Annotated in this window: 63 protein-coding genes, 1 tRNA gene, 1 pseudogene and 1 other annotated feature (2 of these 66 cut by a window edge); of the genes and pseudogenes, 52 read left to right on the top strand and 13 right to left on the bottom strand. The window is 43.6% G+C overall.

Going from position 1 to position 57,671, the window contains the following annotated elements:
- From nspC to NYE72_RS09730, 13 genes are all read left to right on the top strand, one after another.
- Positions 1-554 carry the 3' end of a carboxynorspermidine decarboxylase gene (nspC, locus tag NYE72_RS09670; protein WP_076143347.1) on the top strand. 583 nt of this gene lie to the left of the window's left edge, so only the last 554 of its 1,137 coding nucleotides appear in the window; the start codon falls outside the window, past its left edge; it ends in the stop codon at positions 552-554.
- Positions 555-1,049: 495 nt separating this feature from the next.
- Positions 1,050-1,673, top strand: coding sequence for a deoxynucleoside kinase (locus tag NYE72_RS09675; protein WP_036679318.1), 624 nt, complete (start codon positions 1,050-1,052; stop codon positions 1,671-1,673).
- Positions 1,670-2,323, top strand: a complete 654-nt coding sequence (locus NYE72_RS09680; protein WP_036679320.1) for a deoxynucleoside kinase — start codon at positions 1,670-1,672, stop codon at positions 2,321-2,323. Before NYE72_RS09675 ends, NYE72_RS09680 begins: the two co-directional genes overlap by 4 nt.
- A gap of 283 nt (positions 2,324-2,606) precedes the next feature.
- Positions 2,607-3,764, top strand: a complete 1,158-nt coding sequence (locus NYE72_RS09685; RefSeq protein ID WP_339212062.1) for a collagen-like protein — start codon at positions 2,607-2,609, stop codon at positions 3,762-3,764.
- A 221-nt stretch (positions 3,765-3,985) separates the two neighbouring features.
- Positions 3,986-5,167 carry a MalY/PatB family protein gene (locus tag NYE72_RS09690; protein WP_339211743.1) on the top strand — a complete coding sequence of 394 codons (1,182 nt, stop codon included), beginning with the start codon at positions 3,986-3,988 and terminating at the stop codon, positions 5,165-5,167.
- Between the two features lie 118 nt (positions 5,168-5,285).
- Entirely contained in the window at positions 5,286-5,576 is a 291-nt protein-coding gene (locus NYE72_RS09695) for a hypothetical protein (RefSeq protein WP_036679330.1), read from the top strand.
- 63 nt (positions 5,577-5,639) lie between these two features.
- On the top strand, positions 5,640-6,590 hold the full coding sequence (locus NYE72_RS09700) for a nucleoside hydrolase (RefSeq protein WP_076107484.1): 951 nt from the start codon (positions 5,640-5,642) through the stop codon (positions 6,588-6,590).
- A gap of 156 nt (positions 6,591-6,746) precedes the next feature.
- Complete coding sequence (locus NYE72_RS09705) at positions 6,747-8,000, top strand: stalk domain-containing protein (protein WP_036679335.1); 1,254 nt, start codon at positions 6,747-6,749, stop codon at positions 7,998-8,000.
- Between the two features lie 62 nt (positions 8,001-8,062).
- Positions 8,063-8,294: a binding site (T-box leader), on the top strand.
- A 62-nt stretch (positions 8,295-8,356) separates the two neighbouring features.
- Positions 8,357-9,163, top strand: coding sequence for a class I SAM-dependent methyltransferase (locus NYE72_RS09710; protein ID WP_076098475.1), 807 nt, complete (start codon positions 8,357-8,359; stop codon positions 9,161-9,163).
- A gap of 44 nt (positions 9,164-9,207) precedes the next feature.
- Complete coding sequence (locus tag NYE72_RS09715) at positions 9,208-10,128, top strand: AraC family transcriptional regulator (protein ID WP_076140904.1); 921 nt, start codon at positions 9,208-9,210, stop codon at positions 10,126-10,128.
- A 548-nt stretch (positions 10,129-10,676) separates the two neighbouring features.
- Positions 10,677-11,630, top strand: a complete 954-nt coding sequence (locus NYE72_RS09720; protein ID WP_076140905.1) for a radical SAM protein — start codon at positions 10,677-10,679, stop codon at positions 11,628-11,630.
- Between the two features lie 121 nt (positions 11,631-11,751).
- Entirely contained in the window at positions 11,752-12,798 is a 1,047-nt protein-coding gene (locus NYE72_RS09725; protein ID WP_235219427.1) for a bile acid:sodium symporter family protein, read from the top strand.
- Positions 12,799-12,994: 196 nt separating this feature from the next.
- The gene (locus tag NYE72_RS09730; protein WP_038569767.1) at positions 12,995-15,028 is read left to right on the top strand and encodes a methyl-accepting chemotaxis protein; all 2,034 of its coding nucleotides are present in this window, start codon (positions 12,995-12,997) and stop codon (positions 15,026-15,028) included.
- A 166-nt stretch (positions 15,029-15,194) separates the two neighbouring features.
- On the opposite strand, the gene NYE72_RS09735 is transcribed toward NYE72_RS09730, so the two are convergent.
- A complete protein-coding gene (locus NYE72_RS09735; RefSeq protein ID WP_306083011.1) occupies positions 15,195-16,475 on the bottom strand; it encodes a histidine--tRNA ligase in 1,281 nt (426 codons plus the stop codon).
- Between the two features lie 352 nt (positions 16,476-16,827).
- Between NYE72_RS09735 and NYE72_RS09740 the strand changes: the two genes are divergently transcribed.
- The 3 genes from NYE72_RS09740 to NYE72_RS09750 all read left to right on the top strand — a co-directional run bounded on the left by NYE72_RS09740 (position 16,828) and on the right by NYE72_RS09750 (position 19,654).
- Complete coding sequence (locus NYE72_RS09740; protein WP_036679342.1) at positions 16,828-17,481, top strand: HD domain-containing protein; 654 nt, start codon at positions 16,828-16,830, stop codon at positions 17,479-17,481.
- A gap of 86 nt (positions 17,482-17,567) precedes the next feature.
- Positions 17,568-19,013 carry a DEAD/DEAH box helicase gene (locus NYE72_RS09745; RefSeq protein WP_036679344.1) on the top strand — a complete coding sequence of 482 codons (1,446 nt, stop codon included), beginning with the start codon at positions 17,568-17,570 and terminating at the stop codon, positions 19,011-19,013.
- Positions 19,014-19,195: 182 nt separating this feature from the next.
- Entirely contained in the window at positions 19,196-19,654 is a 459-nt protein-coding gene (locus tag NYE72_RS09750; protein ID WP_326047364.1) for a hypothetical protein, read from the top strand.
- On the opposite strand, the gene NYE72_RS09755 is transcribed toward NYE72_RS09750, so the two are convergent.
- Positions 19,640-20,281, bottom strand: coding sequence for a hypothetical protein (locus tag NYE72_RS09755; protein ID WP_339211744.1), 642 nt, complete (start codon positions 20,279-20,281; stop codon positions 19,640-19,642). The genes NYE72_RS09750 and NYE72_RS09755 overlap by 15 nt on opposite strands.
- On the opposite strand from NYE72_RS09755, the gene NYE72_RS09760 reads away from it, so the two are divergent.
- The 4 genes and pseudogenes from NYE72_RS09760 to NYE72_RS09775 all read left to right on the top strand — a co-directional run bounded on the left by NYE72_RS09760 (position 20,282) and on the right by NYE72_RS09775 (position 24,327).
- A complete protein-coding gene (locus tag NYE72_RS09760) occupies positions 20,282-20,599 on the top strand; it encodes a transposase (protein WP_036683594.1) in 318 nt (105 codons plus the stop codon).
- A gap of 11 nt (positions 20,600-20,610) precedes the next feature.
- Entirely contained in the window at positions 20,611-21,474 is an 864-nt protein-coding gene (locus NYE72_RS09765; protein ID WP_339212063.1) for an IS3 family transposase, read from the top strand.
- 538 nt (positions 21,475-22,012) lie between these two features.
- Positions 22,013-24,066 (top strand): annotated as a pseudogene (locus tag NYE72_RS09770) (endo-1,4-beta-xylanase); the annotation flags it as partial.
- Between the two features lie 51 nt (positions 24,067-24,117).
- Positions 24,118-24,327 (top strand): hypothetical protein, encoded by a 210-nt coding sequence (locus tag NYE72_RS09775; protein ID WP_339212131.1) that lies wholly within the window; start codon positions 24,118-24,120, stop codon positions 24,325-24,327.
- Positions 24,328-24,667: 340 nt separating this feature from the next.
- Here NYE72_RS09775 and NYE72_RS09780 read toward each other — a convergent pair whose 3' ends face one another.
- On the bottom strand, positions 24,668-26,383 hold the full coding sequence (locus NYE72_RS09780; RefSeq protein WP_036679350.1) for an ABC transporter ATP-binding protein: 1,716 nt from the start codon (positions 26,381-26,383) through the stop codon (positions 24,668-24,670).
- Between the two features lie 285 nt (positions 26,384-26,668).
- Here NYE72_RS09780 and NYE72_RS09785 point away from each other — a divergent pair, with 285 nt between their 5' ends.
- Complete coding sequence (locus NYE72_RS09785; protein WP_244886503.1) at positions 26,669-27,847, top strand: MFS transporter; 1,179 nt, start codon at positions 26,669-26,671, stop codon at positions 27,845-27,847.
- Between the two features lie 91 nt (positions 27,848-27,938).
- Here the strand turns inward: NYE72_RS09785 and NYE72_RS09790 are convergent, their stop codons facing one another.
- On the bottom strand, positions 27,939-28,700 hold the full coding sequence (locus tag NYE72_RS09790; RefSeq protein WP_038569774.1) for a methyltransferase domain-containing protein: 762 nt from the start codon (positions 28,698-28,700) through the stop codon (positions 27,939-27,941).
- Between the two features lie 238 nt (positions 28,701-28,938).
- Between NYE72_RS09790 and NYE72_RS09795 the strand changes: the two genes are divergently transcribed.
- The 5 genes from NYE72_RS09795 to NYE72_RS09815 all read left to right on the top strand — a co-directional run bounded on the left by NYE72_RS09795 (position 28,939) and on the right by NYE72_RS09815 (position 34,485).
- Positions 28,939-29,022, top strand: a tRNA-Leu gene (locus NYE72_RS09795).
- A gap of 787 nt (positions 29,023-29,809) precedes the next feature.
- Positions 29,810-30,139 carry a PadR family transcriptional regulator gene (locus tag NYE72_RS09800; RefSeq protein WP_036679357.1) on the top strand — a complete coding sequence of 110 codons (330 nt, stop codon included), beginning with the start codon at positions 29,810-29,812 and terminating at the stop codon, positions 30,137-30,139.
- Entirely contained in the window at positions 30,136-30,693 is a 558-nt protein-coding gene (locus NYE72_RS09805; RefSeq protein WP_036679361.1) for a DUF2812 domain-containing protein, read from the top strand. Before NYE72_RS09800 ends, NYE72_RS09805 begins: the two co-directional genes overlap by 4 nt.
- Before the next feature lie 205 nt (positions 30,694-30,898).
- The gene (locus tag NYE72_RS09810) at positions 30,899-34,003 is read left to right on the top strand and encodes a PAS domain S-box protein (RefSeq protein ID WP_339211745.1); all 3,105 of its coding nucleotides are present in this window, start codon (positions 30,899-30,901) and stop codon (positions 34,001-34,003) included.
- Positions 34,004-34,089: 86 nt separating this feature from the next.
- Complete coding sequence (locus tag NYE72_RS09815; protein WP_036679457.1) at positions 34,090-34,485, top strand: NusG domain II-containing protein; 396 nt, start codon at positions 34,090-34,092, stop codon at positions 34,483-34,485.
- Here the strand turns inward: NYE72_RS09815 and NYE72_RS09820 are convergent.
- The 3 genes from NYE72_RS09820 to NYE72_RS09830 are packed head-to-tail and all read right to left on the bottom strand — an operon-like array spanning position 34,478 to position 37,418.
- On the bottom strand, positions 34,478-35,353 hold the full coding sequence (locus tag NYE72_RS09820) for a TIGR03943 family protein (RefSeq protein ID WP_339211747.1): 876 nt from the start codon (positions 35,351-35,353) through the stop codon (positions 34,478-34,480). The genes NYE72_RS09815 and NYE72_RS09820 overlap by 8 nt on opposite strands.
- A 50-nt stretch (positions 35,354-35,403) precedes the next feature.
- Complete coding sequence (locus tag NYE72_RS09825; protein ID WP_339212064.1) at positions 35,404-36,393, bottom strand: permease; 990 nt, start codon at positions 36,391-36,393, stop codon at positions 35,404-35,406.
- On the bottom strand, positions 36,390-37,418 hold the full coding sequence (locus NYE72_RS09830; protein WP_036679372.1) for a GTP-binding protein: 1,029 nt from the start codon (positions 37,416-37,418) through the stop codon (positions 36,390-36,392). The genes NYE72_RS09825 and NYE72_RS09830 overlap by 4 nt, the downstream gene beginning before the upstream one ends.
- A 203-nt stretch (positions 37,419-37,621) precedes the next feature.
- Between NYE72_RS09830 and rpmG the strand changes: the two genes are divergently transcribed.
- The 10 genes from rpmG to NYE72_RS09880 all read left to right on the top strand — a co-directional run bounded on the left by rpmG (position 37,622) and on the right by NYE72_RS09880 (position 44,508).
- On the top strand, positions 37,622-37,771 hold the full coding sequence (rpmG, locus tag NYE72_RS09835) for a 50S ribosomal protein L33 (RefSeq protein WP_076098468.1): 150 nt from the start codon (positions 37,622-37,624) through the stop codon (positions 37,769-37,771).
- 48 nt (positions 37,772-37,819) lie between these two features.
- Positions 37,820-39,028: a GTP-binding protein gene (locus NYE72_RS09840; protein WP_076272892.1), complete on the top strand. Its 1,209-nt coding sequence runs from the start codon at positions 37,820-37,822 to the stop codon at positions 39,026-39,028.
- Positions 39,029-39,246: 218 nt separating this feature from the next.
- On the top strand, positions 39,247-39,954 hold the full coding sequence (locus tag NYE72_RS09845; protein WP_036679376.1) for a metal ABC transporter ATP-binding protein: 708 nt from the start codon (positions 39,247-39,249) through the stop codon (positions 39,952-39,954).
- Positions 39,900-40,766: a metal ABC transporter permease gene (locus NYE72_RS09850; RefSeq protein ID WP_076098466.1), complete on the top strand. Its 867-nt coding sequence runs from the start codon at positions 39,900-39,902 to the stop codon at positions 40,764-40,766. Before NYE72_RS09845 ends, NYE72_RS09850 begins: the two co-directional genes overlap by 55 nt.
- The gene (locus tag NYE72_RS09855; protein ID WP_076275016.1) at positions 40,756-41,859 is read left to right on the top strand and encodes a metal ABC transporter substrate-binding protein; all 1,104 of its coding nucleotides are present in this window, start codon (positions 40,756-40,758) and stop codon (positions 41,857-41,859) included. The genes NYE72_RS09850 and NYE72_RS09855 overlap by 11 nt, the downstream gene beginning before the upstream one ends.
- Positions 41,860-41,885: 26 nt before the next feature.
- A complete protein-coding gene (gene rpsN, locus NYE72_RS09860) occupies positions 41,886-42,155 on the top strand; it encodes a 30S ribosomal protein S14 (protein WP_038569786.1) in 270 nt (89 codons plus the stop codon).
- 149 nt (positions 42,156-42,304) lie between these two features.
- Entirely contained in the window at positions 42,305-42,739 is a 435-nt protein-coding gene (locus NYE72_RS09865; RefSeq protein WP_081389336.1) for a DUF6157 family protein, read from the top strand.
- Complete coding sequence (locus tag NYE72_RS09870) at positions 42,717-43,487, top strand: GNAT family N-acetyltransferase (protein WP_081382350.1); 771 nt, start codon at positions 42,717-42,719, stop codon at positions 43,485-43,487. Before NYE72_RS09865 ends, NYE72_RS09870 begins: the two co-directional genes overlap by 23 nt.
- Before the next feature lie 16 nt (positions 43,488-43,503).
- Positions 43,504-43,869, top strand: coding sequence for a hypothetical protein (locus NYE72_RS09875; protein ID WP_038569788.1), 366 nt, complete (start codon positions 43,504-43,506; stop codon positions 43,867-43,869).
- Positions 43,870-43,872: 3 nt separating this feature from the next.
- A complete protein-coding gene (locus NYE72_RS09880; protein ID WP_339211748.1) occupies positions 43,873-44,508 on the top strand; it encodes a class I SAM-dependent methyltransferase in 636 nt (211 codons plus the stop codon).
- 112 nt (positions 44,509-44,620) lie between these two features.
- On the opposite strand, the gene NYE72_RS09885 is transcribed toward NYE72_RS09880, so the two are convergent.
- The 5 genes from NYE72_RS09885 to NYE72_RS09905 all read right to left on the bottom strand — a co-directional run bounded on the left by NYE72_RS09885 (position 44,621) and on the right by NYE72_RS09905 (position 48,807).
- Positions 44,621-45,424 carry an MBL fold metallo-hydrolase gene (locus tag NYE72_RS09885; protein ID WP_076098463.1) on the bottom strand — a complete coding sequence of 268 codons (804 nt, stop codon included), beginning with the start codon at positions 45,422-45,424 and terminating at the stop codon, positions 44,621-44,623.
- A gap of 151 nt (positions 45,425-45,575) precedes the next feature.
- A complete protein-coding gene (locus NYE72_RS09890) occupies positions 45,576-46,160 on the bottom strand; it encodes a helix-turn-helix transcriptional regulator (RefSeq protein ID WP_076098462.1) in 585 nt (194 codons plus the stop codon).
- 98 nt (positions 46,161-46,258) lie between these two features.
- Positions 46,259-47,476 carry a tyrosine-type recombinase/integrase gene (locus NYE72_RS09895; RefSeq protein WP_076098461.1) on the bottom strand — a complete coding sequence of 406 codons (1,218 nt, stop codon included), beginning with the start codon at positions 47,474-47,476 and terminating at the stop codon, positions 46,259-46,261.
- Positions 47,477-47,493: 17 nt separating this feature from the next.
- A complete protein-coding gene (locus NYE72_RS09900) occupies positions 47,494-48,438 on the bottom strand; it encodes an ImmA/IrrE family metallo-endopeptidase (protein ID WP_076098460.1) in 945 nt (314 codons plus the stop codon).
- Positions 48,439-48,459: 21 nt separating this feature from the next.
- Positions 48,460-48,807, bottom strand: a complete 348-nt coding sequence (locus NYE72_RS09905; RefSeq protein ID WP_076098459.1) for a helix-turn-helix transcriptional regulator — start codon at positions 48,805-48,807, stop codon at positions 48,460-48,462.
- A 149-nt stretch (positions 48,808-48,956) separates the two neighbouring features.
- On the opposite strand from NYE72_RS09905, the gene NYE72_RS09910 reads away from it, so the two are divergent.
- From NYE72_RS09910 to NYE72_RS09960, 11 genes are all read left to right on the top strand, one after another.
- A complete protein-coding gene (locus NYE72_RS09910) occupies positions 48,957-49,202 on the top strand; it encodes a helix-turn-helix transcriptional regulator (protein WP_076098458.1) in 246 nt (81 codons plus the stop codon).
- Positions 49,203-49,511: a hypothetical protein gene (locus tag NYE72_RS09915; RefSeq protein WP_076098457.1), complete on the top strand. Its 309-nt coding sequence runs from the start codon at positions 49,203-49,205 to the stop codon at positions 49,509-49,511. It begins immediately after the preceding gene.
- A 136-nt stretch (positions 49,512-49,647) separates the two neighbouring features.
- Positions 49,648-50,163 (top strand): transcriptional regulator, encoded by a 516-nt coding sequence (locus NYE72_RS09920; RefSeq protein WP_076098456.1) that lies wholly within the window; start codon positions 49,648-49,650, stop codon positions 50,161-50,163.
- Between the two features lie 10 nt (positions 50,164-50,173).
- The gene (locus tag NYE72_RS09925) at positions 50,174-50,464 is read left to right on the top strand and encodes a hypothetical protein (protein WP_076098455.1); all 291 of its coding nucleotides are present in this window, start codon (positions 50,174-50,176) and stop codon (positions 50,462-50,464) included.
- Entirely contained in the window at positions 50,461-50,733 is a 273-nt protein-coding gene (locus NYE72_RS09930; RefSeq protein ID WP_076098454.1) for a hypothetical protein, read from the top strand. Before NYE72_RS09925 ends, NYE72_RS09930 begins: the two co-directional genes overlap by 4 nt.
- 114 nt (positions 50,734-50,847) lie before the next feature.
- Positions 50,848-51,150: a hypothetical protein gene (locus NYE72_RS09935; protein ID WP_076098453.1), complete on the top strand. Its 303-nt coding sequence runs from the start codon at positions 50,848-50,850 to the stop codon at positions 51,148-51,150.
- 15 nt (positions 51,151-51,165) lie between these two features.
- Positions 51,166-51,348, top strand: a complete 183-nt coding sequence (locus tag NYE72_RS09940) for a hypothetical protein (protein ID WP_076098452.1) — start codon at positions 51,166-51,168, stop codon at positions 51,346-51,348.
- A 22-nt stretch (positions 51,349-51,370) separates the two neighbouring features.
- A complete protein-coding gene (locus NYE72_RS09945; RefSeq protein ID WP_076098451.1) occupies positions 51,371-52,393 on the top strand; it encodes a hypothetical protein in 1,023 nt (340 codons plus the stop codon).
- Positions 52,371-52,721: a hypothetical protein gene (locus NYE72_RS09950; RefSeq protein ID WP_178420196.1), complete on the top strand. Its 351-nt coding sequence runs from the start codon at positions 52,371-52,373 to the stop codon at positions 52,719-52,721. Before NYE72_RS09945 ends, NYE72_RS09950 begins: the two co-directional genes overlap by 23 nt.
- Entirely contained in the window at positions 52,687-54,057 is a 1,371-nt protein-coding gene (dnaB, locus tag NYE72_RS09955; protein WP_256717787.1) for a replicative DNA helicase, read from the top strand. The genes NYE72_RS09950 and dnaB overlap by 35 nt, the downstream gene beginning before the upstream one ends.
- 69 nt (positions 54,058-54,126) lie before the next feature.
- Positions 54,127-54,504: a hypothetical protein gene (locus NYE72_RS09960; protein ID WP_076098450.1), complete on the top strand. Its 378-nt coding sequence runs from the start codon at positions 54,127-54,129 to the stop codon at positions 54,502-54,504.
- 104 nt (positions 54,505-54,608) lie between these two features.
- Here NYE72_RS09960 and NYE72_RS09965 read toward each other — a convergent pair whose 3' ends face one another.
- Positions 54,609-55,106, bottom strand: coding sequence for a hypothetical protein (locus tag NYE72_RS09965; RefSeq protein ID WP_076098449.1), 498 nt, complete (start codon positions 55,104-55,106; stop codon positions 54,609-54,611).
- Between the two features lie 82 nt (positions 55,107-55,188).
- Between NYE72_RS09965 and NYE72_RS09970 the strand changes: the two genes are divergently transcribed.
- The 5 genes from NYE72_RS09970 to NYE72_RS09990 all read left to right on the top strand — a co-directional run.
- The gene (locus NYE72_RS09970; protein ID WP_076098448.1) at positions 55,189-55,596 is read left to right on the top strand and encodes an ASCH domain-containing protein; all 408 of its coding nucleotides are present in this window, start codon (positions 55,189-55,191) and stop codon (positions 55,594-55,596) included.
- A gap of 246 nt (positions 55,597-55,842) precedes the next feature.
- Positions 55,843-56,052, top strand: a complete 210-nt coding sequence (locus NYE72_RS09975) for a hypothetical protein (protein ID WP_076098446.1) — start codon at positions 55,843-55,845, stop codon at positions 56,050-56,052.
- A gap of 96 nt (positions 56,053-56,148) precedes the next feature.
- Positions 56,149-56,568, top strand: coding sequence for a hypothetical protein (locus NYE72_RS09980; RefSeq protein ID WP_036681173.1), 420 nt, complete (start codon positions 56,149-56,151; stop codon positions 56,566-56,568).
- Positions 56,569-57,013: 445 nt separating this feature from the next.
- Positions 57,014-57,160, top strand: coding sequence for a hypothetical protein (locus NYE72_RS09985; protein WP_178420192.1), 147 nt, complete (start codon positions 57,014-57,016; stop codon positions 57,158-57,160).
- Between the two features lie 189 nt (positions 57,161-57,349).
- Positions 57,350-57,671, top strand: partial view of a site-specific integrase gene (locus tag NYE72_RS09990; protein WP_076098445.1) — the 5' portion only. It continues 227 nt past the right edge of the window; 322 of the gene's 549 nt are visible here — the first part of the coding sequence; its start codon is at positions 57,350-57,352; the stop codon falls past the right edge of the window.

Consider the following 57,671-nt stretch of genomic DNA (forward strand, 5'->3'; position numbering starts at 1 on the left):
CTTATCTCAAAGGGATGAAATGGCTTAATTTTGGTGGCGGTCATCATATTACACGTCCCGATTATGATCTGGAGACCCTTGTCCGCTGCATTCTGCATATGAAAGAGACTTACGGTGTGGAAATCTATCTGGAGCCAGGTGAGGCCGTTGCGCTTAATACTGGATATTTGGTAGCTACCGTTCTGGATGTTATGCATAACGGTATGGACATTGCGATTCTTGATACTTCGGCTGAATGCCACATGCCAGATGTACTGGCTATGCCATACCGTCCGAACATTATCGATGCTGGACAACCTGGGGAATATCCTTATACGTACAGATTAGGTGGAATGACTTGCCTAGCCGGAGATGTTATTGGAGATTATTCCTTCAAGGAGCCTTTGAAATACGGCGATAGACTCGTATTCCTAGATATGGCGCATTATTCTATGGTGAAGAACCATATGTTTAACGGCGTGAATCTGCCAGCTATCGTCAGCTACAATGACGAAGAGGGAATTAAAGTAATCAAACAGTTCGCTTTCGAAGATTTCAGCGGACGTTTATCTTAATAGAATGATCTAAAAAGGTGTCCCTTCAGGGACACCTTTTTTGCTATGGTTCCAGTCCTTTGAATGCGCGATGACATCTAGGAAAAGAGGAGTGATCCTAAAGGACCGTATGGCAACTATTGTTGTTTATTAGCTCATTTAGCTAAGGTTATGGACTGTATAGCTCTTATTGGTCGGATAGTGACTATTATTAGGCCGCATTTGGTAGAATAGCTGCAACTGAGTCCGATTGTATGCTGAAACAGCCGATTTTTCGGAAATAGAGTCTCCTCGGTCCGATTCATCCTCGTGGGGAGAAGATAGATGTCGAACCGATTTTTCAGAGGAATAACTCTCTTATATATGCGTTTATCTTACAGTTGGACACTTGTATTACTGGAAAAGTTTCTTCATAATTAGCCGCTCACAAGTAAGGTCTCATGTGATACAATAATTTAGTCTGTTTTTTAAAATTAGTTATTGAAGGGTCCGTATCTGAGGAGGAAGTCAGCATCAATGGAACATGCACCGTTTATTGCAGTGGAAGGCCCGATCGGGGCTGGAAAAACAACATTAGCTTCGATGCTTGCAGAGGAATTAAACTTACCGATTATTAAGGAGATTGTGGATGAGAATCCGTTTCTGGCTAAATTTTATCAGAACATGGATGACTGGAGCTTTCAACTGGAGATGTTTTTTCTCTGTAATCGGTACAAGCAGCTTGAAGATACAGTAACTCAGTACATAGATAAAGGTAAACCGGTGATCTCGGATTATCATATTTATAAGAACCTTATCTTTGGGGAACGAACGCTGAAGGGAACGAAACGAGAAAAGTATCGACAAATCTATCATGTGCTGACGGATGACCTGCCGAAGCCAAATATTATTCTCTATATAAAAGCAGATCTCGATACCTTGTTAAAAAGAATCGCCAAACGCGGACGCCCTTTTGAAGGGGATATGGATACTGCGTATTTGCAGCAATTGATAGAAGATTATGATGATGCGATGGGCTCTCTAGCGATTCAAGAGCCGTCTACCGTTATTATTACCATAGATGGAAATGCAGTCGATTTCGTGGAGAACCCAGAACACTTCGTCGAAATTGCCTCTCACATAAAGGAGCTAATGAAATGAATCCATATAACATCCCAGCTAACGCCATAATTACCGTGGCAGGAACCGTGGGGGTGGGGAAATCCACTTTAACAGGTGCTTTGGCTAAAAGGTTAGATTTTCAAACCTCGCTGGAGCAAGTTGATCATAATCCTTATCTTGAAAAGTTCTATCATGATTTTGAGAGATGGAGTTTTCATCTACAGATTTATTTCCTAGCCGAACGTTTTAAAGAACAGAAGAAAATGTTCGAAATGGGCGGTGGTTTTGTTCAAGATCGCTCGATTTATGAGGACACTGGTATTTTTGCTAAAATGCATGCGGATCAAGGCACGATGTCCAAGACAGACTATGAAACCTATACAAGCTTGTATGAAGCCATGGTCATGACACCCTATTTCCCGCACCCTGATGTGCTGATTTATATTGAAGGCAGTCTTCCTTCTATTTTAGCGCGAATTAATGAACGCGGCCGCGAGATGGAAATTCAAACGGACGTATCCTACTGGGAGCATATGCATGGCAGATATTCGAAATGGATCAATGAGTTTACAGCTTGCCCAGTGCTTCGTCTGAACATTGATGATTATGACGTAAATGACTCGGCATCAATGGCGGATATTCTCACGAAGGTAGGCAACACCATTCGTAAGCCTGTTGATAAAATATAATAGTTGATGATTAGCAGCTCCCGTGGTTTGGGGGTTGTTTTTTTATGTGCTCATAAAAAAGACCCAAATCTATGATTTGGGCCTAATAGGGAAGTGTCAGTTGTCCTAATCATAAAATACGAAAAGTAAATAAAAATGGTGTGGACATTGTAATGTACTTAAGGGCCACCTCCTACTTTATTAGCCCTTTTTTATGAAAATAGGTTCCAGTCTAATAGAAACTAGTTATTGGTCCATGTCTAAAATTAGTAAGATGCGTACACTGAACTATATTTATATGGAGGTGTACGCATTGAGTTGTCCAGACGATAAAAAGTGTCATAAGAAAAAAGTCGCCACTGTATTTCCTTCGAAAAGAAAAAGAAAAGATCATCGTCGAAAAGTTATTAAGAAGATTGTAAAAGTCACCTGTCCTCCACCAGAAGTGAATGTAACTACTCCGACAGTCGTTGGTGCTACAGGACCACAAGGGCCGCAAGGAGCACAAGGACTCCAAGGAATACAAGGGACGCAAGGCGTTCCCGGAGCTCAAGGAGCACGAGGACTCCAAGGAGCTGAAGGACCTCCAGGACCCGCCGGCGGACCTCCGGGACCCCAAGGACCTCAAGGTGAACCTGGGCCAGCGGGAGCGATTGGTCCACAGGGTGTAGCGGGACCCGTTGGTCCTCAGGGTGCACAAGGTGTGCCGGGTGCCCAAGGAGTTGTAGGTCCTCAGGGATCGCAAGGTTTACCGGGTCCTGCAGGAGCTATAGGACCCCAAGGTTTTGTAGGAGCAACCGGAGCGCCGGGAGCGCCGGGAGCGCCGGGAGCACCAGGAGCACCGGGAGCAACCGGAGCAACAGGAGCACCGGGAGCACCAGGAGCACCGGGAGCAGCAGGAGCGCCGGGGGTAGCAGGAGCCGCGGGAGCAACCGGAGCACCGGGAGCAGCAGGAGCGCCGGGGGCAGCAGGAGCCGCGGGCGCAACCGGAGCACCGGGAGCAGCAGGAGCAACGGGGGCGACCGGAGCAACAGGAGGCGTATTAGGTTTTGCTGATTTTTTTGCCCTAATGCCTCCTGATAATGCAGCAACTGTAGCACCGGGCACAGACGTAAGTTTTCCTCAAAACGGACCTACCAGCGGGACGACAATTGCACGAACAGGTCCTAGTTCTTTTAATTTAGCGGCAATAGGGACTTATCAGGTGTTGTTTCAGGTTAGTGTAACCGAAGCGGGACAACTAATCTTGACTCTTAATGGTGCGGATCTCGCCTATACCGTAGTTGGACGCGCAACAGGTACATCACAAATCGTAGAAATGGCTATAGTGCAAACAACGGTCATTAACACCATCCTGACCGTTCGGAATCCTGCCGGTAACTCTACTGCACTTACTATTACTCCTCTCGCTGGAGGAACAAGATCTGTTTCAGCGCATCTCGTTATTACACAATTAGCGTAACTAGGTGTATTTCGTATAAAATATTGTAAAGAGGAGGACGAACGAAGGTCCTCCTCTTTATTCAGAGTATTTACTATTAATATTCTATTGTTTTTCTATCGTCTAACGACTTGGAATTAATCATCTATTTATGTGAATTCTTTTGATTCTATCTTAAGATGCCATATCGGTTTCCTCATGATACAATAAAAGATAAGTTTATAAGGATGAGGTGACTTTAGTTGAAGTATGATTTCGATCGCGTAATTGACCGCCGTAATACTAGCTCTTACAAATGGGACCAATCCGAGAAGTTGTTTGGTGAGAAGGATATTATGCCGCTTTGGGTGGCAGACATGGATTTTGAAAGTCCTCCCGCAGTGAAGGAAGCCATTCTGCGCCGCGCAGAACAAGGAGTTTACGGTTACAGTGTACCTAGTGATACTTATAAAGAAGCCATCACGTCATGGTTTAAAAGACGGCATGATTGGCAGATCAAACCGGAGTGGATTTCAGATTCTCCCGGAATTGTAACTTCCTTAAGCCTCTCTGTTGAACTGTTTACTGAGCCTGGGGACGAGGTAATTTTACAATCGCCAGTTTATTATCCCTTTTATGATGTCATACAGATGAATGACCGGAAGGTTGCCAAGAATCCGCTTATCGTCCGTAATGGGCGCTTTGAGATGGATTATGAGCAGTTGGAAGGGCTGATGTTGGGTGGAGCGAAGCTGCTGCTGTTATGCAGTCCGCATAATCCAGGCGGTAGAGTATGGGAGAGAGAAGAGCTGTTGAAGCTCGGTGAACTGTGCTTGCGTCACGGAGTTACAGTTATCTCTGATGAGATCCATTGCGATTTGGCGCTTCCAGGGTATGAGCATATTCCTTTTGCATCCTTGTCTGAGGAAATTGCCAATATTACGTTAACCACACTTGCTGCGACCAAAACCTTCAATCTTCCGGGGCTTCAATCCTCTTTTATCGTGTCCTCGAATCCGGAATTGAAACGCAAATTTGATCAAAAAATGAAAGCCTTGAGCTTACATATGGCTAGTTTCTTCGCGCAAGGAGCGGTACAAGCCGCTTACAACGACGGAGAAGAATGGCTGGATGAGCTGTTACAATATGTATCAGATAATGTGGACTATACGGTCAGCTATTTGGCGGAGCATTTACCACAGGTTCATGTGATGCAGCCGCAAGGAACCTACCTGTTATGGGTAGATTGCCGCGAACTGAACTTGGAAATAGACGGTCTGAAGCAGCTGATGCACAAAGAGGCTAAAGTTGCGTTTAATGAAGGTTCTGTTTTTGGAACAGAGGGCAAAGGCCATCTGCGGATCAATCTGGCTTGTCCGAGATCTACGTTAGTTGAGGCATTGGAACGCTTTTGCAAGGCAGCCGCAGCTTATACAAAGAAATAAACGGTGATTTACTGAAGCTTGATGATTCCGCTAATGGGGTCGTTAAGCTTCTTTATTTTGCAATAGGGTAAAAAGAATAATAAAATGGAGTCCATTACGACAAGCAGGAGGACTGCAAATGAAATGGGTAGCCCAGCTTCCGTATTATAAGATACAACGAGAAATTAGGGATGGAGAACAACGAAGTGTTGCTTCCAATCGGCTAATGTATTTATATCAAGATAGAATTGTAACTCGTCATCGGGAATTCCCGCTAAAAGATATTTTCGATATGTCTTATCGTTCAATGGGGGATATGGGCGGCATGTTCTATCTGCACACGAGTAAGGGTGTGTATGCTTATTTGATAGAGTGTGATCCCGAGCGGTTTATTGAAGCCTTTAAAGAACAGGAATTGAATAAGAATTGAGCGACCCTCGTTGGCCGTGATATGATAACTTTTATGAAAAAAGCATAATGGGAGAGAACATAAATGAGTAAAACACGAATTATTATTGATGCAGACACAGGTATTGACGATGCACTGGCGATTCTATATGCCTTACGCGCTCCAAACGTAATTGTAGAAGGAATTACAACCGTTTTTGGGAATATTGATGTCGAAAAGGCGGCGGACAATTCACTGCGGCTAATTGAGCTTGCTAAGCCTGGTTATGAGATTCCTGTAGCGATCGGAGCATCCAAGGCACTTGTTCGTGAGCACTCAGGCTACGCCACTCATGTGCATGGTGAGAACGGTATTGGTAATGTGGAAATTGCTCCATCCAGCCAGCGTCCCATTAGCGAAACTGCATCTGAGTTTATTGTTCGGATGGCTAATGAGAATCCCGGAGAGATTGTATTAGTCACACTGGCACATCTAACTAACCTTTCTATGGCGCTTGATATGGACCCTGGTATTAAGAATACTTTGAAAAAAGTAGTGGTGATGGGCGGTACGATCTTCAATCCCGGCAATAGAACACCGGTTGCGGAAGCGAATATTGCTGGGGATCCGGAAGCTGCTGATCATGTATTTACATCTGGGCTTCCTGTTATGATGGTGGGTCTAGACGTTACGCTTAAGACGCGGATTACCCAAGAGCATATCGATTTATTAAACCGTTTTGGACGTGAAGAAAATAAAGCGATCATTTCGTTCATGGAACAATCGCTTACTCATTATTTTAATTTCTATCGTGAAGCGAACTTTTTGATCAACAGCGCACCGCTGCATGATCCACTCGCACTTATGGTTGCGCTGCAACCAGATCTAGTAACCTACAAAGAGATGAATGTTCGTGTGGAGCACAAAGGTGAGTTTACATCGGGAATGGTCGTAGCGGACTTGCGGGCTCAGCCAAAAGTAGGTAAACCCATACAAGTTGCAGTGGATGTAGATGTTGAACGAGCAGTGGGAACCTTTTTGAACGTGTTTATGTAATTTTGCCGACCTCTTCTAATATGAAAAATAATTTCGAAGCTCATAGATGACAATCTATTAATTTTACAATTGGATAATCTTTGGTAAAATGGTAGAGGACATATAAGAGTTTACAAGATTAGACTTCATATCATAGAAGAGGGAGACTTATCATTCATGAACAAGCGAATCGGTAAATTAGTATTATGTTTGGCTATTTCGCTAGGAGGCACCACGGCTTTATTCCACAATACCACACAGGCAGCCACAGCTGGTGGAGTTAGTATTGTGCTGGATGGTTATCCACTACCCTTTCCAGTAGAACCTGTTGTGATGAGCGGAACAACGATGGTGCCATTCCGAGCTATATCTGAAGCTTTGGGAATTAATGTCGAGTGGAATCAGGCGCAGAAGAAAATTACGGCTACCAAAACAGATACTGCAGGGACCAAAGTGGTAACCCTGACCCTTGGCAGCAAAAATGCAGGTGTTAACGGCGCGGTTGTGAAGTTAGGAGTTGCTCCGCAGACGATCCGGGATACAACGATGATTCCCCTTAGCTTCTTCGGCCAGCAGTTTGGTGCGGGTGTAGCTTGGAATCAATCTACGAAGACCGTATCTATTACTTCGCCGAAGACTGAGCTGTACACTCTTGGTTTCTATGCTCTGAGTTCTTATAGTGAGATTTCCTTACTTCCTAATTTTGATGCTGTGGCCTTTGGTTGGAGTGGGATTGATAAAAGCGGGCAATTCACCACAACGGGGACTGATTTCAAATGGCCTCAGGCGGCTGGTGACGTAACACCAGAATCGATTGTCACGAATGCAGCGGCAGGTGGAACAGCTCCTTATCTGATGGTCTTCTCTGGAGATACCGCATCAGAGTTAACTAAGAACCTGGAAGATAAGCAGCTTCAAGAACAGACGATTACTGGAATCGTAGATCTTGCAACGCAAAAAGGATTCCAAGGCATTACCCTGGATCTGGAGGGCCTAGGTCTAACAGGTGATAAGGCGAAGGTGCAAGCAGATTACAATGCTTTTGTGAAAAACCTATCACAAAAAGCACATGCAGCAGGACTTAAACTTACCGTTATTCTTCATCCATTAAATAGTTCTTATAAAGGATATGATTACAAAACTTTAGGAACACTTGCAGATGATTTGGTCATTATGGCGTACGATTATTTACAAGAGAAAAAAGTTCCAGAGCCGATGAGTTTAGTTGATGAAGGCATCCGGCTTGCGCTTCAGCAAGTGAGTAAGGATAAGCTGATCCTCGGGATCTCTGTGTATAGCGAAAACGAATCTTCAGTGAATTCGAAGGTAGGACTTGCTAAACGTTATGGCCTTAAAGGAATTGCGATCTGGCGTTTAGGTCTGATCGGACAGCCTGTCTGGAACGAAATGGGGAAGTCAGTAGAGCTGTAAGTGGAATTTGTATTGACAGGGAATAATTTCTAAATATATACTAGGTCAAAATACAATACGGAATAAACGTAATGATTGGGAGTATTAAGGAATAACTACTGCCCAGAGAGCTGCCGGTTGGTGCAAGACAGCGGAGTAGGTTCCCCAACTCACCCATGAGCGGTAAGATCGAACCTCAGTAGATCTTAACGGCTAACCCTCCGTAATCGGGTTCTAAGATTCGTTGTTTATTATAAGCAATAAGCAACGATCAAAAAGAGTGGTACCGCGAAGGTTAAACCTATCGCCTCTTTGGAGGCGATAGGTTTTTTCTGTTCTCTACAGAAAAAATACAATTGAAGGTGGGTGTTTTGGTAATGGGCAATATTATTGATTATTACTCCCAATTTGATGAGTGGGGAAGATTGGATAGGGAGCCGCTGGAGTTCATCATTAATCTGCATTATATAAAACATTATTTAACTACCGCACAATCTATACTGGATAATGGTGCTGGGCCCGGTAAGTATGCCATGGAGCTGGCGAAGCTGGGCTATAACGTAACGTTATCGGATCTTACCCCTAAGTTAGTTGAAATAGCTCAGCAGAAGGTTAATGAATTAGGATTAACTGAGCAATTTAAAGGTTTTCATGTGCTGAATGCAACTAGTTTAGAGGGAATATCTGACGAAAGCTTTGATGCTTCTCTGATGTTAGGCCCTTTATATCATTTGCAAGAAGAAGAGGATCGGATTTTAGCAGTTAAGGAATTGTTTCGTGTGACAAAGAAGAATGGCATCGTATTTGTAGCCTTTCAAAGTCGGATGAGAATGACTCTTACATCCTTACAGTTCCCACAACATTGGAAGCCTAATGACAACATGGATTCAATACAAGAGTTTTATGATAGCGGGATTTTTAATCATAAAGATGAAGGTAGGTTTACGGGAGCTTATTACTTCAATATTGAGGATATAAAACCTTTCATGGAGGAGAATGGATTTCGAACCATTGATTTAATTGGTTCTTCTAGCCTCGGAGCATTACTGACAAATGAGCAGAAACAATACTGGACAGACCGGGGTGAGCATGAGGAGCTCTTTGAATTTCTCATTAACGCAGCAAAGGATCCATCCATTTTGGGGATTTCCTCTCATCTGTTGTATATAGGGCGAAGAAAATAAATAAGGAAAAATCATTTTATCATCACGGGATTGAGGTAGGTCTAGTGAACAATGATTACAGGGTGCGTATTCAGACGGTTCTTCATTTTATCGAGGACAACTTAGATCAAGAGATAAATCTAGAAACGCTAGCTGAAGTTTCTAATTTTTCTAAGTATCATTTTTCTAGAGTTTTTTCTGCAATTACAAATAAAACACCAATGACCTATCTGACGGAAAGACGTCTATATCACGCGGTTACCTATCTTGAAACAACCAATAAAACCATGCTAGATATCTCAATTCTATGCGGTTTTAGTTCCATCTCAAGTTTTAATTCATCCTTTAGGAAACTGTTTAAGGCAACCCCAAGCGAGATGAGAAGGTCAATGCAAGAACATAGCAATTATCAGTTAATTTCCAGCAATAATCAGGAAGAATTGTCTCCTTCTAAAAATTATGATGGGAGTATCAACATAAATAATTTTTTAAGGAGAGTATGGGAAATGAACATTGAGGTAAAAGAACTTCCAAGTTATCAAGTGGCATACGTAAGGCATGTTGGCAGCTATCTTGAAACGTATAAGGCATGGGGAACACTCAGCAAGTGGGTTGAGAAAAATGATTTACCGTCAACAGAATACTTCATTGGTATTTCTTTAGATGATCCCAGCGTGACTGACGAATACTCTTGTAGATATGATGCCTGCATAACCATTCCAGAAGAGTTTGTTAAAGAGGGTGATTCGAGCGTAGAGTTCAAAACTTTATCTGGTGGTCTTTATGCCTTATATCCGTTTTATGATACGATCGACAAATTGGCTATTGCCTATCAAAGTGTGTACGGTCAATGGCTACCTAATAGTGATTATGAACCGGATGATCGGTATGCGCTCGAATTTTGTATGAATGATCCATATACAGACCCTGAAGGTAAAGCAAAAGTTGATCTTTATATCCCTATAAAAAGTGTCGGTGGACATTAAAAACAAACTCTACTACTCGATTACAGTTCCATTCTCGATGGACGAAATGGTAGTAAAGCCCATAACCCCAGGTTTTATAGGTTTCACCAGTTTGAAGATAACCTGTAACATATATGCCTGAATGCGTATCGGTTTATCCATCACTCCACGAGGCTTCCGGACTCGGATGACGTTATTTGTATGTTATCAGCTATCAAAACATGATTTCGGACTCCGCTGACGCTATTCATTGCAAAAGGCACTTATTGGGCGTTTTTTCGGTCAATAGGTGCACTGGAGTCCGTTACAGGTTACTACGCGTATCTGAAAGTGATTACGCATGCGCTTCCGACTACGATTATGGTGAAAATTTGAGTGTTGTTCAATGGACTCGTTTATCAAGTGAGATCATAGAAATCTGGAAATAAGCAGCGGCAGATCAGTATTCGTTAATCAAACCGTACACTCGAATGTTATAAAACTCACATTAACCTAAGCTATAAACCTATATAATCTCTAAGGTTGAACTTTTGAACTAAATTCATTATTTTTCAGGAGGACTTTAGAGTATGAGATATAAAGCATTAGAGCTCGACAAACCGCTTACTTATGAGCTGGAAGGGTTAGAAATAGGGGTAACTTCGAACTGTAATTTCCGCTGCGATTATTGCTGTGCATATAATAGAAATGATGGACAAAGCATCAAAGCCAAAGAGGTCATCCGCATTCTGGACGAACTTCCAGGCCTTAAAAGAGTACGTTTATCAGGTGGAGAAGTGACGCTGAAGTTCGATGACTGTGTGGAGATTGTAACCTACTGCGCATCCAGAGGGATTCAGACACAACTGAATTCCAACGGCAGTCTTTTAAATGCTGAACGAATTGGCCAATTGGTTTCCGCAGGATTAACGACCATACATATTTCCTTCAATTTTACTAATGCGGAAGCTTTCTCAAAATATTATAATATTCATCCAAGCATTTATGAGAAAATAAGAGAAAATATTACCCTGTTCGCCGCAACAAGTGTAGATACTGTGCTGGAGACGCTGCTGTTCAGTGAAACCCAGGATAATATGAAGGAGATCAGCGATCATGTCTACGCAATGGGCGTGCGCACACATGAAATTCAGAACAGTATTATCATGGATCATACAGGGTGGAAGTCGATAGCTGCGCGGGAACAATTAAAGAATGCAGTGAGTGAGCTGATCGCACGGAAGAAAGAAGATACGATTCTGTATTTCACCTGCATGGACCGCTTTATGGACGCCCTTGGGTTCGAAGAGCAGCCGGGTGTGTATTTTCCTCACTGTATAGAGGGGAAGAAGCAGCTTCATTTGCATGGAAATGGCGACATTTTGATTTCAGAGCTTTGCCATCCGGTGATTATCGGCAACATTTATCAAGGAACTTCACTAAAAGATTTATACAATAATATGCCAGCGCCATTGGCACAGTTTTTGGATAAGCAACCTTGCCCAGCGCTGGATGCATTGTTTCCACAAGGCTTAGAAGTTTAACACTCTATATAGATTACTTCGAGGGACCAATTTAAGAATTGGTTCCTATTTTTTTATGGTAGACTTAATAAAAAACACAGATAAGGAATGTATGAGCTTCATACATAAGGTGTACTGCCAAGTGTTTGCTAATATAAGAAATGGACTTATCAAATCTAATGTTGTTCTAGAAAAGATTATGCCGTTATTAACACCCACAGCCATCGTGGTCGGTGTGCTTAACGAAAGCAGACTGCTGCCGTTCACAGGTCTCGTGCCCTGGATTTTCGCTGTAATGACGCTGATCGGTAGCTTGAAGTCCAACCTAAAGGACCTGCTAGGGGTACTTCTGAAACCCCAGAAGCTGATTATTCTAATGGTAATTTTACATATTGTAATGCCGCTGATCGGCTGGCTTGCAGCCATGGCTTTTTTTCCGGGAGATCCATATACAGTGACTGGTTATGTATTGCTGTTCGCGATTCCTACAGGTGTTGTAAGTGTGGTATGGGTGTCGATGTACGGAGGAAATATTGCATTGACATTAGCCCTTATTCTGATTGATACGCTCTTGTCGCCAATTGTTGTCCCGGGTACCTTATATTTGCTGATGGGAGCGAGTGTGGAAATTCAGCTAGCTGATATGATGAAAGGGCTGCTATGGATGGTAGTCATTCCTTCTGTAGTTGGGATGCTGCTGAATCAATGGACAAAAGGGAAAGTCAATACGGTATGTGGACCGCCGCTTGCTCCGTTTGTTAAAGTCGGATTGTTTATAGTTGTTTCTATTAATGGGGCCAGTATTGCCCGTTATCTGAAACATCCGGATGGCAAATTAGCGATCATAATTGGAGTGACCTTCATAACCGTTGTGCTTGGCTATGTAATCGGAGCTTTGGTGTCACGCCGTTTCCGCTTTAGTTATGAAGATTCCGTGGCGGTGCAGTTTAATTCGGGTATGCGGAATTTAAGTGCGGGAGCTGTATTAGCAGTGAAATATTTTCCTCCTGCTGTCGCGCTTCCAGTAATTTCGGGGATGTTGTTCCAACAAATACTCGCTGCGATGTCTGGTCTATTTTTACGTAGTAGAACTAAACGACTGTTAAGTGAGGGTGCATTAATGCAAGTGAATACTGCCTCTCAGATAGAACCCTCTGCTTCTTCTAGGACAGATGATAGGTCTTGTTAGCCGGTTTGTGAAGGATATATGACCTAAAAGCTGTGATATTTTATTCATTTACATGAAAATTTTCGACATTTTATGATATATTTCTTATTTTTGCGCGATTTATATTCACTATTCAACTTTGCCACCCGATAGTAATTGTATTATTTACAATTTCATTGTTCGCAAATGAACAAGGAGTCGGAAGGATGAAAAGAATATGAAGATTCGCCTAAAGTTATCACTTGTTATGATAGGTGTGACCCTTTTATGTATTTCTGTAATGGGGATATTTACGTATTTGAAATCAACTCAGGCGATTGTGAATCTTACTGAGAATTCTATGAAGCAGGTCAATACGAACAAAGCTCAGACCATATCAGCCATGATAGCAAAAGAGCAGAGAAGCACAGAGCTTATTGCGAGCCGCTCGGAAATTGTTGATCTACTGCTGCAAGCTGGGAATGGTGGAGTTAGCAAAGGTGATAAGCTTCAGAATGAGGTGAACGCCAGTCTTCAAAGCATTGTGGAGGAAGCAGGGAACCTTGAGCACATTCTTGTCAGTGATATGAAAGGTATTAGTGTGGCTGACAGTGATACTAAGCTTATAGGGACAGATTTTAGTGAAAGAGATTATACGAAAAGAGTAATGGAGACGGCTGAGCCTGTGATCAGCGAAACGCTGAAATCAAAATCTACAGGAGCTTATGTAGTGGCTTTTGTACAGCCCGTAAAGAGTAATGGAAAGATGATTGGATTTATTGCGTCAGCTGTTTCCGCAGATAGTATGATTAAGTATTTGGCCGATACCAAAGTGGTAAACACGACGAGCTCTTACGCTTATTTACTGGATGAGAACGGCAATAAATTATATTATCCGGATAAAACACAAATTGGTCAGCCTATTGAGAATACGCAGATCGCAGCTGTTATGGAGCGTGTGAAATCTGGTGAGAAGGTAGCGGATGGCCTGCTAAATAATACATATAATGGTGTGGAAAAAAAATCTACCTATACAGTTTTGCCTGAGACGCACTGGTTGCTTGTATTAACCGCAGACCTTGATGAAATCGTGAAACCTGTCACAGATATGAGAAATTTCAACTTATTTCTTGGTGTGGGAAGTTTAATTATTGCCTTGCTGATTGCTCTTTATTTTGCTAAAAAAATCTCTTCTCCGATTGTTAAACTAACGGACATGATTAATAAAACGGCAGAATTGAATTTGACGCATGACTCAGAGTATGAGTATTTGACTAAAAACAAAGATGAGACAGGGACGATCGCCAAAGCGATGTTCCGCACCCGGGCTACACTTCGTGAGATGGCTGGAAGCTTAATTACGATCTCGTCCAAAGTGCTTGAAAATGCAGAAACGCTGGAGAAGCTGTCTATAGATGTGCGGGAAAATGCCCACGATAATTCAGCGACTACGCAGCAGCTATCGGCAGGTATGGAAGAGACCGCAGCCTCCACAGAGGAAATGACAGCAGCAATTACTGAAATTGATAACAATGTATCCGGGATCACCAATAATGTGAAGGAAGGCGCTGCCGTTTCTAGACAAATTAGTGAGCGGGCGCTGACTCTCCAAGATGAGGCAACAGAATCTACGACGAATGCTAAACAAATTTATGAATCCGTGCGAATCGATATGGAAAAAGCGATTGAGCAGTCGAGCGCGATTGCAGAGATTAATGTACTGACAGATACGATTCTATCCATTGCCAGTCAGACCAATCTGCTGGCCCTGAATGCAGCTATAGAAGCGGCAAGAGCGGGTGAGGCAGGTAAAGGTTTTGCGGTTGTAGCTGGTGAGATTCGGAAGTTGGCTGAGAAATCGTCTAAGATTGCGGCTGGAATTCAAGGTGTGGTAACAGGTGTATATTCCTCTGTTGAATCCATGAAGGAGAATTCTGAGGCATTACTTTCCTTTATAGACCAGAATGTCCTAGCAGATTATGAACGATTAACTGAGGTAAGTCAGCAATACAACAGTGATGCTGCCACTGTAAATACGCTGTTAAAACAATTCGAGAGCGCAGCTGATCATTTGAGTATGGCCATATCGAGTATTAATGTTGCCGTTAATGAAGTAGCTGCTACAGTAAACGAAGGAGCTATAGGGATTCAGGATATCGCGGTGAAAACGGCGGATATCGTGGAAAAAACATTCCTGGAGGTTACTATGGCTGATGAAAATACTCAAAGTGCCAAAGAGCTTCAGGGGTTAGTAGATAAGTTTAAGATCTAAGGGTTTGAAATGAATTAAGGGAATCCTTATCTATTTTTCATAAAATATTAAGCTTGCAGGGTTATAGTACATGTATAACCTCCCTTATATATAGACTTTACCCCGCCGGTCGCCGGCGGGGTCTTTTTTTTATGCGAATCTTTCTAAAAGAATATCAGGCAGTAGTTTAGCCAGTAATAAGGTAGATGGCTTCATCTAATGGAACTATAACCTCTGTTTGTTCCTTCATATCCTTCAACCGCACCTTATCCACACTGGATTCACTCTCGCCGATCAGAATAACGTAACGGATTTTTTTGGATGAGGCTGTGGCGAGTTGCTTTTTAAGTTTTCTTTTACCGGATACCAGAGTGGTCCGGATAGAACAGGCACGGAGCTCGGCGGCTGCAATTAAAACCTGTGGGAGCGTCTCGCCAATCGGAATGACCATAACTTCTGCTGTCTTGTGCTCTTGGATAGGACGTTCTGCAAGGAGCGCCATGATAGACTCCATACCAAAAGATAAGCCAACCGTAGGATATTGAATATCCTCTCTGCCCACCAGCTGTCCGATGATAGCGTCATATCTGCCTCCACCCCCCAAGCTTGAGGTAAAGGAACCGGATGCATCAAAGATCTCGTAGACGGTTCCAGTGTAGAAAGAAAGCCCGCGGGACAAGAAGGGATCGAAACGGCAAGTCTGCTGCAGCTGAACGTCTTGGAGCAGCTTTTGCAGGACAAGAACCTCCATTGCTCCCGGTTGTCCGGTAAGACTATATTTTTCGCATAACTGCTCAAAGCTTGGATTGTCCGTTTCGATAAGCTCTAGGATAGCAGCGATGGTTGCAGGTTCGATCTCTTTGCTGATCAATTCATTTTTCACGCCGCTGAGGTTGATTTTTTCTAATTTATCCAAGGTTAGCATAACGGACAGTTGGTCCTCGGCAGGTACACCAATCGATTCCAGAATCTCACCGAGAAAACGTCTGTTGTTCCATTTTAGGATGATCGGGATATCCAGCTTGCGAAAAGCTTCTGTGGCCAGCTGCATCAATTCAGCTTCCGCCTCAGGTCCTGAAATACCAACGACATCAACATCGCATTGCAGAAATTCACGCAGGCGCCCACGTTTCACGGGACCATCACGGAATACTTTTCCGATCTCATAGCGCTTGAAGGGAAACTCTATTCCAGGATTTAAAGCGATCACTTTGGCAAAAGGGATGGTCAGATCATATCGTAAGCCCAGCTTGCGGTTGCCTTGATCGGTTAGTTGGTACATCTCCTTGAGAATTTCATCCCCACCTGCATATTTCGAGGTTAATAAATCCAGTTCATTTAATAATGTGGTGTCCATGGATTCAAAATCATAGAGTTCGAACAAATCCTGCAGCGTATTTTGAATGTTCTTTCTGAGCGCCTGCTCTTTTCCGAAGTAATCATAAGTTCCTTTAATGTTTTGCATCATTAGTAGCTCCTTTGAATTGGCATAGTTTAGAGAATAAAAAAACGCGCAGGACCTCATGGTCCTGCGCGTGATCTATGCCGCAGGGAGGCCAACGCGAGTAGCGTTAGCCTCCCTGAGAAATTCAGGGTTGCTAACGCTGTTTGTGATAATAATGAAGTTGATTCAGCATGATTGTTATGGTGTTCATCAGAATCAATTCCCTTCGACATTTTGATTACTGCCGATTATAGCGGATCATTTGGAGTCGTGCAAGTAAGAATTTGTTATAACGAAGATTTTTAGTAGGCGAATGGACAGGCAATCAGCTATAATAGGGCTTCGATATTTCATAGGCGAAGGGAGTTTGTTGACGATGAATCAACCTTTAATAATAGCCCGGGCGGAAGAATTTGTTAAAGAACAACTGGGGCAAGATACTACGGGTCATGACTGGTGGCACACCCATCGGGTCCGCAGCACGGCATGTGAAATTGCTGAGATCGAGCGTGCGGATGTTTTTATCTGTACGATGGCAGCCTTGCTGCATGATGTTGCAGATGAGAAGCTTAATCCGTCAAAAGAAGCAGGTCTGCTTAAAGTCCACACTTGGCTCACGGCAAACCTTACAGAGGAGGAGCAAATTCGTCATATCATGCTGATCGTTGAAACGATGTCCTTTAGTGGTGGTGGAGGAGAACCTATGCAGACTCTGGAAGGTCAAGTGGTGCAGGATGCAGATCGACTAGATGCACTTGGCGCGATTGGCATTGCCAGAACCTTTATTTTCTCAGGCGCAAAGGGACGTCCGGCTTATGATCCAGAAGTGGCTCCACGCGAGGAGTCGCTGCAGAAGGAATACAGGGATTATAGCAAAGGGACGGCTGTGAATCATTTTTATGAGAAGCTGTTGAAACTAAAATTCTTAATGAATACGGCTTATGGACGCAAGTTAGCGGAAGAACGGCATGATTTCATGTTGAATTTTCTGGACCAGTTCTATAAGGAATGGAATCAAGGACGCCAATAACTGTTATAATGATAAGTATGCACAAGATGGAAGGATCGCGGAGTTTCCGCTTTAACCAGAACAATCGGCATAGAAGAGGTTGAACGATGAGTGAATTGCAATTTAGAGATTATGAGTTAGACGAAGAGATAATTAAAGCACTGGATGTTCTGAAATTTATGACACCTACGGAGGTACAGAGCAAGGTAATTCCTGTGGCTTTGCAGCAAAAGGATCTGATTGTGAAATCGCAAACAGGCAGTGGCAAGACGGGAGCTTATGGTATTCCGCTTTGCGATCTGGTGGATTGGGTGGAGAATAAGCCGCAGGCTTTGATTCTTACGCCAACTCGAGAGCTTGCGATGCAGGTGAAAGAGGATATTACGAACATCGGACGTTTTAAACGGATTAAAGCAGTTGCTCTTTTCGGCAAGCAGCCCTTTGCTCCCCAAAAGATAGAGCTTACGCAAAAAACACATGTTGTCGTAGGTACGCCTGGACGCGTATTTGACCATATTGAAAGAGGCACACTTCCGCTAAATCGAATCAAATATTTGATCATCGATGAAGCTGACGAAATGCTGAGCATGGGCTTTATTGAGCAGATCGAGAAGATCATTAAGCAGCTGCCCAAAGAGCGAGTAACCATGTTATTCTCAGCTACCTTACCCGAAGTGATTAAGAACTTGTGCCGAAAATATATGAACGATCCAACGGATATCGAGATTCAGGCAAGTGGAATTACGACGGCTACGATTGAACATGCGTTGATTGAAGTGAGACAAGCTGCCAAATTCTCTTTGCTAAGCGATATCATAACGGTGGAGAATCCGGATAGCTGTATTATTTTTTGCCGTACGCAGGAGCAGGTGAATGCTGTATTCAGAGGACTGGCGGATCTGGAATATCCTTGTGATAAGATCCATGGGGGCATGGAGCAGGATGAGCGCTTTGAGGTCATGAATGCTTTTAAAAGAGGGCAATTCCGCTATTTAATCGCTACCGATGTGGCGGCTAGAGGGATTGATATCGAGAATATCACCCATGTGATTAATTACGATATTCCACTGGAAAAAGAAAGCTACGTGCATCGTACAGGCAGAACCGCGCGTGCAGGCAAGACGGGTAAAGCGATCACTTTTGTCACTCCGAATGAGCAGAAGTGGGTAACTGAAATTGAAAGCTATATTGGCTTCAGCATTCCGCATATGAAAGCTCCTTCGGACGACGCAGTTGCCTACGCAAAGGAAGCGTTCGAGCAGAAGATCAATAAGCAGCCTGTCCGCAAAAAGGACAAAAGCGAAAGCTTAAACAAAGAGATTATGAAGCTATACTTCAACGGCGGCAAGAAAAAGAAGCTAAGAGCCGTGGATTTTGTCGGCACAATAGCAAAGCTTGAAGGTATTTCCGCCGAAGATATCGGGATTATCTCGATTCAGGACAATGTGACCTACGTGGATATTTTGAACGGTAAAGGCGCAATGGTGCTGCAAGCGATGAGAGAGACCACCGTAAAGGGCAAGCAGCTGAAGGTTCATATTGCGAAAAAATAAATCAAGGATGACAGCTTATTGCTAAGCTCCTTGCAAATATGCCGCTACTGATGCGGTTTATAGGAAGAGGGAGCCGTGTACACTACACGGCTCCTTCTTTATTTTGTTGTTTTATCTCAGCATCTCTATGTTTTCGTTGTAAAATTATTGAAATTAGAATATAACTTGTGAGAGGTGATAGATTGAAAGCTGAATCTAGAAGCACAAGGATGAAAGCAATCCTACAAGTTACCATTCTTATTTTCTTACATTTAATAATTATCTACCTTTTGGGAATGAAAACGGGGAAGTTGGAAGTAGAAGTAGTAAAACAAATGTTTATAATGTATGCAGCACCAATAATTCTTCTGAATGTGTCTTGCAAGATAGCTTTAAAGACGCAAAAGCTTAGGTACAACATTTCTTGGTTAGTTATTAGTATTGTTCCTAGCACGAGAATTCTATTTTATTTAAAAGAATTACAAGGAAAAGAGTCTAGGGGTTCAGGGGTTGTTGATTTAAGGTTTTTTGATATGAAGCCTGACTTTGATCAGATAAGTCTTATCTATTTTTTCCCTATAATATATTTAGGCATTCAACTAGTTTTGATTTTTTTACTGTTGATCATGATAGTTACAAAAGAAAAATCAATAGCTGACTAGCACGGTAGAAATCCCGTACAATGCGCTGATCCAGCTGGAAGTGGCGAAATGAACGGTAGAAATCTCGTACATTGTGCTGATCCAGCTGGAAGTGGCGAAATGAACGGTAAAACTCCCGTACATTGTGCTGATCCAGCTGGAGTGGCGAAATGAACGGTAGAACTCCCGTACAATGCGCTGATCCAGCTGGAAATGCCGAAATGTACGGTAGAACTCCCGTACAATTGGTCGATTCAGCTGGAAGTGGCGAAATGAACGGTAGAAATCCCGTACATTGTGCGGATCCAGCTGGAAACGCCGAAATGAACGGTAGAAATCCCGTACAATGCGCTGATCCAACTGGAAGTGGCGAAATGAACGGTATAACTCCCGTATAATGAGCTGACCCAGCTGGAAGTGGCGAAATGTACGGTAGAAATCCCGTACAATGCGCTGATCCAGCTGGAAGTGGCGAAATGAACGGTAGAATTCCCGTACAAAGTGCTGATCCAGCTGGAAACGCCAAAATGAACGGTAGAACTCCCGTACAATGCGCTGATCCAGCTGGAAGTGGCGAAATGAAGCTAGAATAAAAAGTGGACAGTAGTTAACAGACTGGCGATAATGAGTCCACGGAGGTGTGTTCACATGGGAGAACATCGACAACGGTATAACGAAGAATTTAAAAAACAGACAGTGCAGTTCATTCAAGAGCAAACAAAGACAGTGGGCGACTTGGCGGAAGAGCTCAACATCCCAAAAAGTACCCTGCATCAATGGATGAGCCAGTATCGAGAACTAAAGAATGAACCGGCAGCTAGCGTGGATCGAGTACGGGAACTCGAGGCACAGTTGAAAGAAATGAGCCGTCAACTTCAAGAAAAAGATAACAAGATTGCTGATGTGGAAGAGGAATTAGCGATCGTAAAAAAAGCAGTGCACATCTTCAGCAAACCAAGGAACTGAGATTCCAGTTTATTGAAAAACATCGCTCCGAGTTTCTCTTGGAGAAGATGTGCATGACCCTACATGTGTCACGGAGCGGGTACTACAAGTGGCGGACAGAAAAAACCAGTACGCATATGCTTCGTAAGGCTGCGATAATGAAGCGAATTCAGTATCATTTTGCAGACCATCAAAAGCGGTATGGGAGTCCGAAGATCACCCGCCTGTTGCATCAAGAAGGTTATACCGTTACCGAACGCACGGTGAGTGTGTACATGCGACATATGAAGCTTCGCTCCATTGTCTCCAAAACGTATCGCGTACAGACCACCGACTCCAATCATGACCATCCGATTGCCCCAAATACGCTGAACCAGCAATTTAAAATACTCAAACCCAATTCAGTATGGGTTACCGACATTACATACATTCCTTGCCGGGGAGGGCGCTTGTACCTGGCTAGTGTGATGGACCTTTGCACGCGCGAAATCGTGGGGTGGCGCTTGGAGAACCATATGGAAACTAGCTTAATTTCGGGCGCCTTACAAGATGCTTACGAAGCTAAACAACCGGAAAAGGGTCTATTACATCACTCCGATAGAGGTTCTCAATATACTTCTCATGAATACACGCAGCAGTTGAAAGCGTATGGCATGGAGTCCAGCATGAGCCGCAGAGGTAACTGTTATGATAACGCCTGTATCGAGTCGTGGCACAGCATTTTGAAAAAGGAGCTCATTTATTGTAATCCACGCTTCAAAACTAAGGAGCAAGCCTACCAGACACTTTTTCAATATATTGAGTTTTATTATAACCGCAAGCGAATGCATGGCGCGCTGGGGTATCTTTCCCCAGTTCGTTTTGCTGAGCAATTGACTAGAATGTCTGTTGCGTGACTGTCCACTTTCTTGACAGAGGTCCAAAATGAACGGTAAAACTCCCGTACATTGTGCGGATCCCACTGGAAACGCCAAAATGAACGGTAGAATTCCCGTACAATGTGCTGATCCAGCTGAAAGTGGCGAAATATACGGTAGAACTCCCGTATAATGAGCTGATCCAGCTGGAAGTGGCGAAATGAACGGTAGAAATCCCGTACATTCAGTCAGCATGTTATGTAACCCAAGAGACAACACCTTAACGGTGTCGTCACTTGGTTTTTTTTCGACGCTAAACGGATCTGATAACGCAGATCCGTTCAGCTTAAGTAAAATAAGATCGAAAATAATTAATTTTAGTTCCATAAATGGAAACAAATGTGATATTATGGCGATATAGAGCCCATACTTCACGGATGACCTGCCTAGCTTGGTTCCTCCTGAGGATAGGCTCTGATTTTTTTATGAGGAAGGTGGTGTGGCCCGAGCGGTATCGGGGACAGGAAGAAACGAAGCAATAAGGTTCGAACCTAATTCAGAAGGGAGAATCGAAGCGATGAAAAAAGGAACTTTTTTGAAAGCGCTTAATTTTGTTTTGGTTTTATGTTTGCTTGTACCTGCGTATTGGGCTGCACCCGCACATGCGGAGAACACGCTTATTCAGCAAAGCGATTTTGAAGATGGTACTGTTCAGGGCTGGAGTGGACGTGGGGAAGTTGAGGTGCTTACGGCCAAAACAGATGCGGCACGCAGCGGCACATATGGCCTGGAGGTAAGCGGCCGAACAAAAACGTGGCATGGACCTTCACTGGATGTGACTAGCCAGCTAGAAGTGGGACAAACTTATGTGTTTATTGGATGGGTGAAGCTGCCGGCCGGATCATCTAACGCGAATATCTATATGTCATTGCAGCGGACATTACCTTCTACCATTCATTATGACAATTTGACCTTTGGTGCAGTGACAGCGAACGGTTGGGTGAAGCTTCAGGCGCAGTACAAGCTATTGGAGCCGGCAGATCAACTTTCTATTTATTTTGAAGTGCCGGGTAGCGCGACAACTTCTTTTTATTTGGATGATTTTCGATTGGAAAAGCTACCGGATCTCGGTCCAATTGTCATCGAGGATGCGATTCCTTCGCTGAAGGATGTGTTTGCAAACAAATTTCTGATCGGCTCGGCTTTTACGAATAGTGAGCTGCTGACAGCTCCGGATCGGCAATTGTTATCCAAGCATTTTGATAGTGTAACGCCAGGAAATGTTCTGAAATGGGACAGCACGGAGCCGCAGGAAGGTGTGTTTAATTTCGCTGACGCTGACACGGCAGTAGCTTTTGCTACCGCAAACGGGCAGCAGGTACGTGGACATACCCTGGTCTGGCATTCGCAGACACCGGATTGGGTGTTCCGTGACGCCAGTGGTAATTTGGTCTCCAAAACGGTGTTATATGAGCGGATGAAGAGTCATATTAAGACCGTTATGGAACGTTATAAAGGTGAAATCTATGCTTGGGATGTCGTCAACGAAGTGATTGACACTTCGCAATCTGATGGCATGCGCCGCAGCCTGTGGTACCAGATCGCGGGTGAAGAGTACATTGAGAAGGCGTTCCAGTTCGCTCATGAAGCTGATCCTAACGCAAAACTGTTCATCAATGACTACAATACGCATGAGCCAGCCAAAAGCCAAGCACTATACAATCTGATTGTACGACTTCAGGCTAAAGGGGTTCCTATTGACGGAGTAGGGCATCAAACGCACATCAGCTTGTATTATCCTTCGCTCTCTGAAATCGAAAATTCGATTATCAAGTTCAAGGCTTTAGGGCTGGAAACTCATATTACTGAGCTGGATATTAGTGTGTATTCTGATAATTCTCAAGCCTATGAGACCTTCCCTGATCATTTGAAGCAGCGCCAAGCGGCTTTATACAAATCATTATTTGAGATCTTCCTGAGGCACACGGATACGGTCACGAATGTCACTCTCTGGGGGAAGGATGACAGTAATACTTGGCTGCGCACTTATCCGGTAGCCCGCAACAATTGGCCTTTATTATTTGATGAGCGCCTTCAATCTAAGCCGGCCTACTGGTCCGTATTGGAGACAGTGGCAGCTCCCGTAGTTCCAGCTGCTCCTGCTAACTTGAATGCAGCTGCAGGCAATGGGCTCGTGAATCTTAGCTGGAGCACCTCGGCGGGCGCAACTTCCTATACGGTGAAACGGTCACTTACGAGTGGTGGCCCTTATACCACTCTGACTACGGCTACCGGGACGAGCTATAGCGATGCGGCCGTTAGCAACGGAACGACTTATTATTATGTTGTGAATGCTGTCAATAGTGCGGGTACGAGCAGCAATTCTGTACAAGCGATGGCTACACCGCAAGGCTCGGGGCCTGTCGAACCGGTCACCGGGCTTGCAGTGGCGTATCGGACAGCGGATACTAACCCAAATGACAACAAGATGAAGCCCTATTTTAATATTAAAAATAACGGCACAACTGTAGTCGATCTTAGCGAGCTGAGCATCCGTTACTGGTATACGATCGATGGAGACAAGCCGCAATCCTTTTCTGCGATTATGCCCAGATCGGCAACAGCAAGGTAGCAGGCAGTTTTGTAAAGCTGGACACGCCTCGAACGGGAGCAGATTACTACTTGGAAGTACAATTCAACGCAGGTGCGGGCATGCTTGCAGCTGGAGGTGCTTCCGGGGATATTCAGACCCGGATACACAAGACAGATTGGAGCAATTTTAACGAGGCCAATGATTATTCGTTTAATTCACTTCAGACCGCTTATGCGGATTGGAACAAGGTGACCCTTTATCGGAACGGAGTGCTGGTATGGGGAACAGAGCCGCAATAGCGAAAGTAGGGGAACTGAGCTTTAATTGTGCTGTTTTTAAATTTTTAGGCAAAACCTCCCTGAAAATAGCTGATTTATGCTGGTTACTTAGCTTTTCAGGGAAATCCTCCCTAAATATCGCCTGAATTCCACTATTATGAGCAAATTGGGGTGAATCTGCGGGAGGTTTTCCCTGATTGCAAGGATTAGAGCAATAAACCAAAGAAAATCAGGGAGTAATTCCTTAATCAAGCATCACGTTTGCTGCAAATAGAGGAGTTACGCGAAAAAGCAAGCCTAGTCGCCAAAAACATGGTGACTAGGCTTGCTTCATTTTTGCCCAGCTGTGGCAAATTACTTTTTAAAAGTTATATTGCGCCTGATGCAGACGGCTGTAAATTCCACCAGCATGGACTAATTCTTCATGTCTGCCTTGTTCAGCGATTCCTTCTTCATTCACGACCATAATCCGGTCGGCATTTTTGATCGTCGTCAAACGGTGAGCGATGACGAGTGTGGTTCTGCCTACGGACAGATCAGCCAGGGATTGCTGAATCGCGGCTTCGGTCTCTGTGTCCAGCGCGGAAGTAGCTTCATCCAGAATCAGAATCGGCGGATTCTTGAGGAACATGCGAGCGATAGCCAGGCGCTGCTTTTGTCCACCGGACAATTTCACACCGCGCTCCCCGATGACTGTCTCCATTCCATCTGGCAGATTCTGAATGAGCTCCTCCAGATGAGCACGTCGCGCAGCTTCCCAGATTTCAGGCAGCTTTGCATCCAGTTTCCCATAGGCGATATTCTCGCGAATTGTCCCGGAGAACAGGAAAACATCCTGCTGCACGATCCCGATTTGTTTGCGCAGCGATTCCAGCTTCATGTCACGGATATCGATGCCATCAATCGTGATGGCCCCGGCTGTGACATCATAGAAGCGCGGAAGCAGGCTGCAGATTGTTGTTTTGCCTGCGCCGGACGGCCCAACAAAGGCAATGGTTTCGCCAGCCTTTACGTTAAGGCTTATATTTTGCAGAACCGGACGATTCTCTTCGTATCCAAAAGATACATCCTGGAATGTAATGTCACCGCGCAAAGCGTTGATCTCCACGGCATCCGGTTTGTCACTGATGTCAGGTTCCGTGTCAATGATCTCCAGATAACGTCTGAAACCGGCAATTCCTTTAGGATAACTTTCGATCACTGCATTGATTTTCTCGATAGGGCGGAAGAAGATATTCGACAACAAGATAAACGCCACAAATTCACCGATTTGCAGCTCGCCATTGATGAAGAACCATGCGCCGCAGATCATCACCAGGATGGTAATGAGGCGGGTCATCATATAGCTGACGGACAAGCTTCTAGCCATGATTTTATAAGCCAGAAGTTTTGTTTTGCGGAACATTTGATTATCTACTGCGAATAGTTCTTGTTCATGCTGCTCATTGGCAAAAGATTGCACGACCCGAATCCCACCGACATTGTCTTCGATACGGGCATTGAAACTGCCTACATTTCCAAATAGCTGACGATAAGTGGAAGTCATATTGCGCCCGAAGTAGATGATTACCCAAGCCATAATTGGAACGATAATAAAAGTAATGATCGCCAGCTTCAGATTAATATCAGCCATTAGGAGAAAGGCTCCGACAAGGGTCATGATTGCAATAAATACATCCTCAGGACCGTGATGCGCAACTTCGCCGATATCATTTAAGTCATTGGTGATTCGTCCGATTAGATGGCCTGTTTTATTATTATCAAAGAATCGGAACGAGAGTTTCTGAATATGGTCAAACATTTTTTTGCGCATATCAGTTTCGATATTTATGCCCAGCATGTGACCCCAGTAGGTGACAATATACTGCATCACCGTATTTAAGGCGTAGATCGCCAGCAGCGCAACACAAGCGATAAGAATAAGCGGCCAATCTTGACCAGGAAGCAAATCATCAATAAATTTATTGACGGCTACCGGAAAAGCCAGTTCTAGCAGTCCCGCAAAAACAGCGCAGGAGAAATCCAATATAAATAGTTTTCTATACGGACGATAGTAGGAAAAAAACCTTCGAAGCATTCTGTTCACTCTTTTCTGTGGTTTAAATATGAGTCCAATTGAAATTAATTCTCAACTACCCGATGATATGGATACTAAAGATGGCCAGCGGTTTTGTCAATAATTCGGGTATAAAATTACTTAAGGGTTGTAACTTCTAATAGAATAGTAGATGATGGTTCATAGTGTTTAAATATTTCAGATCCTTGACAAGCTTTCTGCTTGGCGGGGTTATTTGTTTGTAATTTAGGAGGATACACGATGAAAGCATCACAACGCGAAGGACAGATTCAGAATAATAGCTTAATGGATAGCAAATATGATCGCTGGCTGCTTGTGCTGGGAATTATTTTTATCGCTGCAGCGCTGCGGGCTCCATTTACTTCTGTGGGTCCATTAATACAATTGATTCAGGATGACCTCGGCTTATCCAATACTTTAGCGGGAGCTATTACTACTTTACCATTATTAGCTTTTGCCATCTTGTCCCCGTTTGCTCCAAAGCTGGCCCGCCGTTTTGGTTTGGCTAATGTGTTATTAGTTGCCATGGTCATGCTGGCTATGGGAATTCTAATTCGCTCGGGATCTGGAGCAGGTCTGTTGTTCACAGGTACTGCTATACTTGGATTATCTATTGCCGTGTGTAATGTACTGCTTCCAGGTCTTATTAAGGGGAAGTTTCCTCACAAAATCGGGCTAATGACAGGTATCTACACGGTTTCTATGAATTTATGCGCAGCTATTGCCTCAGGAATTAGTGTACCGCTGGCAACGAATGCTGGATTCGGTTGGAGAGGGACCTTGGCCATCTGGTTTATGATCGCAGCTCTAGCAACAGTGTTCTGGATTCCGCAAATGCGTAAGCTTAATCAAGGAACCGGCTCTAAGAGTGCAGCCTCAAGCAAAAATATGTGGCGTTCATCTCTTGCTTGGAAAGTCACGATCTTTATGGGCTTACAGTCACTGCTTTATTACGTCTTTATTGCCTGGTTTTCGGTTCTCCTCGGTGAACGGGGAATGTCGTCGAGTAATGCGGGTTGGTTTCTCTCGCTCATGCAATTGGCACAGCTACCCTTTACTTTCTTCGTACCGCTGTGGGCAGGCCGGATGAAAAACCAACGTATTCTAGTTATAATCACTGCTGTTCTTTATTTCATCGCATTAGGTGGCATCTGGCAAGGCAGCGGCGCTTTAATGGCTGTCTGGGCGATATGCTTTGGTATTGCCGGAGGATTTGCCTTCGGTCTTGCGATGATGTTCTTCAGTCTAAGAACAAGAAGTACGCAAGAAGCGGCGGAGCTGTCAGGAATGGCCCAATCTGTGGGTTATGTACTGGCAGCAATGGGACCGGCATTATTCGGCTGGCTGCATGATGTAACGAACAGCTGGACGGTGCCATTGATTTTACTGCTGGGTGCAAGTGTGCTGTTGATGGTTGTCGGACTTGGTGCTGGCAGTGATCGGTACGTTGGAGATAGAAAATAGGATCCCGTGTAAAAAGAGTGTACTAACGCGTACTAAGCGCCAGTGCACTCTTTTTTTGATTATTGAACATGGGCAGTAATTCTCATCTATATTAGCTTCGTTTGTAAGCAACAACCCGGATTCTACGATAGTCCATTACCCAGCGGCCGTCCTGATATAGCGTGGGTTTCAGTTTCTGTTCCATAGAAGAGAGAACTTCTGCGCGTTCAATGGGTGTGAGCACACTTAAGATTCCATCGGCAAAAGTATTCAACCACCGCTGAAATCCTTGCTCCAAGCCTTCCAGTGGTGTTGGCCGGTCAAAACAAAGAGCGAGGTCCACGGTCAGTCCGTGCTTCTCTAGTAGAGTTGCGTACTCGCCAATGCTGGGGAAGTACCAGGGCAAATGCAGCTTATGACTACAGCCAATGGCTGCAAAAGCTTGTGGAAGTGTAGCGACGATGGAAGCAATATTGCCCAGTCCACCGAACTCGGCCACGAAACGGCCGCCTACCCGCAAGCTGGCAACGATGGACGCCGCCGCTCCGTTTGCGTCTGTTAGCCAGTGAAGGGCAGCGTTGCTGAACACAGCATCGACTGGCTGTTCCGCGACATAAGTTTGCCCATCAGCTAAGACAAAGCTTAGATGGGGATGTTTGTCACGGGCTGTCTGAATCATTTCGGCAGAGGCATCAATACCTGTCACAGTGGCGCCTCTAGCAGCAATGGCTGCCGCCAAATCTCCGGTTCCACAGCCCCAATCGATAATCTGTTCGCCAGGCTGTGGGCGAAGCAGCTTAATCAAAGACTCTCCAAACTGAGACACAAAGGCCATATCAGTATCATAGGTTTGGGTATTCCACTGCTGGTTCATAAGTATTCATCCTTTCTATTGATAGATTATTCAGACATCTCCGTCATAACGCCATACTTTATCTATGTTGTACCATATGAGATCTTATAATAGAAATATATAAACTGAATAATATTGATTGGTTGTGCCTATGAGGTCTATATATAGCCCAATTCAATAATACAAAAACCTTGCGTTTTATATGCAAAGGGAGTATAGTATTATGTACAGGCGGTTTTGGTCGCCAGTTACATAATACGCGGTCATGGCGGAATTGGCAGACGCGCTGGCTTCAGGTGCCAGTGGTAGCAATATCGTGGAGGTTCGAGTCCTCTTGACCGCATCATAGCTTAATAGAAAGCCCCTAAATTCGCTCCTATGGCGATTTGGGGGCTTTCTTATTTGCAATTATCATGTAGCTAAATTAGCAATTATGTAGCTGAGCAGCAGTCATGTAGATCAATAGCATCCAACTGATGAATCTCAGCGTTCTCAAACAAATTAACGAAACTATCTCTAAATACAGTCACCGCCAGAGCGCATGGTGTTCTTAAGGTCCATAAACGGAACCTAGGTGAACGGTGTTAAACTAACGGACCGTATGGCCGCTATTATTGATATTTTGCACATTTTACAGGGGTTTCGGACTGCATAGCTCTTATTGCTAAGGAATCGTGTGAAAGCGAGTGTTTGGAGACGAATAGCTGCATCTGAGTCCGAACGTAAGCTGAAACACGCTATTTTTCGGAAATAGCGGCATCTCAGTCTCATACATCATAATGAGGAAGGAATAGTTGGCACGGTGGGAGTATCTATCTGCTGAGTAGCGGTCATCCAGATGAGCGGCAGTCAAGTAGATGAATCAGTCTTGCATGCAAATAAATTAGTTTTCGTGCAAATAAACAGCGTCGATCTAATCAGCAGCATTCATGCGGAGACCATCCATCCGTCAAATAGCAACGCCCCAAAATCCGTCCTTAGCTAAGTGCTGGGCGGTTTTTTTGTTGCGCTCATAATCGCTGCGATTGAAAAAAATGGGTGTTTTTGTATTGACAATTATATCGGCTTCCGTAATAATGGTATTACGGAAGCCGATATATCGACAACAGTAATAGATTGGAGATGAAATGATGCCTGAAAGCACTGAAAGAGGCGCATTAACTGAAGCTGTATTTTATATCTTATTGTCTCTATATACAGCAATGCACGGATACGCAATTATGCAGAATGTGAAGGACTTAAGTAACGGTCGGGTTGATCTGGGCGCGGGCACTTTATACGGAGCACTTAACACTTTACTGGAAAAAGGCTGGATAAAAGCAGTGGAAGGGGAGCAAGGTTCCCGTCGAAAAGAATACGAAATTACCGACTTAGGAAAGTCAGTGATTCAGGGAGAGATTATCCGTCTGGAAGAATTGATAGCGAATGGGAAGAGAATAGCTGGAGGTGAGTCCAAATGAAACATGTGGTTCGCAAGCTGATTTGGGATTATGAGAAGGAAGAAAAGTGGCTTAATGAAATGTCTGCGAAGGGGATGGCTCTATCAGAATTATCTTGGTGCAAATATGTGTTTACAGAGACCCCCAATAATGAGTACACGTATAGAATTGAGCTTTTAGATAACATGCCTGATCATCCGGATAGCATCAAATATCTCAAGTTTTTAGAGGAAAACGGTATAGATTGTGTTAGTACTTACATGCGCTGGGTTTACCTTAGAAAGAAGTCGGGAGAAGGTCCGTTTGATATTTACACAGATCTGGAATCCAGAATAAAACACTATAAGCGAATCAACAGGTTATGGAAATCTGTAATGTGGCTAGAGTTGATTTTAGGTCTATTTAATGTGATGATTGGTGTAATAAATTATTCTTTTTCATCACAGGATCTCAGTATAGTAAACGTAATAATGGGCGGAATGTTGATTTTGTTAGGTCTTGTTTTTTTAATTATTGGTGCACCTATCCGTAAGAAAATTAAGAAGCTTCAGCTGGAAAATTTGATAATAGAATAGGACTTTAGAGTTGTAACATGCACACACGGCAAGTTTCCTTTTCAAAGGGAGACTTGCTGTTTATTTTTGCGCAGTTTTACTGCGAAATTTACCAGTCTATCATTTAGGACTCAACTATCAAGCTTATTTACCGAAAAAAAGGTATACTGAAATTATTACAAGTTTGTTAATATAGTCCCCCATTTTCAAAAGAGGAGGCTTACAGGTGTCTGATTTTCTTTTTAAGCAGCTATACTTACGGTCTTCTATCGGGATTGCGGTAGTCTCTCCGAAGGATGGGACGTTATTACAATCGAATCCTGCGCTATGCCAAATGTTTGGTTATGCAGAAGAAGATCTTTTGAATATAAATTATCTGGATCTTGTGTATCCGGAAGATAAAACTAATAACGATCATTCCGTTATCCTGAACGATCTGCTAGCTGAGCCTGGGACTGCATTGGAGAAAGAACGGCGGTTTTTGCGTAAGGATGGCGAAATCATCTGGGTAGCCCAACATATATTTTTAATCTATCAGGAGAATTCCAGTGAACCCTATGTCCTGATTTCTGAGTTAACGGATATCACTGACCGAAAACTTGCTGAACAGAAGATTCAGGAAGATGAGCATTTATATAATTTGATCACGCAAAATACACCGGATATGATTTCTTTTGGCGATCCTGACGGAACACTGCACTACGTATCTCCCTCAGTGGAGCTGCTGTTAGGTTATTCTGCACAAGAAATGATAGGTACCAAAAGACCCGAGTATTATCACGTAGATGATGCTCTTGAGATGATTGAACAAGGCAAGCTATATTCGGATACGGACGTATTTACTCGTAGAGCCCGTCATAAAGATGGACATTATTTGTGGATCGAGAGTTCTTCCCAAGTGGTACGTGATGAGCAGGGGAACATTAAACAGATATTAACCATTGGTCGCGATATTACTCAGCGCAAGAAATACGAGGATATGCTGGCTAAAGCTCAACACCTTGCGAAGATGGGATCCTGGGAATGGGATGTGACAAAATCACGGCTGACGGTTTCCAGAGAGATGCGTAATATTTTTGGCTTTTTGGAAGATGAGAGCAATCATTCTTATTTTGATTACAGACGTGTTTTTGCTTGCATTGATCCTGACGATTTCATCAGACTTGAACAGTTAGTACATCAATCCATGGAGAATGGGACTAATGGCGAAGCAACGGTCCGTATTCATAGTGCGGATGGAGAGCTGAAGTTTCTGGATGTGCACTGGGAAGTGATTACAGATGAAGAAGGAAGACTGCTGCAAATCAGCGGGATAGCCCAGGATGTGACCGAACGTCAACGAATGGAAGAACAACTGCGGGAAAGTGAGCAGAACTATCGTCTGATCTCAGAAAATTCTATGGACTTCATTTCACGTAATGCAGCGGACGGGAGCTTTACCTATCTGTATGCCTCACCCATCTGCCAGACTATGTTTGGCTATGCACCAGAAGAAATGTGCGGAACTAGAGGGATTGATTACATACATCCGGAGGACAGAATCAAATTAACTTCATATCTCAGTAATTGTATGGAAGGGAAGAAGCTTGAGCCTGTTATTCTCCGGTTTTTTTGCAAAGACGGAACCTTTATTTGGACAGAAACGACACTGCGGTATATTTACTCTGAGACCTGCGGGAATCAGGAGCTTGTCTGTGTAACCCGCGACATTGGGGAACGTACGCGTCATTTTGAAGAAATACAGAAATTAAGTAACGAGTATGCGCTGATCTTGAATTCGGTCTCTGAAGGCATATTTGGGATGAACCTTGAAGGCAACACGATGTTCATTAATCCAGCAGCCATTACTATGTTGGGATTCGATCCTACTGAGTGGGGAAACAGCAAATTTCATGCGATTCACCAAACCTGGCTGGATAACGAGTCTTTTACAGGAATTCAGAAGACGCTGCTTCCTTCACGCTCCAGTAATCTCACTATTGAAGATAGGGAGGGTGTGTTTTGGAGGCAGGATGGTTCAAGCTTTTTAGTCAGATATCGAATGACCCCACTGTTTGATGGTGATGAACGGATTGGGGCGGTTGTCGTCTTTCGAGATATTACGGAGGAGAAGGAGATTGTGCGGGCGAAGGAGTCTGCCGAGGAAGCGGACCGGGCAAAATCGGAGTTCCTAGCGATCATGAGCCATGAGCTGCGCACGCCTATGAACGGCATTATTGGGATGGCTGATCTTTTATCTGGGACGGAGCTGGATGAAGAGCAAAGCTACTACACACAGATCATTAACAAAAGCGGTGAGGCATTGCTTCATATTCTGAATGAAGTGCTGGATTTCAGCAAAATTGAAGCAGGCATGATGACGCTTGAACTACAAATGGTGGATTTGCATGAAGTGATACAAAACGTTTGTGAACTGTTTTATCCGAAGGTTAAGGAGAAAGGGCTTTTACTTACTAGCGAGCTATCTCCTGAGCTTCCAGCCGTCATCATGACTGATGGGGCGAGATTGCGTCAAATTCTCGTAAATCTGGTTGGGAACGCAGTGAAATTTACGGAGACAGGTGAAATCAGTATCTCTGTTATGTTAGAAGCTTCAGAGGCATCCGGAAATCTTATCGTGAAATTTATCGTAAAAGATACAGGATTGGGGATTCCAGTTTCCAGCCAAGGTTTATTATTTCAATCCTTCTCGCAATTGCATCCGTCGATCAATCGTAAATATGGTGGAACTGGGCTTGGACTTGCCATAAGTAAAAAGCTGGCCGAGCTTCTTGGCGGATCTATCGGTGTCAATAGCTGTGAGGATGAAGGCTCGGAGTTTTATTTTACAGTGGAGGTCTCTCTACCCAAAGAGGAATGGGATCAGAAAGTGACCGTCAACGCCTCAACAGATGTGGTCAGAAATGATAAATCTGCTGTTAAAGAGTTAACTACCGGTGAGTATGGACCGATGTCCATTCTTATTGCTGAAGATCATCCTGTGAATCAGCAGCTTATGCAGGCTTATCTGAAAAAGAGGGGATATGTTCCTGACATCGCTTTAAATGGCGAGGAAGCGGTTCGGGCTGTGCTTTCCAATCATTATGATCTGGTATTTATGGATATTCAGATGCCTATTATGGATGGAATTGAAGCAACGGGAATCATACGTGAGAAGCTTGGGCTGACTCCAATCATCATTGCGGCAACAGCCTTTGCAAGAGATGAAGATAAGATGATGTGTCTTAGTGCTGGAATGCAGGATTTCATTTCTAAACCCATCTCGATAAAAGAGCTCGACCGGGTATTAAGAGAATGGTCTGCCCAAATTCGTTTAGGTGAGCATCATTGACAAATAGGGTTATGATTAATATATTGATATTAATCGTAATCATTACGTATATTATTTGTCATGAAAGGACTCTTACCTTGTTAACAATGAAGCGCGGGGATATTTTAATTATTGTGATAGCCTTGTTAGCTGCGGGCTTGATTTATGGCATGAAGTGGTGGGACAGCAGCAATGAGCAGTATCAGCAAGGGGATTTGAAAGCTATAATTACGGTGGATGGTAAAGAGTACAAAACCGTTTCTTTGACTAAAGAAGAACAAATTATAGATATTCAAACGAAATTCGGCCACAATACACTAAAGGTGTTTGATTATGGAATCCAAATGACCTATTCTGATGCTCCCTTGAGAATCGCTTTAGAAATGGGGTTCATCTCAAGACCCAAACAGCAAATTATCTGTATTCCAGCTCGTATTATGGTAGAAGTATTTAATCCTAATAAGTCTGAGAATGATGAGGATGAGCTAGATGCGATTATTTAGTAATCTTAGTTGAACCTTCTAACTCTTTCCATGCGGTGATAGAGTCAGGACTGGTGTAAATGTAAGGTGTTGCGGGTTGTTTGATAGGTGTAATAGACTCAGCACTAATTTGCATAATTTCTTGACCTTTATAGGAAACAACTTGAAGCTTGCCCCGGACCTCTATCCAGGTATCGGTAGGCAGGCTTTTTAGTTTGCCGGAATCCACTAATATCCCAAAGGGTGTAGCATCGGCAGTGCAGCATTGGACCAGAAATCTACCTATGGCAAAAGAATTCTCTGAATGTTCACCTTGATCACGATATAAAAAGCCGGAAATAGTAATTTCTTTGCCTGCAAATTGTTGTTTGTACATCTCAAGGGCACCTAAGGTTTCGGAGAAAATCGCTGAATAAACTGGGACCACAGGTTGTGCATAAAGGATCTTGGCCAGCTCGGTAAGCTCCTCATGGTAAGGATCAATGGACTCGAATCTCGCGGAATTTTTAGCTTCAGTGGGCAAGGAGGATAGGGAGATTCCTTTTTTAGCAGCGGCCATACTTCCCAAAGCGCGATCCGGAAGGAGAAATCCGAGCAGCAGTGGAAAAAGGAATAATCCATATAGCGCTGTACTTTTGAAAAAAGAATGTGGAAGCCGATGCTCGCAGTCACAGAGAACACTACCCTTGCCAAATAAAGCCTGTACGGCCAGACTGAGCGCCATAAGTGTCAGCGGGATTGGACATAATTGAACCCAGCGTGCCAGCTTGGGCGCTACATAATAATGCAAAGCGTCCTGCTGTACCAGATGCCCGATATAGAGGGCGAAAGCGAGCAGAATGACCGCCCTTAACAAATAGTGAAACCGGATGCTTCGAGAGTCATTCATGCTCTATCCTCCTACCCATGTTGTAAGCAACAGCTTACCACCTCTATGAATTACAGCCACAAGGACATGAATACCGCCCCAATAAACACGCTTGCGAAGATCAGAAAGAACAAATAAAGAGCGAATTTGGTCTTAAACAGTGAGAGCAACATCAATGAATTTTTGAAATCCAGCATCGGTCCGAATACCATAAAAGCGAGCAGAGCACCAGATGGAAAAGAATGTACGAAGGTGGAAGCTACAAAGGCATCTGAGGTGGAACAAAGTGAGAGCACAAATGCCAGTCCCATCATGAAAAAATATGAACCCAGCGGCTTAGCTCCGATCGCAGCCAGACTGTCTTGAACCATAAATGTCTGAATGCCAGCGGTTAATAAGCAACCGATCATTAAATATTTTCCCATCTCAAAAAACTCATCTGAGGTATGGACGAAGACAGCGGCTATTTTTCCCCCACGAGAATTATTGTGATGAGCTTCCCCCGTTTCACGCTGAACATTTAGGCGGATGGGAGATTTTTTAACCGTTGCGTAGATTATCAAACCTATGAGACAGGCTACAACAAAAGCCAGACCCATACGGGCATAGGCCAGCTCCGAGTGGCTGCGAAATGCTGTCATGGTCGCCCCATAGACGACAGGATTTAGGATCGGTCCGGACAAAATAAACACGATAGCCACGTAAACAGGCATACCTTTATGGATAAGTCGGCGGACGAGCGGGATCATTCCACATTCGCAGACCGGAAAAATAATTCCGAGCAGACATGCGAACAGAATGGCCGGAAGAGGTCGCCGCGGAATCCACCGGGAAATCATTTCATCCGGGATAAAGACGCGAAGCAGTGAAGATAACAATGCTCCTGCTAATACAAACGGCAAGGCTTCCAGCAATATGCCGATAAAAGCGGTTTTGAAGGTGTCGATGTATGCATTATCCAGCAGTTCCAGATGATTCGGCAGCCATACAAAGCCAATGATAATCAGGAACGAGATCGGGAGGAGCAACGGCAGTATTTTTAATGGTGAAAAGGTAGTCAAAACTCGAATAAGGCGGACCACCGATCTGCCAGCTGTTCTTCATCTATATTCATCCCGATGAACACCACATAAGGCATACCAGGATAACGAGAGGCTTCCCAGGTAGTACGCATCCCCGCATATTGAACAAGCTGAACCGGCTCCTGTTCGGACAAAAGAATATGCCCCTTGGCACGTAATAGATTGTCACCCCATTCTTGGAAGAAGGCCTCTAGGCGTTCTTTAGAAGGCATAGTTGTCCTTACCTGCGGAATGGTTAACGTGATGGCTGTTACCTGCGAGAAAGAAGCGTGCTGCTCCTCATGCAGCTCTTTTACAGCGGTTCCCCCATGCTCTGAATGCATTTGTTTCAGTGATGCTCCTTTGAAGGTTTGAGGCGCTCGCTGTGGAGCCGGAGCTATAATTTTACGTGGGATTATTCCTGACAATATCGGAGACAGGTTGATTTCACTGTAATGGGTGTATACAATTTCAGCCTCCGTATTTTGTTTACGAACTCCCTTTTCAATTCTCCATAAGGTTTCCGGCTCTACGAGATCGCTTTTATTAACGACAATAAGATCAGCTGTGGAGAGCTGCTTACGCAGGGTCCGAACGAGCTGTTTGTCAGAGGAGAGTCTGCTGTTATATTCCAGAGCATTTTCCGCATCTAACAGAGTGATGGTATAGTGCAGCTCCACCAGATCCTGTAGAGGGGTTTCCTGCAACGTTTTGGCGATTTCTTCAGGATCGGCGACGCCGGTCAACTCCATGTAAATGGCATCTGGACGTCCTCTCAGCAGCACCATCAGGCTATCTGCCAAATCCTCTTTACGGCTACAACATACGCATCCGTCCAGCAGTTTAGTTACAGCTGTACCGGTATGCTCCTGCAGAATATACCCGTCCACATCCCGTTTGCCCAGTTCATTCATTACTACTCCTGGATTCAGCCCTCTTACCTTGCTTTCTTTCAGCAGGGACAACAGCAGAGTTGTCTTCCCGCTCCCCAGAAACCCGCTCAAAATAATTACTGGTATCTTCATGATCTCCACTCCTGCCTGATTCTCTAGGAATTACAAGAATCATATTTTTTATAATTCCATCTATACGTAATTTGTCCACCAGAAAGACCACAAAATTAAGAGAGTTGAAATTTTTACAAGATCATAGTTGACAGATTGTGAATAAACCGTGTACGATGTGTTAATCGTAATTATTACGATTTAATCAAAAGGAGATGGAAACGATGAGAGTAATCATTACTTTGGCATGTACGGAGACAGGAGATCGCAACTATACCACTACCAAGAATAAGCGAAATCATCCAGGGCGTATGGAAATGAAAAAATATTGTCCACGCCTAAAGAGAGTAACCTTACATCGCGAAACCCGTTAAGGGCGGAGGCTTTTAATCTTGATTTTATAAACGATAGGAGTGGTATAGATGAAAAAGCTCCCTGTTACCGTGCTCAGTGGATATTTGGGCTCTGGGAAAACAACGCTGCTGAATCATATTCTGCACAACCGTGACGGGCTTAAAGTAGCTGTTATTGTAAATGACATGAGTGAAGTCAATGTGGATGCGAATCTGGTGAAGTCCGGAAATACGCTTTCTAGAACAGAAGAGAAATTAGTTGAGATGTCTAATGGTTGCATCTGTTGTACGCTTCGTGATGATTTGATTGTCGAAGTACAAAAGCTGGCTGCGGAAGGGCGATTTGATTACATCCTGATTGAATCCTCAGGCATTAGCGAACCTGTACCAGTGGCACAGACCTTTACCTATGCCAATCCCGAGTTGGATATTGATTTGACTTCGCTTGCTCAATTAGACACGATGGTGACTGTTGTGGATGCTGGGCGTTTCTGGCATGACTTCTCTTCTGGTGATAGTCTGATGGACCGCAACCAAACGGCTGGCGAAGGAGATTTCCGCGATATTGTGGATCTGCTTATTGATCAGATCGAAACTTGTGATGTCTTGCTGCTTAATAAGTGTGATCTGTTGAAAGAAGATGAACTCAACAAGCTTGAAGCTGTGCTCCGTAAGCTTCAACCGTCTGCCAAGCTGATCCGCACGATTAAAGGCGTAGTAGATCCGAAGGAAATTCTGAATACCGGATTGTTTGATTTTGAGAAAACAAGCTTATCCTCTGGTTGGATCGCGGAGCTGAATAAAGAGACCCATACCCCTGAAACGGAGGAATACGGAATTTCTTCTTTTGTTTATCGCCGGAGAACACCTTTCCACCCGCAAAGATTAAGTTTTTTCTTTAGCAACTGGCCGGAAGAGGTCGTTCGGGCAAAAGGTGTGGCATGGGTAGCTGCAAAAGGTGATCTTGCAGCTACTATAAGTCAGGCAGGACCTTCCATTCAGTTCGGACCTGCTGGCTACTGGTTGGCTACAATGCCTAAGGATCAGCAGCTGGAGGTACTGGAAAGTGAACCTGAGCTGCAGGCGAAATGGGACGAGCAGTGGGGCGATAGAATAAATGAAATCGTATTTATCGGTGTAAATATAGATCAGGCACAACTCGAAGCCAGATTGGACAGATGTTTGCTGACGGTGGAGGAGCTGAAGCAGGATTGGACAAAGTTCAACAATCCACTTCCGTGGCCTGTTGAAGAACTCCTTGCGGCTGCTGAGGAATAGATACTTAGTAAATTAGCGATGGAAATCCGGAATCCAGAAGGTGGGATTCCGGATTTTTGCTGTATGAAAAAGAGGTCTAATAGTTATTATTACGATTAATTTTTAATTTTGGGTTTACAAATCGTAATGATTACGATATTATCAAATTTGTTAAATCGTAAGATTTACGATTTAATCCGAGATGGACATAACATCAGTCAGAAGGGAGGCGAGGCACGATGATCCTATCATCCATGCGGAATGTAGTGTTCGGGTATGGAGATGAAGCTGTCCTTGATAACATTTCATTAGATATTCATACCGGACAGTTTATTGGTATAACGGGACCCAATGGAGCTGCTAAGACCACCCTGCTGAAGCTAATGCTCGGCCTGCTTCGTCCATGGAGTGGAACGGTTCAGTTGAATAAAGAGTTATCAGATAACGGAAAGATGGTTATCGGCTATGTTCCACAGCAGGTAGCTTCTTTTAACGCAGGATTCCCAAGTAAGGTGATCGAACTGGTTCGCTCGGGTTGTTATCCAAGGCTGGGATTATTTAGACGCTTTACACCTGAGCAGGACGAGATCGTCGAGCGAAGTTTAAAGCAGGTGGATATGTGGCATTTGCGAGACCGGAAGATAGGAGAACTGTCAGGCGGCCAGAAGCAGCGGATTTGCATCGCTCGAGCATTGGCACAACAGCCGCAGATATTGGTTCTCGATGAACCTACTACGGGAATGGATCTGGACAGTCGCATTGGGTTCTATAAGCTGATGCGCCATGATGTCAGTGAACACGGCCGGACCGTAATCATGGTGACGCATGGCCTGGAAGAGACCAGTTCCTATCTGGATACGTTGATCAGCCTGGAACGAAAGGAGAATGAGGGTTGGCAATGTTTAGTTACGAATTCATGCAACGTGCATTTTGGGCCGGTGGTTTAATTGGCATTATTGGTCCGCTGCTCGGGGTATATCTCATGCTTCGCCGTCAGGTCCTAATGGCGGATACCCTCTCTCATGTTTCGCTTGCAGGAGTAGCACTAGGCTCAATACTTCAGCTTAATCCGGCACTAAGTGGTTTCATGGTGGCGATTCTCGGTGGTATTGTCATCGAACAGCTTCGACGTTCTTATCGTACATATAGCGAGCTTCCGGTAGCTATTATTATGACCTCTGGATTAGCATTGGCAGTTGTACTTATGAGCTTAAAGCAGAATTTAAGTAAAAGCTTCAGTTCCTATCTGTTTGGTTCCATCGTTGCGGTCAGCGACACTCAACTAAAGATTATCGCTGTGGTTGCTGTAATCGGTCTGGTCTATTTTATTGTGTTACGCAGATCTTTATATAATCTGACCTTTGATGAAGAGACCGCTAGTATTAGTGGAGTTCATGTGGGCTGGTTATCATTTTCGTTTGCTGTACTAACTGGAATGACAGTAGCTGCTGCGATGCCAGTTGTTGGAGTGCTGTTAGTCTCAGCGCTTATTGTTTTGCCAGCTTCGATTGCCTTGCGTATAGCGTCTGGTTTCACGACAGCTATATTGATATCAATTGGCGTAGGGTTACTCGGCGTTTTTAGTGGCCTAAGTGCCTCGTATTACATCAATACACCGCCTGGTGGGACGATTGCTCTTATACTGCTATCGTTCTTATTAATCGCAATTTTGGTACAGAAGCTGATCCGACTTAGAAATCGTCGGCGAATTCATAAATCTATTTCCAGAAAAGGAGTTACAACTCTCAATGAAATTTAGAATCCATCATTTAGCCATTTTGTCCCTGTCCGCGTTACTTATTGCCGCAGGTTGCGGTAATAATAATGCCAGTAATTCTTCTACTACTACGAATGCTTCTGGAGCCGCAGAAGCCACAGCCCTTCCAGAGTCATCTAAACTAAATATTAAAGTCAGTTTCTATCCAATTTACGAGTTTACCAAAAATGTGGCAGGAGATCTGGCGGACGTGGAAGCACTCATACCGGCAGGAATCGAACCCCATGATTGGGAACCGACTGCACAAGATATGGCAGAAATCTCAGATGCGGATATGCTGATCTATAATGGCGCAGGAATGGAAGGCTGGGTAGACCAGGTGCTGGAAAGTATATCTGGCACTCCGTTAATTACTGTAAAAGCGAGCAAGGGTCTGGACATCATGGAAGGCACGGAAGAGGAAGAAGCTGACCACCACCATGAAGAAGGAGAACATGCTCATGAAGAAGGAGAGCATGCTCATGAAGAAGGGGAGCATGCTCATGAAGAAGGAGAACATGCGCATGAAGAAGGAGAACATGCTCATGAAGAGCATTCGCATGATCACGGTGGATTAGATCCGCATGTGTGGCTCAATCCTACACTAGCCATTCAAGAAGTGCGTAACATTGAAGCAGCTTTAGCTGCTGCCGCACCTGAACATGCCGAGGATTTTAAGACAAATGCAGATGCTTATGTTGCTAAGCTGGAGCAACTGGATCAAGAATTTAAGGACGGTCTTAAGGATACTAAACGCAAGGATTTTATCACTCAGCATGCGGCTTTTGGTTACCTTGCCAAGCAGTATGGATTAACTCAGGTCCCGATTGCCGGACTATCTCCGGAGCAGGAGCCTTCTGCCGCAAATATGAGTAAGATTGTGGAGTTTGCGAAAGAGCATAAAGTGAAGACGATTTTCTTCGAGACACTTGTATCCTCCAGTGTGGCAGACACAATAGCAAAAGAGATTGGTGCCAAAGCAGCCGTTCTAAACCCAATTGAAGGATTAACAGAGGAAGATCGCAGTCAAAACCTGGATTATTTAGGAATCATGCGTCAGAACCTGGAAGCCTTGAAGAGTGCATTGAACGAGTAGATTTAAAGGATGGAAGGAGAACGAACATGGCCAAGAAATCTAAAGTTGTAAAAGAATTGAAGAGACAAGCACTAGTCGCCAAATACGCTGTTAAAAGAAAAGAACTAAAGGAACAAGGGGACTATATGGCTTTGCAAAAGCTGCCACGTGATTCCTCCGCAACTCGTCAAAAAAATAGATGCCAAGTGTCTGGCAGACCTCGAGGTTATTTGCGCAAATTTAATGTTTCCCGAATTGTATTCCGCGAATTGGCGCATAAAGGCCAGATTCCGGGTATTACCAAGTCGAGTTGGTAAATGAGAACGGCCAATCCTCCGTAGTTTAGAGGATTGGCCGTTTTTGCTGCTCATCCATCATGGACTTTAGAAAATTCGGCTATGCTAAGAATAGGAAAATGATTTATCATAGAAGGAATATATTTCTATTTAATATGGAGGTGATGCAAATGAACTATACCGATACTTTTATTCGTGTAGCAGAGGACTGCCCTGAGGAAATCGGAGTTCCTCCGATGTCTTGCCGAACGCTCCCGCCTGCACATGTGATTCAATATGAACTGTTAATTAATGAGCCCTACAAATACAATCATGAAGAACTTCTGTACGAGGTTCATGTGCGCCATAAACAAATTCCACAGGAAGAACGTTTGGCCCGTAAGGAACAAATATGGAACGAGCTATTTTCCAAAAATCATCCTTGTCTAAGGGCTTCACTGCTGCCGAAGCGGTTTGGTTGGGGTGTTCATTATAACGGTGAGGGTAAAATAGCTCTTTATGGCAAAGAGTCTCCCGAATATGACTATTTCACTTCCCAAGAGGAGGGAACTGTGAAATTACTGCCTGCGATGCGTAACAAACGTGCTTCAAGAGGAGAGGAATAAGCTGTATAAATTCATAGAAGAAATCACACTTAATACTTGGCCTGCGGAGCAGAGCGTTCTCCTGCAGGGCTGGATTCTACGTACGGCAGCTGGTTATACAAAAAGGGCCAATTCGGTCAATCCATTATACGGGGCTGACAGCTCTCAGGTTGATCTCGCAGAACAAATCAAGCTTGCGGAGCGGTATTATGAGCATGCTGGACTACAGCCAGTGTTCAAAATAACCCCCTATATCCAGCCGGCAAAGCTTGATGAGATGCTTGCGGATCGCGGTTATACAATTGTCGAGCCTTCATCGGTAAGGCTTCTTGATCTGGGGGGCTTAGCGAGCCCCGATCTGTGTTATACGGTTCAGATGCAGGAGAGCTTGACTGAAGAGTGGCTGCACGCCTTCAGTGAGCTTACCGGGTTGTCTGGCAAGAACCGGGAAACCTTAACTAGAATGTTGTCTGCATCACATTTGCAGCAGGGTTATGTCCTGTTGTTTAATCATGGTGTTCCTGCCGCCTGCGGACTTGGTGTGATTCAGAATGGATACTTGGGTCTGTATGATATTGTCACTTCCCCTGCTCATCGTAGAAAGGGAATGGCGGAACAGCTGCTGCTAGCGTTGCTTAATTGGGGTAGAGCAAAGGGAGCAACAACTTCCTTTCTGCAAGTTGTGCAAGCGAATACGGGGGCTTCAGCCTTGTATGACAAGCTGGGTTTTAAGGAGATTTATCAGTATTGGTATAGAGTGAAAAACTAGCTGAGGAGGGGATGCGGTGAGAAAATTAGGATTAAATCTCCTGATCATTAGTGTGTACTGTTTTCCATTTGTATATTTCGCGATGGATAAAGATTTCAATAATGGTTCAATGGTTGGTTATTTAATGATGATCGTCATAACATCGCTAATAGCTTTTTTGGGAAAATGGTCTAATAATATAATTGCTGTAGTCATTGGGAATATCGCTTCTGCGTTTGTTTCGTATTATTTTATTAGCAAATTGTCAGGAGAAGGCGGTTGGGACGGGACGTTTTTCAAACCACTTGGACCTACAGGATCGTTTTTATTTTTTAGTATGCTAAACCTGATCCCTCAATTCCTTGCGATGAAATTAGCGAATAAATTTAAAAAGAAGGTCTAATCTATGTCCGAATACTGGAGTCGAAGATTTGCTCAGGAAGGCATGATCTGGGGGAGTGAACCTAGTCCTACAGCCCAGGCAGCAAGGGAGATATTTCGGCAATATGACGTGAAATCAGTTTTAGTCCCGGGTGCGGGATACGGAAGAAATACGAAGGTGTTCTCAGATGAGTTTAAGACCTTAGGCGTTGAGTTAAGCGAGGATGCGTTAAGGATGGCGGCAGAATGGGATCCCAAGAGCCATTTTATCTCAGGTTCCGTATTAGATACTATTTCTGAAGTACAGGTTGATGCTGTCTACTGCTATGACGTGTTGCATTTATTTCTCGAAGAGGATCGCCGCAGGCTATTAGCTAATTGTCTGGAACAGCTGCGGCCGGATGGCTTGCTCTATTTTACCAGTTTTTCCGATGAGGATGCGAACAACGGCTGTGGAACACTTTTGGAACCGGGAACCTACGAATACAAAGAGGGAAAATATGCCCATTTTTTTAGTGATGAAGATTTAAGACAACATTTTGCAGGTACGAAAATAATTACGACCGGCTCATGTGTGGAGACTTTATGTGGGCCGCTTGGAAAAAAACATCAATACATACTGAGATATATAGTCGCATGTAAATCTGCACTTAGCAAATAATATAGGGAGGAACTCCCTATAATTTCGTTGAATATCCGTAGAATCGGCTATATCAAATGAATTATAGGGACTTTTTCCCTAGACCTCTGCTCGATGATCAGGAATACCTTATTTACACAAATTTACCTTGACCCGGTAGCGCCATTTCTTTGAAATTTTTGCATAAATGAGCAAGCTGGGTAGACAGCTCCTCACCTTCCATGGGTACTCCATGTCCCGAAAGAACAAGATGTGGATTCAGCAAGGCAAGGGTACGGACTGATTTCTCGGCATCTTCCCAGTCTGTCGTGAAATAAGAGGGTGGGCCATGCACCACCTGATGCTGCGTAGCCACTGCAAATACGGATTCCTGTTTGACCGTAAGGAACGTATCACCAGCGATCAGGACTCTATCCTCAGGCCTGAACAGGGAGATATGCCCGGGACTATGTCCAGGGGTATGGATCCATTCCCAGCCCTTCGCACCAGGGACAGTCCCGTCTTCCGGCAAGGGATGAACGGCTGAACCAAGGTCAATGCCATGATGTGAAAATAAGGGGGAAATCATGCTCATAAGCCCGCCGCCTACGGCCGGATCGGCTGGAGGGTAATCTTCTTTACCTGTCAGAAAAGGTAGTTCTAGCGGATGAGCATATACAGGCACATTCCATTCCTCAACAAGCCTTTTCACACCCCCAATATGGTCAAAATGCCCATGCGTCAGGATAATTGCCACCGGAGGCTTATCATAATGCTCCGTAGCAAAATCAATAATATTGCCTGTATATGAGCTAAGACCAGTATCTACAAGAACCCAATCCGAAGAGGGCTGGCCAATTAATGCGACATTTACAAACATAGTGCGAAGTCCAATGACACGAGGGGCCACATTCCAAGTATCGGTATAGCCCTTTGACAGTATTCCGTTAAGTTTCATCTTGCGCCTCCTGACCCGTTCTTTAGTACTACACAATGTATCTACATACAGTAGTATGACCTCTTTTTAAGAAAAAAAGGTATGGCAAATAACCCTTCTCATGATTTCTTGAAGAAGGGCTGTGTTAAACGTGTTCTGTGAGAGGATTGTATTAGAGCGTTCCGCAGTCTGCAAATAGAATATGGCGTGGAATCCGAAAGAAAGCTTCGGCTTTTTCCTGCAGAGCAGGGGTCGGCAGATGGCTGTTGTGGAGCCATTTCCGAAACGTTCCGGGATGGACGCCTATCCAAATACTTACATCCGTTACTGAGAAATCGTATACCATACAAAGTCCGGTCAGGATAACATTGCTGCGCGGTGAACTGGTAATACTTCTTTTCATAAATCGTGAGGGTGTAGGCTGACATACAATGGGGCTTTGACGAATCAATGCTTCATTGAACAGAATGTGGGGTGGGTACCCCAATAGGCGGCAGGTCTTGTCAATGTTATTGTTGGAAGGGATACGACCTTCGTATACCCAAGCGCTTACACTGCGTGAGGATATACCAAGCTCTTCTGCGAGTCGTGACAGCTTGATATCCTTAGCCATCAATACAGCAAGCAGCACACGGTTTCTAATCTGGCTGCGCTTTGGACGGCGAAATCTTTTGACTCGAACGCCTTGTCCAAGGTATTTGCGATTGATCAGAGACCACGCCTGGATATTATGAGGTTCTTGTTGGTTATTAGGCATAATTCCTCCGATTTTTTAATTTATATTTGGAACCCCTTGTAAATCCTAGTGTTATAAAGTTTATTTGGGTTCGTATTTAAATAAAAATAACGTAAAAATCACATTTCTTGCTTTTGGTTGATATCTAGGATCTTGCCGAAGTGGATTCTGACCTTCTCATTCGCACTTTTTTTCATACGTTCTGTTACATGAGTGTAAATTTTCAAAGTTGTTTTTGAATCACCATGACCTACTCGATGCATAATAGTCTTAAGGTCCACTCCAACCTCAGTCAACAGACTGATATGCGTGTGCCGTAAGATATGAGGGGTTGCATGTTTTTTAATGGATGTTTTTTTCATGATACGTTTCATTCTGTCAATTATATTCTTTTGCACGTATGGATATCCATTGTCGTGACAAAAAATAAACTTTCCATTATGGAAATCATTAGCCTGCTGACAGTATCTTTGGTGACGTATAACTTGTTTTTCCTTATAAGACTTTAACATTTCGATAATACTTTCGTCTAGATCAAACGTGCGAATGGAACTTTTTGTCTTCGGTGGGTTTAGCTTATATTCACGCATATTATTATCTGGATTATAAATTGTCTTCGTAATGCGAACATCGTAAGTTTCAAAGTTAATGTCTGACCATTTCAAAGCACATAACTCCCCAGGTCTCATCCCAGAAAAAGCTAATAGGTAAAAAGTTTCTAAATCTCCACGTTTTCCAAACAATTGGACCTTTTCTAGAAATTCCTCAAGCTCGTGCCTCTCGAAATACTTTTCTGCCAGAATATCATTTTCTATTTCCTCAACTGTACTTTCCTTTATTGGTATTACAGATCCTTCACAGGGATTATCTTTTCGGAGCCCATGAACAACCGCAAAATTAAAAATCATTCCAGCTGTAATTTTTGTGCTATTCATGCTTGAGTGACTATATCCATTGTTATCCATAGTAATCAACATTTTTTGAATATCTTTCAGTTTTATGCTGTCAATATTTGATTTGGCGAAATGGTGAAGCAATATCTTAACGGATTTACTTCTTGTTCGCACGGTACTTGATCTAACACCACTTTTTGAATATGTTTCTAAAAAATCAGTTGCAACTTCTTCGAATCTAGTTTTCTTGGCTTTCTTAATGTCAATTCCACTTCTAAGGTTGTTAACAGCATCTTGTGCACGTTGTAAAGCTTCGTTCTTAGTATCCGCCCTACGGGACACTTGCTGCCTTACTCCAGTTACGGGATTGGTTGGACCTTCCAAGACACATATCCATTTATATCCTTGTTTATTTTTTGCTTGAACTTTCGAGAAGTAAGCCATATCTTATCCACCTTTCATTAAAAATTCAAAGCGTCATCAATTACGTCCAAAGGAAGGTATAGTTGTTCAATATCATTGCCATGCCGCCATGCTACGCGGGATAAATTTATCGTTATACTACCCTTGTCTTTGGAGATTGAGAGGTCACTCGGGATGATAGAAGCAATATCTTTCATTCTTCCAGATGGCTTGTCGCATGTTTTGTAATCACGATTGATCTGTATATCTAGTGATCCATTCCAATCAAATTCGATAGGGTGTTCAATCACTAAAGCATGAGGACGAGAAAAATCACCATCCCAACTGTAATATGCTCGGATACGAGGCTGAGTTTGAGTATCCCTTCTAAAATGAAAATCAGCTGCTTTACTGTGCGTATCTTCTTGTTTTGAAGATGCTGCTGCTATAGCACCTAAAGCAGATAGCATATCAGATTGAGCAATTCGTTCTTCAATCTGTTGAAATCTCTTTTTGGCTATTTCTAGTGGCATCTTAAACTCATGGGCAATAAAGCCGATAGCCTCATTTTTGTTATTAGGTAGTGGTAACGACTGAAATATATAAAAAGGAATAGAAGTGTAAAGAGAAAAGAAATCAGCTTCATTTTCCTGGGCATCTCTAAATAATGATGGCATCCAACGCTGATCCCCTGAATGCCTTACGACATGACAAAGTTCGTGGAAAAAAAATTTCCTGAGTAGATTCTCTTCCTCATATTTATTTAAAAAAATGATGCGTTCCTCATTGTCACTGAAAGAGGTGTGCTCATAATAGATTACTTCGGTATTAAATATTCTAGAGACTTTTTCAATAGTGAGATCAGAAGGTCGAAAAATTCCATTTTCTTGATATCTGTCTTCGATCCATTGTTCAAGTGGAGTTTTAAAGTATTGGTAAAAGTTCAGATGTATTCCTCCTAAAAGCGCACGTATGTTCTGTTTTATATGGAAAAGAAAAGCCATTGCTGGCTAGTTCTTGATTCTTTATTTTTTTCTGTCTTCCATTTCTTCTCGAATTCGTTTCTTGTTCTTTCTATATCTCGCTAGAGCTGCCTCCATCTCTTCTATTTCGTCAGGAGTGTATTTATCGGGTCCACCATAAAATGAGAGGTTGGTTTCCTCCAAGTTTAGCCTATCGGTTCGCCCCATCAAATAGTCAGCAGAGACATTGAAGTAGTCCGCAAATTTATTTACAGTATCCAAATCCGGTTTTCGTGATTCGTTTTCATAACCTGAAATTGTGGATTCTGCAAGACTAAACTTTGCGCCGAATTCTTTCATGGTTAAATCTTCATTTTTGCGCAGTTTGCGCAACCGGTTACCACTAAACATTCGCATCACCTGATTAACATTATACTTTGCACTTTGCATACTGAAAATATAAAGGGGGTAAACTTTGCAAAATGCGTTGACACTTTGCGTAATGCGATGTATTATGGAAATAACTTCACATTATGAATAGCTGATCGGGGGGAAGAGAAGTGAACAGCCTCATTAAAAAAGCTCGTAAAGATGCTGGGCTAAGTATTGAGAAAGCAGCTGAAGAGATTGGAATACCCGCTGGATACCTATCTCAAATTGAAAATGGTCATCGTCATGTAGACAGCGAACGAGCTGACAAGATATCTCTTGTGTATGAATGCGAAAGAGATCAAATTTTTTTAGCCATTCGCTACGCGATACGCAAAGTTGAAGGGGAAAACTCCGCGTTGAAGGGGGTGAGATGAATGTCCGTTGCAGTAATAGAAGTTGAAGATCTAAAACTATGGATTCGAGAAGCTGTGGCGGAAGCGTTAAAAGATCATCTTATTAACGAGCTACCGCCCTTTCTAACCCGAAAACAATTTATGGAGTTGATGGATATTGGCGAGTCGAAAACAGCAGAACTTTTCAACCGTCCAGATTTTCCAGTCAATCGTGAGTTCGGGAATCCAAGGGTTCCAACGCACTTATTAATGAGATGGGTGGACGAACACACCGAATGGGTGAGTAACCATGCTGGTGAAGGATGGAAAAATCGTAAAAAAGCTATATAAAGAGGAAACCCACCGTGCTGTACGGGCTGCGGCGGGTGGGGGAAGGCTTGGGCAAGGGGAATTGCTTAAAAACATCATACATTATTCCCTTGTCCAATAGCATCCCATCAATTTGGACAAATAAGGGGGTATCAAAATGGCAATTGGACATTTTCCGGGAGCACTGCAAGAAGTGCTAAAACGGACTGGCGATTCATATGCAAAAGCTGGAAAGGCAGCTAATGTTGATGGTTCCCAGATTGGCAAGATAGTTAAAGGTAGCCGTAAAGCTACTAAACAAGTTATGCAGGCTACAGTCAGACACTACGATGATATTCAGTTGATTATCGGCGCAGCAGAAGAGGTTACAGGTGGTGCATGTGTACCTTACTTAGATGGCGCTGACTTACATCCAAGTTCAACATACATAAAAACAATCGAGGAAATCCAAGAAGCATTACTGGCTTTGCAGTCAATCCCAATCACTAAGAGATTAGACCAGTTGACGCCTGCTGATCATGAGAACGTCAAAAATGGACTAATGGAGCAAATCGAAGCCATAACGGCACTTACACATAATGCAGCAGTCCTTTGTCGGAAATATGGTATTTCTTACCTTGGATTATGGGCGGATCATCGGAATGAACTGAGACAAAAAAAATATATGAATTGAGGTTTTTTTTATGAGAATCGAAGATTTGGAAGATCAAGCGCGGTTTGAAGCTAAGAACGCTAAGCGTAATCTGAAAATGATAAAACGCCAAGCAGAACATATTGATCCGATCAAGTTAAAACGAAATATTCGTTGGCTGGAAATGCTGATTTGGTTGCACGAATGTGAATTGCATCATGCCAAAGAACAGCATAAAAAAGCCCGCCTGGCAGGGCGGACCTCATTGAGAACCCGATTAAAGTTTCTCGTTGCGTCTATTTTACGCGATGCCCCTCGTAAAAGCAAGGAGGGAACAGCTTGAGTGAACAAGACGAAATTCAATTTGCTAAAGCTCTTGCTGAATTGTATGTGAAACGTAGAAACGAGTGGTCTTCTGCTATAGACCAGGTGCTGGAAACGGAGATTACCGCTGCGAACAATCAGGTCATGAGTTCTGTAGAAAACTTTTATCTTGCAGACAGACATCAACAAAAAGCCTCGGGCAGGTGGAATCAGATTGTTGAAGTCGTAGAGTTTCTACCATTGAACATTAAAACACTCGTAATGCAAGAAATAGACAGGATCAAATGAAGAAGGGCTTCGGCCCCTGTCTTGGAATGTCGGACCTTAGAAATAACCTTCCTCCGTCCGGGATTCCAAGATGTGGCTGACACATCAAAATTCAATTTGAAAGGGGTATTTACTATGATTCCGAAACAATTACTGCAAGATCGGTATTGGAAGGGTCTGCTGTATATATTTCAGAACCATAACAAGCTTAAACAATATCTGGTTCCTGAATTTATTGACTTCGAAGAGCTTACCGTTCATACGGACAAGCTTAAACGAGCTTCTAAGGGATGGAGCACATCAGAAAAGTTCATGCTTGCTCTGGCGCTACACCTCTATAACGGTCGCAATAAGGTGGATTTGTCCGAGGCTGACCGTTTGGATGATAAGAACACTGATATCGTGCTGAAAGCTCTGCGGCTTCGGTATGCGGGGTAAAAGGGGGCAGCGGTGATGCTCGTTCTCAAGGGTGATACAGTCCTAACAAGCTGTGGCCTGTCCGGTGAGGTACTGGATACATGGGGCATTGCCCGACCTTGGGCCAAGCTTCGAAAGGACAATGGAGAATTAGCATTCGTCTTGCGTACGAATGTGACAGAAATTATAAATCGCCCCAAACCGAAGAAGGGAAAATGATGATTAATACAGAGGTGAGCTTATGCCAACAGATAGCTTTCCTTTTCCGATCTTCTCCGGGTTATTTTCGCCGCAACACTACGAAAAAATAGGATCGGCGATATGGCTATTCGCTTGGTGTGTTAGCTCCACGACTAAGGAAGTCGAAGAGGACGGAACTGTTTGGGGACTTGTCCTGGGTGGCAAGCCGATGAAGCTTTCTGAAATCGGTGAGAACTTTGGGGTTACCGATAAAAGCATCAGCAGATGGATAAGTGATCTCCAGAACCACGGATACATCCATATCACTAGAGCGCCCCGGGGTTTGATCATAAAGGTTAGAAAGTCCAAGAAAGGCATATTAAAGAGATCAGACAAAAATGTCCGTTCGCAGGATAATGATCAGACAGAAATGTCTGTTCACAGCGAAACTGATCAGACAATTTTGTCCGATCAGTCCGACAGTGATCAGACATATTTGTCCATTCACAATGACAGTGATCAGACATATTTGTCCGTTCACAATGACAGTGATCAGACAAAAATGTCCGATCATGAAACGATTTTAACGAGTGATCAGACAATATTGTCCGATGCAAAAGATATTAAAGATCTTATTACTACTACTATTTTAGAAAATGAGTTTTCAGAAGAAATTAGCCCAGATCCTAAAACGGACGGGATGATCGCAATTTTAAATGCTTATTGCAAATTGCATGATAAGTTCGACATTCACGTCTCCACAAATGATCGCGAAGCCATGGGTAAGATGGTCGCCGCAGGGATGCCAGTACCCTTTACCATCACAACTATGGAGAGCCAATACAAGGCAAAGCGAAAACGCGAGGGAGAAGATTTCGAGCAGCCAAACAGTTTTACTTATTACGTGAAAGGCTTGAAATCAGCATGGCGGAACGCTAACAAGACTACGAAGCATAAAGGGTCATTAACCCAAACACCAATGCCAGCACCGCCGCAGCGACTATCCAAGCAGCAGCAAGAGCTTGCAGACCTTAAACGTCGAGCAAAGGAGGCAAAGCAGCTTGAAGAGAACACAAGTTATTGATCTACTCATTAAGCTCAAAGAAGAATACGCACATCAGATTGATACCAGCAATACTGAAATAGACCGGCTACATGAGAACCTTAAAGATTTCCCTTTTGACGTAGCCTGTAAAAACGTGAAGCAGCACATGCTTACAAATCCATGGCCGCCGAAGATCGCGCAGATCCGTGGTGGTGTCGGTGATTTACAGGATCAGCATAAATCAAAGGATCAGACAGCAAATTATTTCGCTGAACGGGATAAAGCCAAGGCAGCTGCTATGCCAATGCCTGTGGGATGGAAGGAGAATCTTTGTGCAAGGATCAATAAGGGAACTGCCGCACGATGAGAATGCAGAGATAGCGGTTATTGGTGCAGTTTTGATTGACGAAACAGGTAATGCCATGGATACGGCAATTTCTGTAGATCCTGAAATGTTCTACAACCCTGTAAATCGGACAATCTTTTCAGCTATGCGAGATTTGCACAACGATGGTGAGCAGGTGGATATCAGATCACTTGTGTCCACACTAAATCATAAAAAAAGTCTGGAAAAGGTAGGGGGTACATATTACCTTTCTCGAATCGCTTCTTCATCTCCTACTGCGGCTGACATTGAGTTTTTTATAGGTGTACTTGCAGATAAATTCACCTTACGCCAAGCTCTTCGGGATGCTTATAAGCAGATCGAACTTGTGTATGACAGTGACGATGCTGGAACCGTGGTAGCAAATGCCCTGACCAAGTCGGCGTTATTGTCCGATCAGACAGCGCCGAAAAAGGATTTCAAAAGCACGAAGGAAATCGGTCTTGAGTATATCGACACCATTGAAAAGCGTGTGAGTAATCGACTGAATGGAACTACTAGTGGTAAGGAGACTGGATTTACAGATCTGGACAAGCTCACTGGCGGGTTTCAGAAACAGGATTTAATTATCGTGGCAGCTCGTCCTTCTGTTGGCAAAACAGCGTTCGCCTTAAATATTGCACAGAATGCGGCAACTCGAAATGATGAACCTATTGCTGTATTTAGCTTGGAGATGTCAGAGCAGCAGCTCATGCAGCGTATGGTCTGTGCTGAGGTTAACCTCGACGCTAATGATCTGAGAATGGGCGATATCACTAGTGACGATGATTGGGGCAAGTTGACTGTTGGTATTTCTTCTCTTGCAGACAAGAACATTTTCATTGCTGACGATCCAGTTGTCACCGTGCATGATATTCGAGCCAAATGTCGTCGTTTGAAAAGAGAACGAGGTCTTGGAATGATCGTCATTGATTACCTGCAGCTGATCCAGGGAAGTAGTGGAAAGCGCGGGGAGAATCGACAACAAGAGGTTTCAGAAATTTCCCGAGTGTTGAAGCAGATTGCCCGTGAATTGGATGTGCCGGTTATCGCGTTGTCTCAGCTCAGTCGGAGTGTTGAACAGCGCCAGGACAAACGTCCGATTATGAGTGACCTTCGAGAGTCTGGTTCTATTGAACAGGATGCAGATATTGTAGCTTTCCTTTATCGGGATGATTACTACAACCAGGAATCCGAGAAGAAAAACATTATCGAAATCATCATATCTAAGCAGCGTAATGGTCCTACTGGAACGGTTGAACTTGTGTTCCTCAAGAATTTTAATAAGTTCGTGAATTACGAACGGGCGCATGCCAATAACTTGCCGCAGCCAGCCTAAAAATATTGAAATCCGGGCGTTGGTGCAGAGTAGAACGCTACACGCCAGCGAGACAAGGAGGCGAAGTGATTGCAAAAGTTCAGCTATGTTAAAAGAGCAAAGGCTCACGGGATAACAGAACAAGCGTACAAGTTTCGCATTCGTACAGGATGGCACAAGGAAAAGGCGTCTTCGGTCCCGATGCAAAAGCCGGGTATAACATATGACGAGGAAATGAAGAAGATCGCCAAGAGGAACGGGATACCATACCCTACGTTCGCTAAGAGGGTTCGAAAGCTAGGATGGACCCAGGAAGAGGCGGCGACCATCCCAGTTATGAGACCGGGGGAGTATTTGAAATCCTACAAGGGACCCAACTACTGGAACCTACAAGACAAGATGGTTTTTACTCCTGGTTTAGCCCACTACATCAAGACAGGAGAGAAACGGGCTTGCCTAGCTAAATGAAGGTAGAACGGAGGGCTGGGTGGGGTAATCCCAGGGGCGGGAGTAATAGACAGTGGACGCAAACTGTAAACTAAAAGGGCACCGAAGTGCCCAATATGCATCTATTATTTTGCTGGTGTGAAAGTAAAGGTTTCTTTGTATTTTCTATCATGGGATTCGTTATTTGAAGGTTTTCCGTACCAACTAATCTCGATTTGAAGTTCCTTTGAATCAACAGAAATAGGGAAATTAGAAAAGTCGACTATCTCGCCATGTTTAAAAATTTTGTGATGATCGTCTGAAATGCTTAATCCGAACTTTGTTTGGGTATTTGGTTCATCTCTATAGGAGTTAAACACTACATTTTCTAAGCCAACCCCGATATTGGTGATGATAATGTTGTACATTTCACTTTCATTTTTACGAGGTTTTGACATCTTAGAGTCATATTTCTCAACTTTCTTGATTTCAACTTTCCACTGATCAGATTGTTTTGATGCAGGTGTTTTGAAGAGATCATTTGATGCTACGGCAGCATATGGAGAAATTCCAAATGCTAAAAAACAAAAAGCAAAGAAAATTATTAGTTTTTTCAGAATTGTTGCCCCCTGTGAAATAATCAAATTTTGATTAGTATCTCTTTAAGAAGAAAAAATATTCTATTGCGCAGTACGAAGATGATGTTCAGAAAGGAGTTTTGTTAAGATGGATGGTTTGATTATTAAACCGAAGTGGGCTGATCTAATTTTATCCGGTCAAAAGATATGGGAGATCAGAGGGAGACTTACACATAAACGTGGCACAATCGGTATCATCAAAAGCGGCAGCGGCAAAGTTTACGGGACGGTGGAACTGACAAATTGCATCCCTTGCACCGTTGGACGATTTATGGCTTACAAGGATAAACATTGCATCGAAGATCCCAAATTTGCTTTTCATTACAACCAAGCGTGGGCGTGGGTTGTTAAAAACCCAATCATTTTCTCGGAACCTGTACCCTATAATCATCCACAGGGTGCTGTGATTTGGGTCAAGCTTCCAGAGGGAGGAAATTATGAGCAACTTTTCCTCAATTCATCCACAAGCCGTGAACATGATAAATGTCGCTCTTAGCGAAATAGTCCGTAAAGGTGGCAAGGTTGAGCGCATGCATCTGCATGTATGCCCTCGGTCAGAACTGGCTCAACATCAGATCATTCAGACAGCTTTTGGAGACTTGCGGATTCATTTGAATGATTTTGTTCCTAAAGGATATTCTTATGTACTAGAAGATCCAGGCGGAGATAAGAGAGGATTTGCTTGGGTATCAATACCTAAAAATGCGAGGATAACAGAAAATCGGCAAAAGGAGGCGTAGAAGTGATCATCAAAACAGTCAAAAATATTAATTCGTCAGCTGGAAGTATTGTTTCAGGAGTGTCATTCCGGGCGCAGCGTGAAAAGAATGGGTACAGCATAACATTCGGAGAATTCAAAGGTCAGTATATTCCAGCAACATCAGCAATCATAATCAGCGATATTGTTCTCGACGAAGATGGGAAAATGCCGCGTGGATCTAGATATGCATAATGGACAAAGAAAAGACCCCTAATCCTTGGCCGGGCGGGGTCGATAAACGGTAAATAATACCTCAAACCCATTATAACACAAAGGGGAATGAGGGGAATGGCAATGGTATGGGGACAAGGGGAATTGTTTCCGAGTGCAAATAAAATGGATGTCACAGTTATCAAAATGCTGCTTCGCAAATATCCCAAAATGGTAGAGATCGTTAATGGACTACAAGAGAGAGAAGAGCTTACTTCTTATGAAGAGGCCATTCTAAAAAAGTGGGTCCCAACAATCAGAAACATAGAATTGGCGATAGAGTCTATTTTGGATCCAGAAATCAAACAAATTATGAAGTATAGGTTTATTAACCGAAATCCTAGAAAAGCAGCTGTCATAAAGTGGTCTTCATTTACAGGACGGTCATTAGACCGAAAGATTCAAGAAGGTACAGAATCAGTAGCTGGAACGTTGAAATTGCTCGGTATTAGCACAGAATCAATAGCTGAGACATTGAAATTGCTTGGCACTATCTAAAACGTGTCTGTAACCTGTCTGTTTTACGTCTGTTTCGCGTCAACATTACGTCTGTATATTAGATTTACAGTAGGGACATAGGGAAGAAGTTATTCCCGGGTGTCCCTGCTGCCCCTTATCGCCGCAGGACTCGTCAGAGCTGAGCGGTGATGATGCCTGTTGCAATAGCAACGATATTAGTGGCGGAACTGATAGCACAAGTAGCAAGTAGATGGTGCGGCGGTCTGTTACGGGGGATGAGAGTTATAGTACCACTCTCAACGCGCTCCACCCGGGCGCGGTATATTAGCATAGGGGATGTTAGTCGGTAACACCGTCCGTCACCATGCAAATACGGGATATTGCAATGCTGATTATGTAAATCTAAGGGGCGCTAGAAAGCGTCCCTTTTTATATTGTACGAAGGGTTGAAAAGTGACCGATTTTTGCTTAAAGGAGGTATGGAATGAAAGAACGGATTGAATTTCTCAAGAAACTAAGGAATGTAATCGATGAAATTGTAAAGGCGATGGAAGCCGGGGATGATGAAGGACTCGAATCAGCCGTTGGCCGTTATCTTTTTCTAGCAATGCAAATGGAAACATTGAAGTAAAGATAGACCGTTCAATTAATATGGTTATATTGGAGGAAAAGCAATGAACGCGGTAAGGAGGCTCAGGGAACCGCCAGAACCGAAACAGCCGGTTAAATGCAAAGGTTGTGTTTGGGGCAAGTGGGAAGAAGCAGCTCAGTTCTGCTCTAAACCGATCCATTGTGTGAAACTAGACGGTGGTGAGCGTAAATGAATTTTGTTCAGCCCATTCGTGACCCGGAAACTATCCAAGACATAAAAGACTATCTCAAGGACAAAAATCCAAGAGATTACATTATGTTCCTGATTGGTATATACACAGGTCTTCGGATTAGTGACATATTGCGGTTGCGAGTCAAGGACGTTTCTGGTTCTCACATTTCTATCCGCGAGAAGAAGACAAATAAGCAGAAACGCATTTACATGGCACCGGAATTGAAAAAGGCTCTGATTGTTTACATCGAAGGTAAACCAGCGAATGAATTCCTTATTAAAAGCAGGGAAGGTATGAACCGACCTATTACCCGTGAAA

Origin of the sequence: Paenibacillus sp. FSL L8-0333 (genome assembly GCF_037965665.1) — a bacterium.
Classification (GTDB): Bacteria; Bacillota; Bacilli; order Paenibacillales; family Paenibacillaceae; genus Paenibacillus_AQ; species Paenibacillus_AQ odorifer.

What these genes read in the sequence shown, in the direction of transcription:
- NYE72_RS09830 (WP_036679372.1), bottom strand. Translation starts at nt 37,418, where the DNA reads ATGAAGATACCAGTAATTATTTTGAGCGGGTTTCTGGGGAGCGGGAAG.
- NYE72_RS09735 (WP_306083011.1), bottom strand. Translation starts at nt 16,475, where the DNA reads ATGATGCAAAACATTAAAGGAACTTATGATTACTTCGGAAAAGAGCAG.
- NYE72_RS09740 (WP_036679342.1), top strand. Translation starts at nt 16,828, where the DNA reads ATGAATCAACCTTTAATAATAGCCCGGGCGGAAGAATTTGTTAAAGAA.
- NYE72_RS09980 (WP_036681173.1), top strand. Translation starts at nt 56,149, where the DNA reads ATGGCAATGGTATGGGGACAAGGGGAATTGTTTCCGAGTGCAAATAAA.
- NYE72_RS09790 (WP_038569774.1), bottom strand. Translation starts at nt 28,700, where the DNA reads ATGAACCAGCAGTGGAATACCCAAACCTATGATACTGATATGGCCTTT.
- NYE72_RS09785 (WP_244886503.1), top strand. Translation starts at nt 26,669, where the DNA reads ATGGATAGCAAATATGATCGCTGGCTGCTTGTGCTGGGAATTATTTTT.
- NYE72_RS09815 (WP_036679457.1), top strand. Translation starts at nt 34,090, where the DNA reads ATGAAGCGCGGGGATATTTTAATTATTGTGATAGCCTTGTTAGCTGCG.
- NYE72_RS09970 (WP_076098448.1), top strand. Translation starts at nt 55,189, where the DNA reads ATGGATGGTTTGATTATTAAACCGAAGTGGGCTGATCTAATTTTATCC.
- NYE72_RS09880 (WP_339211748.1), top strand. Translation starts at nt 43,873, where the DNA reads ATGTCCGAATACTGGAGTCGAAGATTTGCTCAGGAAGGCATGATCTGG.
- NYE72_RS09700 (WP_076107484.1), top strand. Translation starts at nt 5,640, where the DNA reads ATGAGTAAAACACGAATTATTATTGATGCAGACACAGGTATTGACGAT.
- NYE72_RS09885 (WP_076098463.1), bottom strand. Translation starts at nt 45,424, where the DNA reads ATGAAACTTAACGGAATACTGTCAAAGGGCTATACCGATACTTGGAAT.
- rpsN (WP_038569786.1), top strand. Translation starts at nt 41,886, where the DNA reads ATGGCCAAGAAATCTAAAGTTGTAAAAGAATTGAAGAGACAAGCACTA.
- NYE72_RS09985 (WP_178420192.1), top strand. Translation starts at nt 57,014, where the DNA reads ATGAAAGAACGGATTGAATTTCTCAAGAAACTAAGGAATGTAATCGAT.
- NYE72_RS09840 (WP_076272892.1), top strand. Translation starts at nt 37,820, where the DNA reads ATGAAAAAGCTCCCTGTTACCGTGCTCAGTGGATATTTGGGCTCTGGG.
- NYE72_RS09915 (WP_076098457.1), top strand. Translation starts at nt 49,203, where the DNA reads ATGTCCGTTGCAGTAATAGAAGTTGAAGATCTAAAACTATGGATTCGA.
- NYE72_RS09855 (WP_076275016.1), top strand. Translation starts at nt 40,756, where the DNA reads ATGAAATTTAGAATCCATCATTTAGCCATTTTGTCCCTGTCCGCGTTA.
- NYE72_RS09675 (WP_036679318.1), top strand. Translation starts at nt 1,050, where the DNA reads ATGGAACATGCACCGTTTATTGCAGTGGAAGGCCCGATCGGGGCTGGA.
- rpmG (WP_076098468.1), top strand. Translation starts at nt 37,622, where the DNA reads ATGAGAGTAATCATTACTTTGGCATGTACGGAGACAGGAGATCGCAAC.
- NYE72_RS09920 (WP_076098456.1), top strand. Translation starts at nt 49,648, where the DNA reads ATGGCAATTGGACATTTTCCGGGAGCACTGCAAGAAGTGCTAAAACGG.
- NYE72_RS09720 (WP_076140905.1), top strand. Translation starts at nt 10,677, where the DNA reads ATGAGATATAAAGCATTAGAGCTCGACAAACCGCTTACTTATGAGCTG.
- NYE72_RS09710 (WP_076098475.1), top strand. Translation starts at nt 8,357, where the DNA reads ATGGGCAATATTATTGATTATTACTCCCAATTTGATGAGTGGGGAAGA.
- NYE72_RS09730 (WP_038569767.1), top strand. Translation starts at nt 12,995, where the DNA reads ATGAAGATTCGCCTAAAGTTATCACTTGTTATGATAGGTGTGACCCTT.
- NYE72_RS09890 (WP_076098462.1), bottom strand. Translation starts at nt 46,160, where the DNA reads ATGCCTAATAACCAACAAGAACCTCATAATATCCAGGCGTGGTCTCTG.
- NYE72_RS09705 (WP_036679335.1), top strand. Translation starts at nt 6,747, where the DNA reads ATGAACAAGCGAATCGGTAAATTAGTATTATGTTTGGCTATTTCGCTA.
- NYE72_RS09780 (WP_036679350.1), bottom strand. Translation starts at nt 26,383, where the DNA reads ATGCTTCGAAGGTTTTTTTCCTACTATCGTCCGTATAGAAAACTATTT.
- NYE72_RS09945 (WP_076098451.1), top strand. Translation starts at nt 51,371, where the DNA reads ATGCCAACAGATAGCTTTCCTTTTCCGATCTTCTCCGGGTTATTTTCG.
- NYE72_RS09935 (WP_076098453.1), top strand. Translation starts at nt 50,848, where the DNA reads ATGATTCCGAAACAATTACTGCAAGATCGGTATTGGAAGGGTCTGCTG.
- NYE72_RS09865 (WP_081389336.1), top strand. Translation starts at nt 42,305, where the DNA reads ATGAACTATACCGATACTTTTATTCGTGTAGCAGAGGACTGCCCTGAG.
- NYE72_RS09680 (WP_036679320.1), top strand. Translation starts at nt 1,670, where the DNA reads ATGAATCCATATAACATCCCAGCTAACGCCATAATTACCGTGGCAGGA.
- NYE72_RS09940 (WP_076098452.1), top strand. Translation starts at nt 51,166, where the DNA reads ATGCTCGTTCTCAAGGGTGATACAGTCCTAACAAGCTGTGGCCTGTCC.
- NYE72_RS09760 (WP_036683594.1), top strand. Translation starts at nt 20,282, where the DNA reads ATGGGAGAACATCGACAACGGTATAACGAAGAATTTAAAAAACAGACA.
- NYE72_RS09900 (WP_076098460.1), bottom strand. Translation starts at nt 48,438, where the DNA reads ATGGCTTTTCTTTTCCATATAAAACAGAACATACGTGCGCTTTTAGGA.
- NYE72_RS09895 (WP_076098461.1), bottom strand. Translation starts at nt 47,476, where the DNA reads ATGGCTTACTTCTCGAAAGTTCAAGCAAAAAATAAACAAGGATATAAA.
- NYE72_RS09745 (WP_036679344.1), top strand. Translation starts at nt 17,568, where the DNA reads ATGAGTGAATTGCAATTTAGAGATTATGAGTTAGACGAAGAGATAATT.
- NYE72_RS09845 (WP_036679376.1), top strand. Translation starts at nt 39,247, where the DNA reads ATGATCCTATCATCCATGCGGAATGTAGTGTTCGGGTATGGAGATGAA.
- NYE72_RS09805 (WP_036679361.1), top strand. Translation starts at nt 30,136, where the DNA reads ATGAAACATGTGGTTCGCAAGCTGATTTGGGATTATGAGAAGGAAGAA.
- NYE72_RS09925 (WP_076098455.1), top strand. Translation starts at nt 50,174, where the DNA reads ATGAGAATCGAAGATTTGGAAGATCAAGCGCGGTTTGAAGCTAAGAAC.
- NYE72_RS09820 (WP_339211747.1), bottom strand. Translation starts at nt 35,353, where the DNA reads ATGAATGACTCTCGAAGCATCCGGTTTCACTATTTGTTAAGGGCGGTC.
- NYE72_RS09800 (WP_036679357.1), top strand. Translation starts at nt 29,810, where the DNA reads ATGCCTGAAAGCACTGAAAGAGGCGCATTAACTGAAGCTGTATTTTAT.
- NYE72_RS09905 (WP_076098459.1), bottom strand. Translation starts at nt 48,807, where the DNA reads ATGTTTAGTGGTAACCGGTTGCGCAAACTGCGCAAAAATGAAGATTTA.
- NYE72_RS09695 (WP_036679330.1), top strand. Translation starts at nt 5,286, where the DNA reads ATGAAATGGGTAGCCCAGCTTCCGTATTATAAGATACAACGAGAAATT.